Origin of the sequence: Pseudomonas sp. SF2 (genome assembly GCF_036858055.1) — a bacterium.
GTDB lineage: Bacteria > Pseudomonadota > Gammaproteobacteria > Pseudomonadales > Pseudomonadaceae > Aquipseudomonas.
The window spans coordinates 1-51,568 of sequence record NZ_JAMBDI010000022.1; the positions used below are offsets into that span (position 1 = coordinate 1).

The 51,568-nt window shown below is 64.0% G+C and carries 27 protein-coding genes; 17 read left to right on the forward strand and 10 right to left on the reverse strand.

All coding sequences use genetic code 11. The features are described from left to right. Window positions 1-210 precede the first annotated feature (210 nt). A complete protein-coding gene (locus M2S36_RS14915; RefSeq protein ID WP_333957372.1) occupies window positions 211-1,041 on the reverse strand; it encodes an RHS repeat-associated core domain-containing protein in 831 nt (276 codons plus the stop codon). A 490-nt stretch (window positions 1,042-1,531) separates the two neighbouring features. Between M2S36_RS14915 and M2S36_RS14920 the strand changes: the two genes are divergently transcribed. The 4 genes from M2S36_RS14920 to M2S36_RS14935 are packed head-to-tail and all read left to right on the forward strand — an operon-like array spanning window position 1,532 to window position 31,014. Then, on the forward strand, window positions 1,532-7,999 hold the full coding sequence (locus M2S36_RS14920; RefSeq protein ID WP_333957373.1) for an amino acid adenylation domain-containing protein: 6,468 nt from the start codon (window positions 1,532-1,534) through the stop codon (window positions 7,997-7,999). A 1-nt stretch (window position 8,000) separates the two neighbouring features. Beyond that, complete coding sequence (locus M2S36_RS14925; protein WP_333957374.1) at window positions 8,001-15,824, forward strand: amino acid adenylation domain-containing protein; 7,824 nt, start codon at window positions 8,001-8,003, stop codon at window positions 15,822-15,824. A 1-nt stretch (window position 15,825) separates the two neighbouring features. Beyond that, window positions 15,826-19,170 (forward strand): amino acid adenylation domain-containing protein, encoded by a 3,345-nt coding sequence (locus M2S36_RS14930; RefSeq protein ID WP_333957375.1) that lies wholly within the window; start codon window positions 15,826-15,828, stop codon window positions 19,168-19,170. 12 nt (window positions 19,171-19,182) lie between these two features. Continuing rightward, window positions 19,183-31,014 (forward strand): amino acid adenylation domain-containing protein, encoded by an 11,832-nt coding sequence (locus M2S36_RS14935; RefSeq protein ID WP_333957376.1) that lies wholly within the window; start codon window positions 19,183-19,185, stop codon window positions 31,012-31,014. A gap of 268 nt (window positions 31,015-31,282) precedes the next feature. Here the strand turns inward: M2S36_RS14935 and M2S36_RS14940 are convergent, their stop codons facing one another. Beyond that, window positions 31,283-33,736 (reverse strand): TonB-dependent siderophore receptor, encoded by a 2,454-nt coding sequence (locus M2S36_RS14940; RefSeq protein WP_333957377.1) that lies wholly within the window; start codon window positions 33,734-33,736, stop codon window positions 31,283-31,285. A gap of 126 nt (window positions 33,737-33,862) precedes the next feature. Beyond that, window positions 33,863-34,723 (reverse strand): dihydropyoverdine dehydrogenase, encoded by an 861-nt coding sequence (gene pvdO, locus M2S36_RS14945; RefSeq protein ID WP_207830854.1) that lies wholly within the window; start codon window positions 34,721-34,723, stop codon window positions 33,863-33,865. Window positions 34,724-35,369: 646 nt separating this feature from the next. Here pvdO and M2S36_RS14950 point away from each other — a divergent pair. Beyond that, window positions 35,370-36,251 (forward strand): DMT family transporter, encoded by an 882-nt coding sequence (locus M2S36_RS14950; protein WP_207830857.1) that lies wholly within the window; start codon window positions 35,370-35,372, stop codon window positions 36,249-36,251. 3 nt (window positions 36,252-36,254) lie between these two features. Here M2S36_RS14950 and M2S36_RS14955 read toward each other — a convergent pair whose 3' ends face one another. Both M2S36_RS14955 and M2S36_RS14960 read right to left on the reverse strand, forming a co-directional pair. Continuing rightward, entirely contained in the window at window positions 36,255-36,713 is a 459-nt protein-coding gene (locus M2S36_RS14955; RefSeq protein ID WP_207830860.1) for a DUF4265 domain-containing protein, read from the reverse strand. 13 nt (window positions 36,714-36,726) lie between these two features. Next, a complete protein-coding gene (locus M2S36_RS14960) occupies window positions 36,727-37,602 on the reverse strand; it encodes a DMT family transporter (protein ID WP_063912951.1) in 876 nt (291 codons plus the stop codon). 250 nt (window positions 37,603-37,852) lie between these two features. Here M2S36_RS14960 and aceK point away from each other — a divergent pair, with 250 nt between their 5' ends. Then, window positions 37,853-39,568 carry a bifunctional isocitrate dehydrogenase kinase/phosphatase gene (gene aceK / locus M2S36_RS14965; RefSeq protein ID WP_233693744.1) on the forward strand — a complete coding sequence of 572 codons (1,716 nt, stop codon included), beginning with the start codon at window positions 37,853-37,855 and terminating at the stop codon, window positions 39,566-39,568. Window positions 39,569-39,679: 111 nt separating this feature from the next. Here the strand turns inward: aceK and M2S36_RS14970 are convergent, their stop codons facing one another. After that, on the reverse strand, window positions 39,680-40,540 hold the full coding sequence (locus tag M2S36_RS14970) for a DUF6279 family lipoprotein (RefSeq protein WP_241105903.1): 861 nt from the start codon (window positions 40,538-40,540) through the stop codon (window positions 39,680-39,682). Between the two features lie 130 nt (window positions 40,541-40,670). Between M2S36_RS14970 and M2S36_RS14975 the strand changes: the two genes are divergently transcribed. Beyond that, complete coding sequence (locus M2S36_RS14975; protein ID WP_013973728.1) at window positions 40,671-41,507, forward strand: CvfB family protein; 837 nt, start codon at window positions 40,671-40,673, stop codon at window positions 41,505-41,507. Here the strand turns inward: M2S36_RS14975 and M2S36_RS14980 are convergent, their stop codons facing one another. Beyond that, window positions 41,508-41,888: a hypothetical protein gene (locus tag M2S36_RS14980; protein ID WP_013973727.1), complete on the reverse strand. Its 381-nt coding sequence runs from the start codon at window positions 41,886-41,888 to the stop codon at window positions 41,508-41,510. A gap of 294 nt (window positions 41,889-42,182) precedes the next feature. On the opposite strand from M2S36_RS14980, the gene M2S36_RS14985 reads away from it, so the two are divergent. Continuing rightward, window positions 42,183-43,142 (forward strand): YihY/virulence factor BrkB family protein, encoded by a 960-nt coding sequence (locus tag M2S36_RS14985; RefSeq protein WP_207830868.1) that lies wholly within the window; start codon window positions 42,183-42,185, stop codon window positions 43,140-43,142. After that, window positions 43,139-43,675: a peptide deformylase gene (gene def, locus M2S36_RS14990; RefSeq protein WP_063912947.1), complete on the forward strand. Its 537-nt coding sequence runs from the start codon at window positions 43,139-43,141 to the stop codon at window positions 43,673-43,675. Before M2S36_RS14985 ends, def begins: the two co-directional genes overlap by 4 nt. Here def and M2S36_RS14995 read toward each other — a convergent pair. Continuing rightward, a complete protein-coding gene (locus M2S36_RS14995; RefSeq protein ID WP_333957383.1) occupies window positions 43,630-43,998 on the reverse strand; it encodes a GNAT family N-acetyltransferase in 369 nt (122 codons plus the stop codon). The two genes, def and M2S36_RS14995, sit on opposite strands and share 46 nt — an antisense overlap. 354 nt (window positions 43,999-44,352) lie before the next feature. Between M2S36_RS14995 and M2S36_RS15000 the strand changes: the two genes are divergently transcribed. The 7 genes from M2S36_RS15000 (at window position 44,353) to M2S36_RS15030 (ending at window position 48,051) form a co-directional block, all read left to right on the forward strand. Continuing rightward, window positions 44,353-44,610, forward strand: coding sequence for a DUF2790 domain-containing protein (locus M2S36_RS15000; RefSeq protein ID WP_003254632.1), 258 nt, complete (start codon window positions 44,353-44,355; stop codon window positions 44,608-44,610). A 141-nt stretch (window positions 44,611-44,751) separates the two neighbouring features. After that, window positions 44,752-45,006 carry a type II toxin-antitoxin system HicA family toxin gene (locus tag M2S36_RS15005; RefSeq protein WP_207830874.1) on the forward strand — a complete coding sequence of 85 codons (255 nt, stop codon included), beginning with the start codon at window positions 44,752-44,754 and terminating at the stop codon, window positions 45,004-45,006. After that, window positions 45,003-45,335 (forward strand): type II toxin-antitoxin system HicB family antitoxin, encoded by a 333-nt coding sequence (locus M2S36_RS15010; RefSeq protein WP_015271315.1) that lies wholly within the window; start codon window positions 45,003-45,005, stop codon window positions 45,333-45,335. The genes M2S36_RS15005 and M2S36_RS15010 overlap by 4 nt, the downstream gene beginning before the upstream one ends. 157 nt (window positions 45,336-45,492) lie before the next feature. Further along, window positions 45,493-45,918 carry a YybH family protein gene (locus M2S36_RS15015; protein WP_207830876.1) on the forward strand — a complete coding sequence of 142 codons (426 nt, stop codon included), beginning with the start codon at window positions 45,493-45,495 and terminating at the stop codon, window positions 45,916-45,918. Between the two features lie 43 nt (window positions 45,919-45,961). After that, window positions 45,962-46,306, forward strand: a complete 345-nt coding sequence (locus tag M2S36_RS15020) for a YciI family protein (RefSeq protein ID WP_013973721.1) — start codon at window positions 45,962-45,964, stop codon at window positions 46,304-46,306. 21 nt (window positions 46,307-46,327) lie between these two features. Further along, window positions 46,328-46,813, forward strand: coding sequence for an SRPBCC family protein (locus M2S36_RS15025; RefSeq protein ID WP_063912944.1), 486 nt, complete (start codon window positions 46,328-46,330; stop codon window positions 46,811-46,813). Next, complete coding sequence (locus M2S36_RS15030; RefSeq protein ID WP_207830879.1) at window positions 46,813-48,051, forward strand: RNA polymerase sigma factor; 1,239 nt, start codon at window positions 46,813-46,815, stop codon at window positions 48,049-48,051. Before M2S36_RS15025 ends, M2S36_RS15030 begins: the two co-directional genes overlap by 1 nt. Before the next feature lie 126 nt (window positions 48,052-48,177). Here the strand turns inward: M2S36_RS15030 and M2S36_RS15035 are convergent, their stop codons facing one another. Then, window positions 48,178-48,648 carry a MaoC family dehydratase gene (locus M2S36_RS15035; RefSeq protein ID WP_196182458.1) on the reverse strand — a complete coding sequence of 157 codons (471 nt, stop codon included), beginning with the start codon at window positions 48,646-48,648 and terminating at the stop codon, window positions 48,178-48,180. A 34-nt stretch (window positions 48,649-48,682) separates the two neighbouring features. Then, window positions 48,683-49,627 (reverse strand): alpha/beta hydrolase, encoded by a 945-nt coding sequence (locus tag M2S36_RS15040; protein WP_207830882.1) that lies wholly within the window; start codon window positions 49,625-49,627, stop codon window positions 48,683-48,685. A 219-nt stretch (window positions 49,628-49,846) separates the two neighbouring features. Here M2S36_RS15040 and fadD2 point away from each other — a divergent pair, with 219 nt between their 5' ends. Then, a complete protein-coding gene (gene fadD2, locus M2S36_RS15045; protein ID WP_333957387.1) occupies window positions 49,847-51,535 on the forward strand; it encodes a long-chain-fatty-acid--CoA ligase FadD2 in 1,689 nt (562 codons plus the stop codon). Window positions 51,536-51,568 lie beyond the last annotated feature (33 nt).

Genomic DNA, 51,568 nt, shown 5'->3' on the forward strand with positions numbered 1-51,568 from the left:
CTCCAATCAAGTCAGCACAGGTCAGACGGCCTGTGCTGACTTGATTGGAGAATCCCTAGGGTCCAACTTGAAGTTATTGATGGCGTGACTGTGATACTCATTTTTCTTCAGGGAAACCTATCCATCGATACTTTCGCTTGGTAAGGTCGCGTGTATCATTGTCTTGTCTGATTTCTTTGTTTGCAATTACTTCCCGGTTAGTGGCCGTCATTAGTCGGGTAAGAATGTTTTTTCGATCGTATAATTTTTGGATTGTAGTTCGTCGAGCTTCTCTTTTAATAGGCGGTCTCGAAAGTTGTCGACTGTTTGCTCCTGAGCGTAAATTGCGTCACTCAACTCTGAACTTTCTGGATCTAACGCTACCAAACGGTCAATTTCAAGGTCGCGGGCCGATCGTGCTGGTGGGCGCGATGATTGTGGGTGTGCGTTGTTTTTTAGCACGCCCTTTGTTGCCTTGCCATGCATTGGCTTGAATGCCGGAGTTTCACTGGCGTCGTATGTATGCTGATAATGGGGGCCTGCAGGTATCTTAACTATTTTTTTTGTAGCAGGGCTCGGGTTCGGAGTTTTGAAAGAAGCCCGCATAAACCCACTGGGATCAAAGTAATTTACAGGGTCGCCGCTGCAATAGCAGTAGGAGTTTAGGTTGCCAGGAATGAAAGGGCTCATGATGTCAGGCGAGAGAAATCTCATAAATGCCGTGCTGTAAAATCTTCGTCCTTGGCCTAAAGCATATAAGCTGGAAAAGTATTTCATTTCGCCGTTGAAGTTTGTTAGAAGTGCCGGGTTGCTCCCGGTAGGGGAGTTTCCATACGGGGAATACGTGAAGGTCTCATCGAAGTCTGCGTTTCTTGCGCGTGTTGTGCTGGAGTGGTTGTCAGTCGAGATCAAAGTATTCTGTGTCTGCACGTCAGTATGCATAATTTCTGCGGCGGGGTAATGATGGCGAAGAACCCGTGTACTTTGTGTTGGTGTGGTCAAAGTTGAGAGGTGTTCTGAATTGTAGAAAAAAAAGTGTTTTTCTGTTGGGCCGTTGTTCATGGGTGATCTTCCTGTCAGGGGTTGTTCAGGTACTCTTGCATGTGTATGGCTGTTTTTAAACTGGCATTACTGTCAGTTTGATAATAGAAATTCTTTGTCAAAATACATGGTTTTGGAAGTGCCAGTCGGTTCCTGGCATCTTCGCGGCGAACCGTCGCTCCCGCAGGAAAATCGAATTGGCCACCGCCGCAGCCGCCACCGCATTCGCGGTGAACCCGCTCCTACATTGATCGGGGGGCTCACACCTCGTTGGTTCGGCACCGGCCATTGTAGGAGCGGGTTTACCCGCGAAAGGGCCGGGCCTGCTGGCCAATATCCCAGGCCAGTCACCGCCGCAGCCGCCACCGCGTTCGCGGGTGAACCCGCTCCTACACTGATCGATGGTGCTCACACATTGGTGGCTCGGCACCGCCTACCTGCTGCCCCCCTAAATCACCCCCCCACACCTTCGTCTGACAGTTACCGCTCGACTGCCAGGACACCGCTCGACATGAATGCCGACCAAACGCTCAAGCTCGCCCGACGCTTCATCGAACTCAGCCCCGACAAGCGCCGCCTGTTCCTCAAGGCGCTGCAGGGCGAGGGCATGGATTTTTCCGTGTTGCCGATCGCGCCCGGGGTGCAGGTGGCCGAGCGTGACCAGCTGTCGTACGCCCAGCGGCGCATGTGGTTCCTCTGGCAGCTCGACCCACAAGGTGCGGCGTACAACCTGCCCATGGCCGTGCGCCTGAATGGCCCGCTGGACCTGGCTGCCCTGCAGCATGCCTTCGATGCCCTGGTGGCCCGCCACGAAACCCTGCGCACCCGCTTTGTCGCCGACGGCGATGACGTGCGCCAGCAGGTCGATGCCAGCGCCGCCCCGTTGCAGCTGCAACAGGATGCCTTGGCCGGCCTTGACGAGGGTGCCCGTCAGGCCGCCATCGAAACCATCGCCGAAGCCGAAGCCCTGGCCCCCTTCGACCTGGCCAGCGGCCCGCTGCTGCGTGTACGCCTGCTGCAACTGGCGGCACAGGAGCACATTCTGCTGCTGACCCTGCACCACATCGTCGCCGACGGCTGGTCGATGAACGTGCTGATCGACGAATTCCTGCACCTGTACGACGCCGCCGTGGCCGGCAGCGAAGCCCGCCTGGAACCGCTGCCGATCCAGTACCGCGACTACGCCCTGTGGCAGCGCAGCTGGCTCCAGGCCGGTGAGCAGGAGCGCCAGCTGGCCTACTGGCAGGCGCGCCTGGGCGACGACCATTCACCGCTGGCGCTGCCACTGGACCGCAACCGCCAGGGCCGCCCCAGCTATCGCGGCGCGCGCTACGAGTTCCCCATCGCCGCCGATGTCGCCGAACGCCTGCGCGGTCTGGCACGCAAGCATAACGTCACCCTGTTCATGGTCCTGCTGGCCGCCTTCAAGCTGCTGCTGCAACGCTACAGTGGCCAGTCGGCGATCCGCGTCGGCGTGCCTATCGCCAACCGTAACCGCGCCGAAAGCCAAGGGCTGATCGGCTGCTTCATCAATACCCAGGTACTGCACACCGAAATCGACCCTTTGCTGGACATCGCCGGTCTGTTGCAGCGCGTGCGCGAAACCGCCGTGGGCGCGCAAAGCCATCAGGACCTGCCGTTCGAACAACTGGTCGAAGCCCTGGACCTGCCGCGCACCAGCGAAAGCCCGCTGTTCCGCGTGCTGTTCAACCACCAGGCGCAGGTGGCGGATGTGCAGGCCATCGAGACCCGCTCCGGCCTGAGCCTGGCGCCGGTCGTGCTGGCAAAGCACAGCGCCCGCTTCGACCTGGCGCTGGACACCCATGAGCGAGCGGGGCAGCTGCACGCAGCGTTCACCTATGCGACCGACGTGTTCGATGCGGCCACCGTCGAAGCCCTTGGCGAGCAGTGGCTGGCCCTGGTGCAGGCGTTGGCCGACGAGGCGGGTGGCGCAGTCGGCGAGCTGCCATTACCAGGCCTGGCTACTGCCATTGGCGCGCCTGCGCAGGCTGACGCAACGCTGCTGGTCCACCAGCGCTTTGCCGCCGCCGCCAAGCGCCACCCCGAGCGCACGGCGGTGATGGCTGCGGGCGAGCAGGCCAGCTTCGCCGAGCTCGATGCCCGCGCCGAGGCCATTGCAGGTCGGCTGGTGGAAGCCGGAGCAGGGCCGGACACACTGGTCGGCGTGCTGGCCAACCGCAGTGTCGGCATGCTCGCCAGTATCCTCGGCGCGCTCAAGGCCGGTGGCGCCTACCTGCCACTGGAGCCCGAGCAGCCGGCCGAACGCCTGGCCTACATGCTTGCCGACAGCGGCGCGCGCCTGCTGCTGGGGCCCGATGACTGGCAGGCCGAACTGCCCGAGGGTGTGCAGCGTCTGGACTGGACGCAAACCGGCAATGGCCGTGCCGCCCGCATCGTCCCGGCACCGGCCAACCTGGCCTACGTGATCTACACCTCCGGCACCACCGGCCAGCCCAAGGGCGTGGCGATCAGCCACGGCGCCCTGGCCAACTACGTCGAAGGCGTCAGCGCGCGTTTGCCGGTCGAGCGTATCCGCAGCATGGCCCAGGTCTCGACCCCGGCTGCCGACCTTGGCCACACCATGCTGTTCGGCGCCCTGTGCGGCGGACACACCCTGCATTTGCTGCTACGCGAGCAGGTGCTGGATGCCGAAGGCTTCGCCGCCTACCTGGCCGAGCACCAGGTAGACGCGCTGAAGATCGTACCGTCGCACCTGGAGGCCATGTTGGTGGCAGGTCGCTCGGCGCTGCCGGCACAGTGCCTGGTGCTCGGCGGCGAGGCCATCAGCCCGAGCCTGCTGGGCAAGGTCCGCAACCTGGCCCCGGCGCTCAAGGTGTTCAACCATTACGGCCCGACCGAGACCACCGTCGGTGTGCTGGTCGCCGAGCTGAACGAGCAGGCCAGCCTCGGCCAGCCGCTGGCCAACACCCGCGTCGCGGTGCTCGACCACTGCCTGCAACCCCTGCCGACCAAGGCCAAGGGTGAGCTGTATATCGGCGGCGCCGGCCTGGCCCGTGGCTACTTGAACCGCCCGGCACTCACCGCCGAGCGCTTCGTCCCCGACCCGAGCGGCAGCCACGGCCAACGCCTGTACCGCAGCGGTGACTGGGTACGCCAAGGCAGCGACCTGCAGTTTGCCGGGCGCATGGATGGCCAGGTGAAGATCCGTGGCTATCGCGTGGAACTGGCCGAAATCGAAAACCGGCTGCGTGCCCTGGATGGCGTTGCCAATGCCCTGGTTCGCGTGCATGGCCAGGCGCCGCAACTGCAACTGGCTGCCTGGCTGGTGCCCAGCCAGATGCCGGCCGACAGCCTGGCCTGGCAGGAATCGATCCGCGCCAGCCTCAAAAGCCTGCTGCCCGAGCATATGGTGCCGACCCACCTGATGGTGCTGGAGCACCTGCCGGTCACGGTCAACGGCAAGGTCGATGTCAAGGCGCTGCCGGAGCCCGTCGCCACCCAGGTGGCCTACCAGGCGCCGCAGACCCCGCTGCAAACGCAATTGGCGCAGATCTGGGCGCAAGTCCTGCAAGTACCGCAGGTAGGCCTGAGCGACAACTTCTTTGCCCTTGGCGGCCATTCGCTGCTGGCCACCCAGGCGGTATCGCGGATACGCAAGCAACTGGGCGTGGATATCCCGCTGCGCACCCTGTTCGACACCGTCGACCTGCAGGCCTTTGCCCAGGCTGTGGCCGAAGGCGAGCAGGGCGCGGGCCTGGACATCGAAATCCTCGACCGCCAGCAACCCCTGCCGGTGTCCCGTTCGCAAAACCGCCAGTGGCTGTTCTGGAAGCTCAACCCCGAAAGCCTGGCCTACAACACGCCGATGGCCGTGCGTATGCAGGGCCACCTCGACCGCGCCGCCGTGCAGGCCGCACTGGATGCCTTGGTGGCCCGCCATGAATCGTTGCGCACGGTGTTCGTCGAGGCCGACGGCCTGCCCTGGCAGCGCATCTTGCCGGCGGCCACGGTCCCGATCGCTTTCGAAGACCTCAGCGGCCAGGACCACGCCGCGCAGATGCGCAAGCTGGAAGCCGAAGCCTTCGTGCCGTTCGACCTGGAGCGCGGTCCGCTGCTGCGTGCCCGGCTGTTCAAGGTGCATGCACAGGAGCACCTGCTGTCGCTGACCTTGCACCATATCGTCTCCGATGGCTGGTCGATGAGCCTGCTGGTGCGCGAGTTCGCCGCCGGCTACAACGCCGCCGCCACGGGCCAGGCGCAAACCCTCGAGCCGCTGCCGGTGCAGTACGCCGATTTCGCCGCCTGGCAGCGCAAGTGGCTGGCCGAGGGGCAGATGCAGGCGCAGATCGGCTACTGGAAGGCCCGCCTGGAAGACGACTTCGAAGTGCTGGAACTGCCCGCCGATCGCATTCGCCCACAGGTCAAAAGCTACCAGGGCAGCCGCTTCGACGTGCGCCTGCCGCAGGCCCTCACCGAGCGCCTGCGGGCACTGGCGGTGGCATCCAACACCACGCTGTTCCATGTGTTCCTGGCGGCGTATGCCATCGTGCTGTCGCGCTACAGCCGCAAGGGCACGCTCAACATCGGCGTGCCGGTCACCAACCGCAATCGCCTGGAGCTGGAGGGGCTGATCGGCTTCTTCATCAACGTGGTGGTGGCCCGCATCAGTGTCGATGGCAGCCAGCCGTTCCCGCAGTTGCTGGCGGCGATCAAGGAAACCACCTTGCAGGCCCAGGCCAACAAGGATGTACCGTTCCTGGAGGTAGCCGAAGCGCTGTACCCGGAGCGCGACCAGGGCGTGAACCCGTTCTTCCAGGTGCTGTACAACCACCTGCGCGACCTTGGCGAGCAGGTTTCCAGCGATGCCTTGCACGGCCTGCAGGTCAAGGAAGTGGGCCTGCAGGAGCCGGGCGCGCAGTACGACATTTCGCTCAACACCCTGGAGCGCTCCGATGGCGTAACCGCTTCGTTCAACTATTCCACCGACCTGTTCGATGCCGCACGCATCGAGCGCATGGCCGGGCATTGGCAAGCACTGCTGCAAGCCATCTGCGCCGAACCGCAGCGCTGCATTGCCGAGCTGGACTTCCTCGGCAGTGTCGAACGCCAGCAGCTGACCTACGGCTGGAACCCGGCACCCCAGGCTGGCAGCGGCTTGTGCGCGCACCAGTTGCTGGAGCGCCAGGCGCGTGAGCGGCCGGATGCGCTGGCGCTGATCTTCGACGACCAGCAGATGACCTATGCCGAACTGGACCGCAGCAGCAACCAGCTGGCCCACCGCCTGCGGGCGCTGGGCGTGGGGCCGGATTGCCTGGTCGGCGTGGCCGTCGAGCGCGGCCTGGGCATGGCCCTGGCGCTGGTCGCCATTCACAAGGCAGGTGGCGCTTACGTGCCGCTGGACCCGGACTACCCGCAAGAGCGTCTGGCCTACATGGTCGAGGACAGCAACATCGGCCTGCTGCTGGCCGACGCGCCCTCGCGTGAGCGCCTGCAAGCGGGCAAGCAACTGCCCTGCGTGGTACTGGAACCGGGCACCGAGTGGCTGCATGCCTGGCCCGCCGAGCCGCTGGCCAACCTGGCTGCACCGCACAACCTCGCCTATGTCATCTACACCTCCGGCTCCACCGGCATGCCCAAGGGCGTGGCCATCGACCACCAGGCCCTGTCGGTGTTCTGCCAGGTGGCCGGCGACTATTCGCGCCTCAGCCCGGATGATCGAGTGCTGCAGTTCGCCACCGTCAGCTTCGACGGCTTCATCGAGCAGTTCTTCCCGCCGCTGGCCCAAGGCGCCTGTGTGGTGCTGCGCGACCTGCGGCTGTGGGACACCGCCACCCTGCTGGACGAGATCAACCGCCACGGCGTGACCGTGGCCGACCTGCCGGCGGCCTATTGGCGCCTGCTGGCGCTGGAGCGCCGAGCCCCCGAGGCCTATGGCCGGCTGAAACAGATTCACGTGGGGGGTGAGGCGGTGCCGGAAGATGCCCTGCGCGCCTGGCTGGCCGATGGCCCGCCAGCGGTGCGTCTGCTGAACACCTACGGCCCGACCGAAGCCACCGTGGTCGCCACCACCTACGACTGCTCGCAGATGACCGTGGAGCAGGTCAGCCAGGGTGGCGTGCCGATCGGCCGTGCCTTGCCGGGGCGTACCTTGCATGCCCTGGACGACGGCCTGGCGCCGACACCGGTAGGCGTGCCCGGCGAGCTGTTCATTGGCGGGGCAGGGTGCCTGGCGCGCGGTTATCACCAGCGGCCGTCACTCACCGCCGAGCGTTTCATCCCCGACCCGTTCGACCCGGTTGGCGGTGGCCGTCTGTACCGCACCGGCGACCTCGGCTGTTATGACGAAAACGGTCAGCTGGCCTATCGCGGCCGGGTCGACCACCAGGTGAAGGTGCGCGGCTTCCGTATCGAGCTGGGCGAGATCGAGCAGTACCTGCGGGCGCACCCGGACGTACGCGAAGCCACCGTGCTGGCCATCGACCTGCCCAGTGGCAAGCAGCTGTGCGCCTACGCGGTGCCGGCCGAAGGCTACCGCGGCGATCTGCGCCTGGCCTTGAAGCAGTACCTCAAGGCCAGGCTGCCGGACTACATGATCCCGGCCTACCTGGTGACACTGCCGAGCATGCCGCTGACCCCCAGCGGCAAACTCGACCGCAAGGCCCTGCCGCTACCCGACCCGAACCAGCCACAGCATGACTACCAGGCGCCGCAGACCGAGCGGCAACAGCAGCTGGCGAGCATCTGGGCGCAGTTGCTCAACGTTGCCCGGGTCGGCCTGAACGACAACTTCTTCGAGCTGGGCGGCCACTCCTTGCTGGCGGCCCAGGCCGTGTCGCGGATCAACGTCGAGTTGGGGCTCGACATCCCCCTGCGGCTGATCTTCAGCCACCCCGAATTGCGCGCGTTCGCCCAGGCGCTGGACGAACAGGGCCTGTCGCTCTCCGACGACGGCCTGAGCGATATCGAACAAATGATGAATGCATTCACAGAGGCCTGACATGGAACTCACTGCCGCACAACGCATCGCCCAACGTTTCGTTGGCCTCCCCGTGGAACAACGCCAGCAGATCCTGGAAAAGATGCAGGCCAGCGGGCAGAGCTTCCGCCTGCTGCCCATCGTGCCTGCGCGCCAGGGCCTGGCGCGTATTCCGCTGTCTTACGCCCAGCAGCGTCTGCTGTTTCTCTGGCAGCTGGAGCCCGACAGCCCGGCCTACAACGTGCCGATGGCGGTACGCCTGAAGGGCGCCCTGGACCAGGCGGTGCTGCAACAGGCGCTGGATGCGCTGGTGCAACGCCACGAGTCGCTGCGCACGCGCTTCGCCTCGGAGGAGGGCGAGTTCCACCAGGAAATCCTTGAGCACTGCCCGCTGGCGCTGGAACTGGTGATGTTCGACGGTGCCGCCGATGAGGCAGCGCTGAGCGTGGCCGTGGACGCGGCCCTCAAGCAGCCCTTCGACCTGCTGACCGGTCCGCTGCTGCGGGTGACCCTGCTGCGCGTGGCCGCCGATCACCACGTGCTGGCGCTGAGCATGCACCACATCATCTCCGACGGCTGGTCCAGCGATGTGCTGGTGCAGGAATTCATCCAGCTGTACAGCGCCCTGGCCGAAGGCCGGCAGGCCGAGTTGCCGGCGTTGCCGATCCAGTACGCCGACTACGCCATCTGGCAGCGCGCCTGGCTTGAGGCCGGTGAAGCGCAGCGCCAGCTGGCCTACTGGCAGGCCCAGCTGGGCGACGAGCAGCCGGTGCTGAGCCTGCCGCTGGACTTCGAGCGCCCGGCCACGCCCAGCCAGCGTGGCGCGGTGGTGCGCGTGGACATCGGCGCCGAGCAGGCCGAGGCCCTGCGCAGCCAGGCGCGCAAGGGTGGCCACACGTTATTCGTGCTGGTACTGGCGGCCATGGCGGTGGTGTTGTCGCGCTACAGCGGCCAGGCTGATATCCGCATCGGTGCTCCGAACGCCGGGCGCAACCGCAAGGAGCTGGAAGGCCTGATCGGCTTCTTCATCAACACCCAGGTGTTGCGTGTGCAGGTGGACGAGCGCGCCACCTTCGCCGCGTTGCTGGAGCAGGTCAAAGACGTGATCGGCGGCGCCCAGTCGCACCAGGAACTGCCGTTCGAGCACCTGGTCGATGCCTTGCTGCCTGAGCGCAACCTGGCCCACAACCCGCTGTTCCAGTTCAAGATCAACCAGCACGTGGCCGCCAGCGATACAGGGCGCAGGCGCCTGGGCGCGCTGGAGGTGGAAGGTTTTGCCCGTGATGGTGGCGATGCCCGCTTCGACCTGGCGTTCGACTTCTCCGACAAGGCTGACGGCATCGAAGGCTACTTCACCTATGCCACCGACCTGTTCGAACAGGCCACCATCGAACGCATGGCCGCTTCGCTGCGCCAGGTGCTGGATGCGCTGATCCGCGACCCGCAGCAGGCGATCGTCGATAGCCCGCAAGTAGCGACGCTGCTGCCAGCGGCCACGCAGGCCTACCCGCACGGCAACTTCCTAGCCCTGTGGCGCCAGGCACTGGCGCAAGGCCAGGCCCACGGCGGTGTGCGTGCCGGTGACCGGTTCATGACCCAGGCCGGGCTGGAGGCGGCGTCCAACCGCCTGGCCGACTACCTGCGCCAGCACGGCGTCGGTGCCGGCAGCATCGTTGCCCTGTGCCTGCCACGCTCCATCGATTGGATCAGCGCCTTGCTCGCAGTGCTCAAGACCGGTGCCGCCTACCTGCCGCTGGACACCCAGCAACCGCAGGAGCGCCTGCAACAACTGGTTGCCGACAGTGGCGCCGCCGTGCTGATGCACGAACCGGGCGACCTGCGCTTTGCTGGCCTGGACGGCGTGCAGCTGATTGCCTGCGATCACACCGCCTGGGCTACCTGCAGTGACAGCCCGGTCGAAGTGGCCATCGCCGCCGAACAACCGGCCTATCTGATCTACACCTCGGGCTCGACCGGCCAGCCGAAAGGCGTGGTGGTCAGCCACGGCGCACTTGCCAGCTACATTCAGGCGGTGCTGGAGCGCCTGCAACTGCCGGCCGCAGCGAGCATGGCGATGGTCTCCACCACCGCGGCCGACCTGGGCCACACCGTGCTGTTCGGTGCCCTGGCCTCGGGCCGCCTGCTGCACCTGCTACCGCAGGAACTGGCGTTCGACCCGGATGGCTTCGCCAGCTACATGGCGCAGCACCAGGTCGGCGTGCTCAAGCTGGTGCCGAGCCACCTGCAAGGGCTGCTGCAAGCGGCTCGCGCCGCCGATGTGCTGCCCGCCGAAGCGCTGATCCTGGGGGGCGAGGCATGCAGTTGGGGCTTGTTGGAAAAGGTCCGCGAGCTGCGCCCGGCCTGCCGGGTCATCAACCACTACGGCCCGACCGAAACCACTGTCGGCGTGCTCACCTTCGAGCCGGGTCAGCCGCTGCCAGGTTGCCGCACGGTGCCGGTCGGGCGCCCGCTGGGCAACGCCTGCGCCCAGGTGCTGGATGGCTACCTCAACCCGTTGGCGGCGCAGGTGCCCGGTGAGCTTTACCTGGGCGGGCAAGGCGTCGCCCAGGGCTACCTGGGCCAGCCAGCGTTGACCGCCGAACGCTTCGTGCCGACCGAGGGTGGTGCCCGCTTGTACCGCACCGGCGACCGCGCGCGGCTCACTGCCGATGGCCTGGTCGAGTTCATTGGCCGTGCTGACGACCAGGTGAAAATCCGTGGTTATCGTGTGGAGCCGGGTGAAGTCGGCCGGGTGCTGGCCGGCCTGCCCGGTGTCAGCGAGGCCGTGGTACTGGCCTTGCCGCTGGAGGGCGACGCCGAGCGCCTGCAACTGGTGGCTTACGGGGTGGCTGATGCGGGTGTGACCGTGCAGCAACTGCAGGCGCAATTGCAGGCGCGCCTGCCGGACTACATGGTGCCGGCGCAGATATTGCTGCTGGAGCGCCTGCCACTGACTGCCAACGGCAAGCTCGACAAGCGCGCCTTGCCGGCACCGGGCGCGGTCAGCCGTGGCTATGTGGCGCCGCAAGGCGATATCGAGGAAAAGCTGGCCGGAGTGTGGGCCGATGTGCTCAAGCTGGAGCAGGTCGGCAGCACCGACAACTTCTTCGAACTGGGCGGCGACTCGATCCTCAGCCTGCAGATCATCGCCCGGGCCAAACGCCAGGGCATCAGGATCACCCCCAAGCAGCTGTTCGAACAACAGACCATCGCCCAGCTGGCCCAGGTAGCCAAGCGCATCGAGCCCAAGCAAGCGGTTGCGGCCGCAGCCGTGGACACCGCCACCAGCGGTGAGGTGGCATTGCTGCCGGCCCAGGCGCGTTTCTTCGAGATGGAGATCGCCCAGCCGGCGCACTGGAACCAGTCGGTGCTGCTCAAGCCGGCCAGCCCGGTGCAGGTGCAACACCTGGAGGCAGCCCTGCGCGCCGTGGTCGAGCAGCACGATGCCCTGCGCCTGCGCTTCAGCCGTGGCGAAAGCCAGTGGCAGGCGCGCTTCCAGCCGCTGGACAATGCACCACTGCTGCGCCAGCGCAACCTGGCCGCACTGAATGAACTGGACGCCGCCGGCAACCAGGTACAGGCCAGCCTGAACCTGGAGCACGGGCCGCTGCTGCGCGCCGAACTGTTCGACTTCGCCGATGGCCAACAGCGTCTGCTACTGGTAGTCCATCACCTGGTGGTCGACGGCGTGTCGTGGCGGGTATTGCTGGAAGACCTGCAAGCGGCCTACCGGCAACTGCTGAACGGCCAGGCCGTGAGTCTGCCCGCCAAGACCACCTCGGTAAAAACCTGGGCCGAGCGCCTGGTCAGCCATGCCGGCAGCCCGGCGCTGCATGCACAGCGCGACTACTGGCTGCAGGCCCTGGCCGGCGACCACGGCGAACTGCCGCGTGACAACCCGCAGGGCAGCCTGGCCAACACCCATGCCCGCTCCGCCGCCACGCGGCTGGATGCCGAGCGCACCGCCAAGCTGCTGAAACAGGCCCCGGCGGCCTACCGCACGCAGATCAACGACCTGCTGCTGACCGCGCTGGCGCGCACCCTGTGCCAGTGGAGCGCACGGGACAACGTGCAGGTACTGCTGGAAGGCCATGGCCGCGAAGACCTGTTCGACGACCTCGACCTCAGCCGCACCGTGGGCTGGTTCACCAGCCTGTTCCCGGTGCGCCTCACACCCGCCCAGGACCTTGGCCAGTCGATCAAGGCGATCAAGGAGCAACTGCGCGGCGTGCCGGACAGAGGCCTCGGCTACGGCCTGTTGCGCTACTTCGGCGATGCTGAAGTGCGTGACCGGCTCGAGCGTGCCACCCAGGCCCGTGTCACCTTCAACTACCTGGGCCAGTTCGATACCAGCTTCGATGCCGAGGCCGGCACCCTGTTCACCCCGAGCGGGGAAAGTGCAGGCCGTACCCAATGTGCCGGCGCACAGCTGGGCAACTGGCTGAGCATCACCGGCCAGGTGTACGGCGGCGAGTTGTTCCTGGAGTGGACCTACAGCGCCGACGTTCATCACCCGGCCACCATCGAGAAGCTGGCCCAGGCCTACGGACAGGCCTTGGCAGAGCTGGTCGAGCACTGCTGCGATACCCGGCACCAGGGCGTGACACCGTCGGACTTCCCGCTGGCCGCGCTGACCCAGGCGCAACTGGACAGCCTGCCGCTGGAGCCCGGGCAGATCGCCGACCTGTACCCGCTGTCACCCATGCAGCAGGGCATGTTGTTCCACACCCTTTACGACCAGCAGGCCGGCAACTACATCAACCAGCTGCGCGTGGATGTGGACGGGCTGGATGTGCAGCGTTTCCAGCAGGCCTGGCAGGCCACGCTCGATGCCCACGACATCCTGCGCAGCGGTTTCATCCTGCAAGGCGAGCTGGAGCAGGCCGTGCAGGTGGTACGCAAGGCCGTCGAACTGCCGTGCAGCGAGCACGACTGGCGTGGCCAGCCGGCGCTGGAGCAGGCATTGCAGGCACTGGCCGAGGGTGAGCGCCAGCGCGGCTTCGACCTGTCTGCCGCGCCGCTGCTGCGCCTGGTACTGGTGCGCACGGGCGATACCCGCCACCACCTGATCTATACCAACCATCACATCCTCATGGACGGCTGGAGCACCTCGCGCCTGTTGGGTGAAGTGCTGCAGCGCTATGCCGGCCTGGCGCCGCAGGCCCAGGCCACGCACTACCGCGACTACATCGCCTGGCTGCAGGGCCAGGACGCGGCCGTTGCCGAAGCCTTCTGGAAAGGCCAGCTTGCGGCCCTGGACGAGCCGACCCGTCTGGCCCAGGCCATCGCCGGCAGCGCAGGCGCAAACGGCAGCGGCCATGGCGACCACCGCCTGGCCTTCGACCGCGAGCAGACCGCACGCATCGAAGCCTTCGCCCGGGCCAACCGGGTCACGGTCAACACTCTGGTGCAATCGGCCTGGCTGCTGCTGTTGCAGCGCTGCACCGGCCAGGCCAGCGTGTGCTTCGGCGCCACGGTCGCCGGCCGCCCGGCAGACCTGCCGGGCGTAGAGGAGCAGATCGGCCTGTTCATCAACACCTTGCCGGTGATTGGCGCCCCGCGTGCCGAGCAGACCGTGGCCGAATGGATCGGCCAGGTGCAGGCCGGCAACCTGGCCGTGCGCGAGTTCGAGCATACCCCGCTGTACGACGTGCAGCGCTGGGCGGGGCAGGGCGGTGACGCCTTGTTCGACAGCATCCTGGTGTTCGAGAACTACCCGGTGGCCGAGGCGCTGCAACAGGGCGCGCCCGGTGGCCTGCGCTTCGGCGACGTGTCCGTGCAGGAGCAGACCAACTACCCGCTGACCCTGGTGGTGGAACTGGGCACCACGCTGTCGATGCAGTACAGCCACGACCGTGCGCTGTGGAGCGACGAGAGCATTGGCCGCCTGGCTGGCTACTTTGCCAACCTGCTGCAGGCGCTGGTGGAGAATGCCGACGCGGTGGTGGGCGAGCTGCCAATGCTGGGCCTGCCAGAACAGCAGCAAATGGTCGAAGGCTGGAACGAAACCCAGGCGCCGTACCCGCACGAGCGCAGCATCCACCAGCTGATCGAAGCCCAGGTGTTCGCCACCCCGGACGCCCCGGCGCTGGCCTTTGGCGAGCAGACCCTGAGCTATGCCGAGCTCAACCGCCGTGGCAACCAGCTGGCGCACAAGCTGCGCGAGCAGGGCGTGGGCCCGGACGTGCTGGTGGGCATCGCCATGGAGCGCAGCCTGGAGATGGTCATCGGCCTGCTGGGCATCGTGAAGGCCGGTGGCGCCTATGTGCCGCTGGACCCGGAGTACCCCCAGGACCGCCTGAGCTACATGTTCGAGGACAGCGGCATCGCCTTGCTGCTGACCCAGTCGCACTTGCACCAAGCCCTGCCGATCCCGGCCGGCTTGCGCAGCCTGGACCTGGATACCGAGAACCTCGACGGCTACAGCGATGCCAACCTGAACATCGACGTGGCGCCGCTGAACCTCGCCTACGTGATCTACACCTCCGGCTCCACCGGTCGCCCGAAGGGCGCTGGCAACAGCCATCAGGCGCTGGTCAACCGCCTGTGGTGGATGCAGAAGGCCTACGGCCTGGACGCCAGCGACAGCGTGCTGCAGAAAACCCCGTTCAGCTTCGACGTGTCGGTGTGGGAGTTCTTCTGGCCGCTGATGACCGGGGCACGCCTGGTGGTGGCCCAGCCGGGCGCGCACCGCGACCCGCAGCTACTGGTGGAAACCATCAACCATTACGGCATCAGCACGCTGCACTTCGTGCCGTCGATGCTGCAGGCGTTCATGACCCACGAAGCGGTCGAAAGCTGCGTCAGCCTCAAGCGCGTGGTGTGCAGCGGTGAAGCACTGCCGGCCGAGCTGGCCCGCCAGACCCTGCAGCGCCTGCCGGCGGCGGGCCTGTACAACCTGTACGGCCCGACCGAAGCGGCGATCGACGTCACCCACTGGACCTGCCAGCCGGACGAAAGCATCAGCGTGCCGATCGGCCAGCCGATCGACAACCTCAAGACCCACATCCTCGAAGGCAGCCTGCAACCGGCGGTACGCGGCAGTGCCGGCGAGCTGTACCTCGGCGGTGTCGGCCTGGCCCGTGGTTACCACCAGCGCCCGGCGCTGACTGCCGAACGCTTCGTGCCGGATCCGTTCAGCGACAATGGCGGGCGCCTGTACCGCACCGGCGACCTGGCGCGCTACCGCGCCGATGGTGTGATCGACTACGCCGGGCGCATCGACCACCAGGTGAAGATCCGCGGCCTGCGCATCGAACTGGGCGAGATCGAGGCGCGCCTGCTGGAGCTGCCGAGCGTGCAGGAAGCCGTGGTGTTGGCCTTGGACGGGCCAAGCGGCAAGCAGCTGGTGGGTTATGTGGTGCCTGCCGACAGCTCGCAAGACGAAGGTGCATTGCGCGACAGCCTGCGCGAGGCGCTGAAGGCCGGTTTGCCGGACTACATGGTGCCGGCGCACCTGCTGCTGCTTGGCAAACTGCCAGTTACGCCGAACGGCAAGCTGGACCGCAAGGCCCTGCCGCAGCCGGATGCCAGTCAGTTGCAGGGCGAGTACATCGCGCCCCAGAGCGATCTGGAGCAGCAGATCGCGGCGATTTGGGCGGATGTGCTGAAGCTGGAGCGGGTCGGGCTGAGCGACAACTTCTTCCAGCTTGGCGGGCATTCCCTGCTCGCCACGCAAGCGGTGGCGCGCCTGCAGATGGAACTGGGTGCGGATACACCCCTGGCCCTGATTTTCCAGACCGACAACCTTGGTGACTACGCCGCCGCCGTCAGCGCAGCTATTACCGAATGCACGGCAGACCTGGACGAGTTCCACGATTTCATGAATGAGCTTGAGGCAGTTTGAGATGAGCACCGATAACCGCAACACCGATCTGGTTCACCGCTTCATTCGGCTGCCGCTCGAGCAGCGCAAGCTGTTTCTGGAAAAGCTGGCATCCAAGGGTGGCAGCCTGGCGCAACTGCCCATTCCGCAGGTGCGCGGAGACTTCGAGCAGCTGCCGCTTTCCTACGCCCAGCTACGCCAGTGGTTCCTATGGAAGCTGGACCCGGCGAGCGCGGTGTATAACATTTCCTCGGCCTTGCGGTTCAAGGGGAGCCTGGACCGGGCAGCCCTGCAGCGAGCCTTCGACAGCCTGCTGGCCAGGCACGATGCGCTGCGTACCACCTTCCACCAACAGGACGGGCAGGTGCAGCAGGTGGTTCACCCACACCTTGCGTTGACGGTGACCTATGAACAGCTGAATGGGGCAGGCGAGGAGGCCTTGCGCGAGCAAGTGGAGCACGAGGCACGTCAAGGCTTCGACCTGGAGCATGGGCCGCTGCTGAGGGTAAAACTGCTGGCGCGCGATGCGCACGAGCACGTGCTGGTGCTGACCCTCCATCACATCATTGCCGATGGCTGGTCCATGTCGTTGATGGTGGAAGAGCTCATGCGTCTGTATGAGGCCTATAGCCAGGGCGGTGATGTGCAGCTGCCCGCGCTGCCCATCCAGTACACCGACTACGCCATCTGGCAGCGTAGCTGGATGGAGGCCGGTGAGCAGGCACGGCAACTGGCCTACTGGACCGCGCGACTGGGTGGCGAGGACACGGTACTGGAAATGCCGATGGACCGCCCGCGACCAGCGGTCAGCAGCCTCAAGGGAGGGCGGCTTGCTATTGACTTGCAGGAACAGCAGGCGCGTGCGCTCAAGCAGTTCGCCCAGCAACAGGGTGTAACGCCGTTCATGCTGCTGCTGGCCAGCTTCCAGGTCCTGTTGCACCGCTATTCGGGGCAGGCTGATATCCGCGTCGGCGTGCCGGTAGCCAACCGTAACCGGGTGGAAACAGAACGCCTGATCGGCCTGTTCGTCAACACTCAGATACTGCGGGCCGAGTTCGACGTGCAGATGACCTTCACGGATTTCCTGGGTCAGGTCAAACAGCGTGTGGTCGAGGCTCAGGCCCATCAAGACCTGCCGTTCGAGCAACTGGTGGAGGCCCTGCAACCAGAGCGCAGCCTTAACCACAGCCCGCTGTTCCAGGTGATGTTCAACCATCAGACCCAGGCCAGGGGCGAGCGCCGCAGTCTGCCGGGGCTGGAACTGGAAGCTGTGGCGTGGGACAACCACACGGCCAAGTTCGACCTGACCCTGGAAACCTTCGAACACGAAACCGGTATCGGCGCTGCACTGGTCTATGCCACCGACCTGTTCGATGCCTCGACTGCCTGCAGCCTGGCCCGACACTGGCAGAACCTGCTGACGGCCATCGTCGAGCAGCCCACCCAGCGCATCGCAGACCTGGCCCTGCTGGACGCCAATGAGTACCGGCAGATCATCGAAGACTGGAACGCTACCCAGGCCAGCTACCCGAATGCCAGTTGCATCCACCAGCTGTTCGAGGCGCAAGTGGCGAAAGCCCCGGATGCCCCGGCGCTGATCTTCGGCGAGCAGACGCTGAGCTATGCCGCCCTCAACCGCCGGGCCAACCAGTTGGCGCACAAGCTACGCGAGCAGGGGGTTGGCCCGGATGTGCTGGTGGGCATCGCCATGCAGCGCACCCTGGAAATGGTCGTCGGCCTGCTGGCTATTCTCAAGGCGGGTGGCGCCTACGTGCCGCTGGACCCGGAATACCCGCAGGACCGCCTGGAATACATGCTCGAAGACAGTCAGGCGATCCTGCTGCTGTCGGAGACCAGCCTGATTGCCCGATTGCCCGGGCAGTTCCAGTCGCGCACGCTGCTGCTCGACCAGCTGTCGCTGGAAGGCTACCCGGACACCGACCTGACCTGTGTGACCAGCCCTCGCAACCTTATCTACTGCATCTACACATCAGGCTCGACGGGCAAGCCCAAGGGCGTGCAGGTCGAGCACCGCAGCGTGGCGGCGCTGATCGGCTGGTCGCTGTCGGTTTACAGCCAGGCAGACCTGTGTGGCGTGCTGTTCTCCACCTCGATCTGCTTCGACTTGTCGGTCTGGGAGCTGTTCGTCACCCTGTCGGCCGGTGGCTATGCGGTGCTGGCTGCCAATGCCCTCGAGCTACCGAACCTGGCTGCCAAGGACCGGGTGCGGCTGGTGAACACTGTGCCGTCGGCGATCAAACAGTTGTGCGAAACCGGCAGCATTCCGCCGTCGGTCAAAACCATCAACCTCTGCGGCGAGGCGCTGAAGCAGTCGATCGTCGACGACCTCTATCACCTGGAGCATGTGAGTGATGTGTACGACCTGTATGGCCCGTCCGAAGACACGACCTATTCCACCTGCACGCTGAGGGCGGCCGGTGGTAAGGCCAACATCGGCCGGCCTTTGCACAACAGTGCTGCCTACGTGTTGAGCGGTGCACTGCAACCGGTGCCGGTGGGCGTCGTCGGTGAGTTGTACCTGGCCGGTGCCGGTTTGGCCCGTGGTTACCTGAGGCGCCCGGGGCTCAGCGCCGAGCGCTTCATTCCCAACCCCTTCGATGCGCAGGGCGGGCGCATCTACCGGACCGGTGACCTGGCCCGTTATCGGCCTGATGGTGTGCTGGAGTACGTCGGCCGGGTGGACCATCAGGTGAAAGTCCGCGGCTTCCGCATCGAACTGGGCGAGATCGAGGTGCGCCTGCAGCAGGAGGCTGTGCGCGAAGCCGTGGTCATGGCCGTTGACGGGCCCGCTGGCCAGCACCTGGTGGCCTATGTGGTGCCTGCCGATGCTGGCGTGATGGTCGATGCCGCTGCGCAATCGTTCCTGCGTGACCACCTGCGCGCTGCATTGAGGAAACACCTGCCGGAATACATGGTGCCTTCCTACCTGTTGCTGCTCGACAAGCTTCCACTGACACCAAACGGCAAGCTGGACCGCAAGGCGCTGCCACGCCCGGACGTTGCCCTGCCGGAAGAAGCCCATGTGCCGCCGCGCACTCCCTTGCAACAGCAGGTGGCCGCCATCTGGGCAGATGTGCTGAAAGTCGAACGGGTTGGCCTGGGTGACAACTTCTTCCTGCTGGGTGGGCACTCGCTGATCGCAACCCAGGTAACCAGTCGGGTCCAGGAACAGGCCGGGCTGCCGGTCAGTCTGAAGGCGCTGTTCGAATACCCCGATCTGGGCGACTACTGCGCGCAGCTTGAGCAGCTCATGCCACAGGTAGACCCCGTTCAGAATGAACTGGCTAAATCCCTGGAGGCCCTGAAACGTCTAACTACGGAGGAAATTGAAAAGCTGGTTTCTTAGGAGATTTTGACTGTGCAAGAGCTGCTTGAGTCTGTAAAGCTACTGTCCACCAAAGAGCGCCAGGCCCTGGCAGCCTTGCTCAAGCAACAGGGGGTGAACCTGTATGGCGTCACCCCGATCTTCAAGCGTGAGCCTGAAGCGTCGCCGCCCCTCTCCTATGCCCAGCAGCGGCAATGGTTTCTCTGGCAACTGGAGCCTGCCGCATCGATCTATAACCTACCAGCGGCCTTGCGCCTGCAAGGTCATCTGGATGTCGAGGCGTTGCAGCGCAGTTTCGATGCGCTGATTGCCCGCCACGAAACCCTGCGCACCACCTTCAGCGAAGAAGGGCAGGGCGCCGTACAGGTCATTCACCCCGAACACACTCTGGCGCTGGATATCCAGACGCTGCAATGCGCCGACGAAACCAAGGTGCGTGAGCAGGTGGAAGCCGAGGCACGCCGCCCGTTCGATCTCCAGCAGGGGCCACTGCTGCGGGGCAAGTTGCTGCGCCTGGGCCAGAACGAGCATGTGCTGGTCGTGACCATGCATCACATCGTGTCCGATGGCTGGTCGATGCCGCTGATGATCGATGAGTTGATGCAGCTGTATGCGGGTTACAGCCAAGGCCAGGAGGTGCAGTTGCCGACGCTGCCGGTCCAGTATGCCGACTATGCGATCTGGCAACGCCAGTGGATGGAAGCGGGCGAACAGGAACGGCAACTGGCGTACTGGAAGGCACAGCTTGGCGATGAGCAGCCAGTGCTCGAATTACCGACCGATCGCCCCCGTGCTGTGTCCAGTAGCCACCGAGGCGCCCGGCATGAGGTTCGGCTGCCCGAGGCCCTGGTGCATTCGCTCAGGCAGTTGGCCCAGCGTCAGGGCGCAACACTGTTCATGTTGCTGTTGGCCAGTTTCCAGACCCTGCTGCACCGCTATTCCGGGCAGTCGGACATCCGTGTCGGGGTCCCGGTTGCCAACCGCAACCGGGTGGAAACCGAACGGCTGATCGGCTTTTTCGTCAATACCCAGGTATTGCGCGCCGAGTTCGATCTGCAGATGACCTTCAGTGACCTGCTGGCGCAGGTCAAACAGCGTGCGCTGGGCGCGCAGAGCCACCAGGACCTGCCATTCGAGCAGTTGGTGGATGCCCTTCAGCCCGAACGGAGCCTGAGCCACAGCCCATTGTTCCAGGTGATGTACAACCACCAGATGCAGGCCAAGGGCAAGCAGCGCAGCGTGCCGGGGCTGCAGGTGGAGGGGTTGACCTGGGACCACGACACGGCCAAGTTCGACCTGACCCTGGACACCTTTGAATACGAGCACAGCCTCGGCGCTGCCCTGAGTTACGCGACCGACCTGTTCGATGCCGCGACCATCGAACAGATGGCACAACACTGGGTGAACCTGCTGGAGGCGATCGTGCGCCAGCCCGGGCAGCGCGTAGTCGATCTGCCGCTGGTCAGCCTGGCGCAGCAGGATCAGACCGTGCAGGCCTGGAACCCGGCCTTGACGCATTTCCCAGGCGAGCAGCCCCTTCATCAACTGATCGAGGCCCAGGTCCAAGCCGCTCCGAATGCGGTGGCGCTGGTCTGCCGCGAGCAGACCCTGAGTTACGCCGAGCTCAACCGACGGGCCAACCAGTTGGCGCACAAACTGCTGGAGCTGGGTGCCGGGCCGGATGTGCTGGTTGGCCTGGCCGTTGAGCGCAGCCTTGAGATGGTCATCGGCCTGCTGGGCATTCTCAAGGCGGGCGCTGCCTACGTGCCACTCGACCCGGAGTATCCACAGGACCGCCTCAGCTACCTGTTCGAGGACAGCGGCATACGCCTGTTGCTGACCCAGCAGCACCTGCGTGACGCGCTGCCAGTGCCGGCAGGCGTGCATACGCTTGTGCTGGACGGTGATACCGAGCTGGCCGGCTACAGCGAAGCCAACCCCGTCTGCCGGGTGAACGCGGACAACCTGGCTTATGTGATCTACACCTCGGGCTCTACCGGCAAGCCCAAAGGGACGCTGCTGCCGCATCGGAACGTGGTGCGGCTGTTTGCAGCTACCCGCCACTGGTTCCATTTCGACGCCAGTGACGTATGGACGGTGTTCCACTCCTACGCCTTCGACTTCTCGGTATGGGAGCTGTATGGCGCGTTGCTGTATGGCGGCCGAGCGGTCATCGTGCCCAAGGATGTGGCACGCTCCAGCGAAGACTTCCATGCCTTGCTGGTACGTGAGCAGGTTACCGTACTCAATCAGACGCCATCAGCCTTCAAGCCGCTTGTCCCGGTTGCCTGCGAGGCGGCGAAGGCCGGCCAGGGCCTGAACCTGCGGTACGTGGTGTTTGGCGGCGAAGCCCTGGAGGTGAGCAGCCTCAAGCCTTGGTTCGACGTGTTTGGTGACTGCACGCCGCGCATGATCAACATGTACGGCATTACCGAAACAACCGTGCACGTGACCTACCGGCCGATCACCCTCGAAGACTTGCAAAAGGGCGCCAGCAGCCCGATCGGCGAGGTGATTCCCGACCTGTCGTGGTACCTGCTCGATGCGGCATTGAACCCGATCATGCCGGGCTGCACAGGTGAAATGCTGATTGGCCAGGCGGGCCTGGCGCGGGGTTACCACGGTCGCCCCGGGTTGACCGCCGAGCGCTTCGTGCCAGACCCCTTCGATGACAACGGTGGCCGCCTTTACCGTTCGGGCGACCTGGCCCGTTACCGTACCGACGGGGTCATCGAATACATCGGGCGTATCGACCATCAGGTGAAGATTCGCGGTTTCCGTATTGAACTGGGTGAGGTCGAAGCACGCTTGCTCGAACAACCTGCGGTGCGCCAGGTAGCGGTGCTGGCGGTGGATGGCGCCAGTGGCAAGCAACTGGTGGGCTACGTGGTACCCGTCGACGCTGGCATGCTGCAGGGGGCTGAACAGCAGGCCGTGTTGCGTGACAGCCTGCGCGCCGAACTGAAGGCCAGCCTGCCTGAACACATGGTGCCCGCGCATCTGCTGTTCCTGGAGCAGCTGCCACTGACCGCTAACGGCAAGCTCGACCGCAAGGCCCTGCCGGCGCCGGACGCCAGCTTGCTGCAGGGTGAATACCTCGCGCCGCAAACCGAGCTGGAGCAGCAGATCGCGGCGATCTGGGCCGATGTATTGAAGTTGGAGAAGGTTGGCCTTGCCGATAACTTCTTCGAGTTGGGCGGCGACTCGATCATGTCGCTGCAGGTGGTCAGCCGTGCTCGTCAGCTGGACATCCAGTTCACCCCCAAGGAGCTGTTCCAGTACCAGACTGTGCAGGGGCTGGCGGCGATTGCACGACGAAACACCGGTACTGCAATCGATCAAGGGCGGGTGGAAGGCAGCATGCCGCTGACTCCGATCCAGCACTGGTTCTTCGAATCGGACATCGTCGAGCGGCATCACTGGAACCAGTCGGTGATGCTGCGCGCCAGCGAGACGCTGGATGAACACCACCTGCAAGCAGCGTTGCAATCGCTGGTCGAACACCACGATGCACTACGCCTGCAGTTCGTCCAGGAGCATGGCCGTTGGCAGGCCAGCTTCGGCGGTGCCGGGCAGGCTCTGTTGTGGCGTCGAGAGGTGGCAGATGCTGGGGCGCTGACATCGTTGGCCAACGAGGCCCAGTGCAGCCTGAACCTGGAGCACGGCCCGTTGCTGCGTGCCGTTCTGGCCGACTTGCCGGACGGCAGCCAACGCCTGTTGCTGGTCATCCATCACCTGGTTGTGGACGGCGTGTCCTGGCGGGTGCTGCTGGAAGATCTGCAGCTGGCCTACCAGGCGTTGCGCAGAGGCGAGCTGGTGCAATTGCAGGCCAAGACAACGTCATTCAAAGCCTGGGCCGAGCAGTTACGGGGCCATGCGACTAGCGCAGCGCTGCAAGCGGAGCTCGGCTATTGGCAGGCGCAACTGCACGGCGCCAGCGATGTCCTGCCGTGCGACCGCCCACAAGGCAGCAACCTGGGGCGGCATGCCACCTCGGTCAGTACCCGCCTTGACCGCGAGCTGACCCGGAAACTGCTGCAGGACGCACCGGCAGCCTACCGCACACAGGTCAACGATCTGTTGCTGACAGCACTCGCCCGGGTGATCAGCCGTTGGACGGGTAACGCCGATGTGCTCGTGCGCCTGGAGGGCCATGGGCGTGAAGACCTGTTCGAGGGGGTCGATCTGAGCCGCACCGTGGGTTGGTTCACCAGCATGTATCCGGTCAGGCTCAGCCCGCAGGCCGGACTGGCCGATTCGCTCAAAGCCATCAAGGAGCAGCTGCGCGCGGTGCCCAACAAAGGGCTTGGGTATGGTCTGCTGCGCTACCAGGGCGACGCCGAGGCGCAGGCGATCCTGGCGGCCTTGCCGCGTGGCGAGATCGTGTTCAACTACCTCGGCCAGTTTGACGCCAGCTTCGACGAGCAAGCGGGGTTGTTCGAGCCAGCCAAGGAGTACCCTGGCTCCACCTGTGACGAAGATGCGCCGCTGGGCAGCCTGTTGGCACTGAACGGGCAGGTGTATGGAGGTGAACTGAAACTGGGCTGGAGCTTCAGCCGCGAAGTGTTCGACGAGGCTACTGTCCAGCACCTGGCCGACGATTATGCGCAAGAGCTGGCGCTGCTTATCGCCCATTGCAGCCAGCCACAGCACCGTGGCGTCACGCCCTCGGACTTCCCGCTGGCCTTCCTGACGCAGGCGCAGCTGGACAACCTGCCCGTGCAGGTCGAGCAGGTCGCCGATCTCTATCCGTTGTCGCCGATGCAGCAGGGCATGCTGTTCCATACCCTGTACGAACAGCAGTCCGGTGACTACATCAACCAGATGCGCGTGGATGTCCAGGGGCTGGACGTGGAGCGCTTCCACCAGGCCTGGCAGGCGGCGGTGAATAACCACGCTATCCTGCGCAGCAGTTTTATCTGGCAGGGTGAGTTGGAGCAGGCCGTGCAGGTGGTGCACAAGGAAGTTGTGCAGGCGCTGGTCGAGCACGACTGGCGCGGCCAGTCGGCATTGGAACAGGCACTGCAAACCTTGGCCGAGGGTGACCGCCAAGCTGGTTTCGCGCTAGACCAGGCACCACTGCAACGGCTGACGCTGGTGCGCACGGCGGATGACTGCCACCATTTGATCTACACCAACCATCACATCCTGATGGATGGCTGGAGCACTTCACGCCTGCTGGGAGAGGTGCTGCAGCGTTATGCCGGGCGGCAGGTCACGGCACAGACGGCGCCATATCGCGACTATATCGCTTGGCTGCAGCGCCAGGACGCAGCGGCAGCCGAAGCGTTCTGGAAGGCTCGGTTGGCGCCGCTGGGGGAGCCGACCCGGCTGTCCCAGGCGGTGCGCCGAGGCGCTCCACCGCAGCAAGGCCAGGGTGAGCACTATCAACTGTTCGATCGCGAGATAACCCTGCGAATCGAAGGCTTCGCGCGTGCCAACCGGGTTACCGTCAATACCCTGGTGCAGTCTGCCTGGTTGCTGTTGTTGCAACGCTACACCGGGCAGCCTGCCGTATGCTTTGGTGCCACCGTGGCGGGGCGCCCTGCGGACCTGCCGGGGGTGGAGGAGCAGATCGGCCTGTTCATCAATACCTTGCCGGTCATCGGTGCGCCGCGCAGCGAGCAGACCGTGGCCGAATGGGTTGCCCAGGTGCAGGCCTGCAACCTGGCCATGCGCGAGTTCGAGCATACTCCGTTGAACGAGGTGCAGCGCTGGGCCGGCCTGGGCGGCGAGTCGCTGTTCGACAGCCTGCTGGTGTTCGAGAACTACCCGGTTTCGCAGGCTCTGCAAGAGGGTGCACCAGAGGGGCTGCGCTTCGGTCCGGTGGCCAACCTGGAGCAGACCAACTACCCCCTGACCCTGGCCGCCACCTTGGGTGAGACCCTGTCCATCCAGTACAGCCACAACCGCGCCAACTGGGACGATGTGGCTATCCAGCGCTTGGCCGAGCATTTCGGCAATCTGTTGCGGGCACTGGTCGATGATGCTACGACGGCTATTGGTGAGCTGTCGTTGCTGGGTGGGGCCGAGCGCCAACGGGTGCTGCATGACTGGAACCCTAGCGCGGCAATTACCCCGTCCGGCATGTGTGCTCACCAGTTGTTCGAGGCGCAAGCCCGTGAGCGACCCGATGCGTTGGCGCTGGTGTTCGGTGAGGAGCAATTGACCTACCGCGAGCTGGACCTGCGCACCAATCGCCTTGCGCACTTGCTGGTTGCGCACGGTGTTACTGCCAACAGCCTGGTGGGCGTTGCTGCCGAACGCGGCCTGGCACTGGCCGTGGCGTTGGTTGCCATCCACAAGGCCGGCGCGGCTTACGTGCCACTGGACCCGGACTACCCACAGGACCGCCTGGCCTACCTGATCCAGGACAGCGGCATTGGCGCGCTGCTGGGCGACGCTGAGGCCATGGCGCGCATGCCGGTGCCTGCAGGCCTGCCATGCATCGACCTGCAGCCGGGTGAGCAGTGGCTGCAAGCTTTTAGTGAGCAGTCGCTGCCCTGCGAGGTTTCGCTCGACAGCCTGGCCTATGTTATCTACACCTCAGGTTCCACCGGCATGCCGAAGGGCGTGGCCATTGCTCACCAAACGCTGTCGGTGTTTTGTGACGTCGCCAGTGTCTACTCGCAGTTGACCCCGCAAGACCGGGTACTGCAGTTCGCCACATTCAGTTTCGACGGGTTCATCGAGCAGTTCTTCCCACCGTTGTCGCGTGGTGCGTGCGTGGTGATGCGCGACCAGCAGCTGTGGGACACCGACACCTTCAGCGAGCAGGTCATTCGCCATGGCGTCACCGTGGCTGACCTGCCAGCGGCCTACTGGCGTTTGCTGGCGCTGGATCGCCGCGCTGCGCACACCTATGGCCGTTTGAAACAGATCCACGTCGGCGGTGAGGCCGTGGCCCTGGACGGGCTGCAGGCATGGCTGGAGGATGGGCCGGTGCAGGTACGCTTGCTCAATACCTACGGCCCCACTGAGGCTACTGTGGTCGCTACCACCTATGATTGCTCGCGTCTGGCACAGGTGCCCGGCGCGCAGAACGGCGTGCCGATCGGTCGTGCGCTGGCCGGGCGCGTCATGCGTGCCCTGGATGATGGCCTGTCGCCTACGCCAATCGGTGTGTCGGGTGAACTGTACATCGGTGGTGACGGCTGCCTGGCTCGTGGCTACCACCAGCGGCCGTCGCTGACCGCCGAGCGCTTCATTCCGGACCCGCTGGCTGAAACACCGGGCGCGCGCCTGTACCGTACCGGTGACCTGGGATACTTCGACGAGCAGGGTGAGCTCGCCTACCGTGGCCGGGCCGATCATCAGGTGAAGGTACGTGGCTTTCGCATCGAGCTGGGCGAGATCGAGCAACACTTGCAAGCGCATCCACAGGTCCGCCAGGCAGCGGTTATCGCCGCCGACCATGCAGGCGTCAAGCAGCTGTGCGGATATGTGGTGCCTGTTGACCAAACCGTTGAAAGTGCGGATTTGTGCGCGGCGCTGAAGCAGGCACTGAAGGCCAGCCTGCCGGACTACATGGTGCCGACCTACCTGATGCTGCTCGAGCGTATGCCCATGACCCCGAGTGGCAAGCTTGACCGCAAGCAGCTCCCGGGTATCGACCAGGCGCAGGCGCACAGTGAGCATGTGGCACCGCGTAATGCGCTTGAGCGGCAACTGGCGGATATCTGGGCTGGCGTGCTGAAAGTGGCGCAAGTCGGGATTACCGACAACTTCTTCGAGCTAGGTGGCGATTCGATCATTTCGATTCAGCTGGTCAGCCGCGCGCGCCAGGCGGGTATCCGCTTTACGCCCAAGCAACTGTTCCAGCACCAGACGGTGGAACTGCTGGCTGGCGTTGCAGAAGTTGGCGTGCAAGTTAGCGATGATCAGGTCACAGGCAGCCAACCGGTATCCTTGGCTGGCCTGACCCAGGCGCAGCTGGATCGGCTGCCGGTACCCGTGGAGCAGATTGACGATATCTACCCTCTGTCACCGATGCAGCAAGGCATGCTGTTCTATAGCGCCCAGGGTGGGGACGCGGCGCTCTACCTCAACCAGACGTCGGTAGCGGTTGACGGCCTGGATATCGAGCGTTTTGCAGAGGCCTGGAAACAGGTGGTGGCGCGGCATGACATCCTGCGCACCGGGTTCTGGTCCGACGCGCAACTGACACAACCGATGCAAATCGTTCATCGCCATGCCGAACTGTCGATCCGGGTGCTTGACTGGCGTGACCGTGAGGTCGAGGCCGCGGCTTTGCAGGCCTTGGTCGACAGCGACGCCGAGCAGGCCTTCGACATGTCGCAGGCCCCGTTGATGCGGATAACGCTGGTGCGTCTGGATGGCCAGCGCATGCAACTGATCTGGACCCGTCATCACATCCTGATGGATGGCTGGAGCAACTCGCGCCTGCTGGGTGAAGTGTTCCAGGCCTATCATGGACAGGCGCTGGACACGCTTGTACCGCGCTTTGGCGACTACATCCGCTGGCTCGAGGCACAACCTCAGGCCGAGCTCGAGGCGTTCTGGACGCGCAAGCTTGCCGCGCTGGAAAGCCCAACTCTGCTGGAACAGGCGTTGCTGCCACGGCCGGATGCCAACCTGTCAGGGCATGCAGCGCTCTACCTGCATTGGGATGCCCAGCGTACCCAGCGCCTGCGTGCTCTGGCTCAGCGCCTGCGGGTAACACCCAATACCTTGGTGCAGGCCGCCTGGTTGCTGCTGTTGCAGCGCTACAGCGGGCAACAGGCTGTCTGTTTCGGCGCTACCGTGGCCGGCCGGCCGGCGAACCTGCCGGGTGTGGACAACATGCTCGGCTTGTTCATCAATACGCTCCCCGTCGTGCAGGCGCCTGCCGCACATTGGCGCGTCAGCGACTGGCTGCGGCAACTGCAGGACTACAACCTTGAGTTGCGTGACCACGAACATGCGGCGTTGTCGAATGTTCAGCGCTGGGCCGGGCGCCCGGGGCAACCGTTGTTCGATAGCATCATCGTGTTCGAGAACTACCCGCTGGACGATCGTCTGCACGACAGCAGCGATAACGCCTTGCAGTTTGGCGCCGTGACCGAGCGAGGTGTGACCAACTATGCAATGGACCTTGCCGTACACCTGACCGATGTTCTCTCGGTGGAGTTCATGTACCTGCGTGGCAGCTTCAGTGAGGCCGCTACCGCGGTTATCCGTGGCAGCTTCGAGCGCCTGCTCGAAGGTATGCTGGACAACCCGAATGCCGCCCTGGGCAGCCTGCAAATGCTGACATCAGGGCAAGTGCAGCAGGCCAACGAGCGCAACCTGATGGTGCCAGGCACAGCGGATGTGCCGGGTTTGGCCCAGCGTATCGCCGAGCACGCTCGACTGCAGCCTGATGCCCCGGCAGTGGTCTGCGCTGGTCAGCAGTTGAGCTATGCGCAGCTTGACCAGCGTGCCAACCGCCTGGCGCACCACCTGCTTGCCCTGGGTGCCAGGCCGGAAACCACGGTTGGTATTGCCCTGGAACGCTCGGTAGAGGTGATTGTCGCCTTCCTCGCGGTGATGAAGACCGGTGCTGCCTACGTACCGCTGGACATCGATTATCCTCAGGAGCGTTTGCAGTGGATCGTCGAAGACTCGGCCATGCACTTGCTGCTGACCAACAGTGCCTTGCGCGAGCGTTTCACCGAGGTGGAGCAGTGCGTCGAGCTTGACCGCCTGGAGCTGGCAGGCCTGCCTGCCAGTGTGCCGCACGTGCCGGTGCTGGACGACAACCTGGCCTATCTGATCTACACCTCTGGCTCGACTGGCAAGCCCAAGGGGGTAGCAGTCAGCCACGGGCAGATCCGTATGCATTGCCAGGCCATTGTTCAGCTTTATGAGATGGACGAAAGCACACGTGAGCTACTGTTCATGTCGTTCGCTTTCGATGGTGCCCAGGAGCGCTGGCTGTCGACGCTGTCGTCAGGTGGCTGCCTGGTGGTCCGTGGCAATCGCTTGTGGACTGCGGAGGAAACCTGGCAAGTCCTCCATGAGCAGCGCATCGATATCGCCTGCTTCCCGCCGGCCTATCTGCAACAGTTGGCCGAGTTCGGCGAGAGCCAGCAACAGGCTGCGCCGCCTGTGCGCATTTACTGCTTTGGTGGCGATGCGGTGCCCGATGCCCTGTTCGAACTGGTCAAGCGTTCGCTACGGCCGCAATACCTGACCAACGGCTACGGGCCTACCGAGACGGTGGTCACGCCGTTGCTGTGGAAGGTATCGGCCATGCAGTCCTGCCAGGCAGTGTATGCGCCGATCGGTGATCGGGTCGGCCTGCGTACCCTGCATGTGCTCGATCAAGACCTCAATCCACTGCCTGATGGCGTGGCGGGTGAGTTGTACATCGGTGGAGAAGGGCTTGCGCGGGGCTATCACCAGCGTGCGGCGCTTACCGCCGAGCGCTTTGTCGCCGACCCGTTCGCCGACGGTGCGCGCCTTTACCGTACCGGCGACCGCGTACGCCGCCGTGCCGATGGCACCGTCGACTTCATCGGCCGACTCGACAACCAGTTGAAGATTCGCGGGTTTCGCATCGAGCCAGGCGAGATCGAAGCACGCCTGCGCAACCTGGCTGGGGTGCGCGATGCAGTGGTAGTGGCGCGTGAAGGTGCCACCGGCAAGCAACTGGTTGGATATGTGGTCAGCAGTAGTGTGGTCACCACGCCGGCACAATTGCGCGAAGCCCTGCGTGCGGAGCTGCCGGATTACATGGTGCCAGCGCAACTGGTGCTGCTTGATGCGATGCCCCTGACACCCAACGGCAAGATCGACCGCAATGCGCTGCCGGCACCTGATTTTGTAGGGCAGCGCCTGCGTCTTGCGCCGCGCAACGAGGTCGAGCAGGCCTTGGCGCAAATCTGGCAAGAGGTGCTGAGTGTTGAGGAAATCGGTATGGACGACAATTTCTTCGAGCTGGGTGGCGATTCGCTACGGGTGCTGAAAATGCTCTCCAAAGTGCGTGGGCACAGCGGCTTGCAGTTGGACCTGAAGTTGCGTGACGTAATGGCCAGACCGACCATTGGTGAGCTGTCGGGCTACTCGGCTACTGAAGCCAGCCTGGACCCGGTGCTGTTGCTCAATACCCGTATCGCCAGTGGCACGCCGCTGTTCTGCCTGCATGCAGGCTTCGGCACGGTGTTCGACTACGAGCCTCTGGCGCGTCGCCTGGAAGGTGTGTGCAGTGTCTATGGCGTGCAGTGCCGCATGCTGCTGGACCGCACGTGGCAGGACGAGTCGCTGCAGGCGATGGCTATCGACTATGCGCAGTACATCCGCCAGAAGCAGCCTGAAGGGCCGTATCGGCTGGTTGGCTGGTCGCTGGGTGGCACCTTGGCGGTGCTGGTAACCCAGGAGCTGGAGCGACAGGGGCAGGCAGTGGCATTGCTTGGCTTGGTGGACAGCTTTGTGCCAAATGCGTCACATGCTGAGGTGGTCGGGGACTGGAAGGACGATTTGCAGGGTTTCCTCAGCGTGTTGCTGGGCGTACCCAAGCAACAGCTGGCAGTGCCCGCCGTGGCCGTGGGTACTGATGTTCAGTCGCTGCAGGGCGTTATTGGGCAGATACGCGCCGCGCAGGCCGGCCAGTCACGTTATGCCGATATCGACAGTGCCGAATTGGCCCACACATTTGTGGTGGCGATGCGCTTGAAAGCCTTGTCGGCGAACCTGACCAGCCTGCCACGGACCCGGGCATTGGCAACCTGCTGGTGGGCTGGCCAGGATAGCGACCCGGCCTGGACTTTCGAAACAGAGGGGAACCATGCGGTCGAGGCGGGGCACTATGACATTCTCAGGCAGCCTGAAGTGATCGAAGGCTTGGCCATGCACTGGACGATGGAGGACGCCATGGCCGATTGAAGGACGCTGACGGGCTGACCTGATGTCATCACCCATCGCCCCGCACTGGCAGCCTGGAAGCTGCTGATGCGGGGCGATGTCGTTTGCTCACAGGGTTGACGTAGCCTTGCACCCCTCGGGGCTGCGCTTGCACGGACAGGAATGACTTGCAAGGGCGGCACGCAATGTGTGGTAGCAAGGGGAGAGGAAACAGCAGAGGGCGCAGGGAGGGCGAAGCGGGGGAAGTGTGGCCAGACCCGGTGCATGTCCCGGGTCTGGCCTGTGCGGTTTAGAAGTCGTAGCGCAGAGTCACCGTGGCGTTGCGCGGCGCACCGTAGTGGCCGTAACTGCCTGCCATGCCTGCGTAGTACTTCTTGTCGAAGAGGTTGTTGACGTTCAGCGTGGCCGCCAGGTTCTGGTTGATACGGTACCGAGCCATCAGGCTGGCGACGTAGTAGTCATCCTGGGTGACGTGGCCGTTGTAGCGCGGATACTGCAGTGTGGACTTGGAGTTCCAGTTCACGCCACCGCCCAAGGTCAGCTTGTCCCAATCGCCTGGCAGGCGGTAGGTGTTCCAGAAGCGGAATGTGTCCATCGGCAGTTGGGTGGTCTGGCGAACGCCATCTGCGTCCTCGGTACGGGAATGACTGTAGCCGGTATAGACGTTCCAGCCAGGCAGTACTTCGCCCGAGAGTTCCAGGTCCACGCCTTTGGTCTCTGCACCGTCAATCGCTTTGAAGGCATTGCCGCCGGTCGGCGCCTTTTCGGTGGTCTCCTCGGCGAAGTTGTCCCTTTGTACCAAGTAGACGGCAACGTTGGCGTTGACACGGCCATCCAGGAATTCACCCTTCCAACCCATTTCGTAGTTCTTGCCGACCTCCGGGTCAAGGGGTTTGCCGCTGGCGTCGATATTGCTCTGTGGCTTGAAGATATCGGTATAGCTGACGTACACCGATTGCTCTTCTGTCAGGTCGTAGACGAGACCGGCATACGGCGTCACTACTCCATGCTCTTTCTGGGTATCAGGCGTGATTGGTTTACCGATGATGCCCAGGCTGTAGTCGAAGCGGTAGTCGGAAGCACGCGCACCCAGAATCAGGTGCAGGTCGTCAGTGAAGTTGAACCGTCCGGCGACGTAGTAGCCGCTCTGGCGGTTGAAGATATCGAATTTGATGCTTGGCGAAAGCTCGTCTTTGCCTGGCTTGGGCGTCACGTTTTCCCAAGTGAAGTAATTGATTTTCTGGTCAGGGCCGGCGTATTCGCGGTGCTTGTTCTCATACTCCAGGTAGTTGTAGCCGAAAATGAGTTCATGAGATTGTCCAAACAACTGGAAAGGCCCTTGGAGGGAAACGTCAGCAGCTTTCTGGTATTGGTCCGCCGATGCAACGCCAGCGTTGATGGTCGTCGAGCCATCAGGTTCCAGGTACGACCTGTTGGTTCTGGTAGAAATATAGGAAGAGAACGTGTCGCGATCGACGTCCATGTACAGAGTGGAAACTTTCAGTTGCCAATCGTTGGCCAGTTGCTGCTCAAGCGTCAGTGTGTAGTTGGTGGTTTCGTAGTCATCGTAACCCCAGCGAGCATCGGAACTTTTCGAGCGGGAAAAGTTGGTGGGCTGGCCGTTGGTGAAAATCAGCGGAACGCCTGAGGCGCCATTGACCTTGTAGGTCTGTCGGTCGATACCGAAACGAACCAGGGTGGTGTCGGTAAGGTCCGCTTCCAGTACGCCGTACAGGATGCTCCGGTCCTGGGTGTACCAGTCCATGAAGGTGTGGTTGTTCTGCTGTGCGGCGACAAAGCGTCCGCGTACGTTGCCTTCTTCGGTCAGTGGGCCGGAAACGTCCGCTTCTGCGCGGTAGTAATCCCAGGAACCAGCGCCGCCCTGGATATAGGACTTGAACTCCCGCGTCGGGCGTTTGCGGATCAGGTTGACCACGGCACTGGGGTCGCCGGCACCGGTCATCAGGCCCGTTGCACCGCGGACGATCTCCACCCGGTCATACAGGGCCACATCCAGCAAGGTGCTGGGCATGTTACGGGTCTGGTTATCCTGAAACGTGGTGACGCCATCGAACTGGTAAGTGTTGATTGCGCTGCCGCGAGAATAGATGTTGAAGCGCTCGCCCCCATCCTGGGACATGGTAATGCCAGGGGTCTCTCTCAGCACGTCGGTCATGCTGCTCAGGTGCTGGTCATCCATGCGTTGGCGGGTCACCACCGTGATGGTTTGCGGCGTCTCACGGATCGACAGGTTCATCTTGGTGGCGGTGTTGGTCACACCGGTGGTGTAGGAACCCGTGCCTTCGGTAGTGGCACCAAGCCCCACGCTATTGACGTTGGTTGCCGAAAGCTCGACCTGGCCGTCCTGTGCCGCCGAACCGGCTGTCACTGTCACGGTGTTGCCATCGATCTGGTAACGCAGCCCGGTGCCTTGCAGTAATGTCTGCAGCGAAGACTGCAGGTCATGCCGGCCCTCGAGGGCCGTGGAACGTAACCCGCTGATGTCCTCCGGGCTATACAGCAACTGGGTATCGGTCTGTCTGGCCAGTGCCTGCAACGCCGAGTTCATCGACTGCGCGGGAATATCCAGGGTCCACTCCTGCGCCTGCACCTGGGCGACCATTGCAGCGGATATCGCCAGGCCCACACCGATGCGTGTGAACGCGCGTTGGGGACGAAGGGAATGACGGATCAGTAATGCTTTGGCAAGCGGGTTGAGCGAGCCGGGGAGGGACTTGGACATCTATTGCGGTCTCGTTGGCAGAGGGTTTTTTTCTATGTCAGCTATAGGACGCAGCACCTGTGAAAAACCGGAACGATTCTTATTGACGATTTTTTTAACCGATGCTGCGTTAACCGCGTCACAACTTCACAGTTCGCGTGCTACGCGAAAGCCGAGGAAGTCACCGCGGGTGGTCTTGAGGCGGTCGTTGCGGTTGGCCGAGCGGGAGAAGATCGGCGGTTCGCCCCAGTCGTTGCCACGCATGTGCGCGCGGATGCACGTGGGGTCCTGGATCCAGGCACTGCCGTCGGTGGGGGCGCCTTCGTAGCTGTCGTGGTAGCAGTCGGCGACCCATTCGTAGACGTTGCCGTGCATGTCGTACATGCCGAAGGCATTGGGCGGGTAGCTGCCCACCGGGGCGGTGAAGGTATGACCGTCCTTGGGGCCATAGGTGTTGGCGTGCTTGCTGATCTCGTACTTGCCCGGTTCGTCGAAGGGGAAGGGGAACGGGCCGCTGGAGCCGGCACGGGCGGCATATTCGCGTTCGGCTTCGCTGACCATGCGGTACGGCTTGCCGGTGGTTTTCGCCAGCCATTGGGTGTAGGCCTGCACTTCGTCGTAGTCGACGCACACCGCCGGCTGGCGGGGGCCTTGCTTGTAAGTGGGCTTGCTGGCTTCGCACCAGCGGCCGGGGCGGTCGTCGCCGCTCTTGATGACGGTGCCGGTGGCCTTGATATAGGCGTCCAGTTCGCCGGCGGTGACCTGGTAGCGGCTCATGGCAAAGGGCTTGGCGAAGGTCACGGTGTGCAGCGGGCCCTCGTCGGGCTGGCGGCCGACTTCGTCGTCGGGGGCCCCCATCACGTAGCTGCCGGCGGGCAGCACGACCATCTCGGGGCAGTCCTTGCAGTCTTTGAACACATCGCCGGGCTTGGCGGCGTGGGCGTAGGCGCTGACCAGCAGCAGGCAGGTGATCTGGGCTGGCCGGCAGAGCCAGGCGGTTACGTTCATCGGTGGTCCTCGAAACGGGTGAATGCGGGCTGCGTTTCGCATTCAGACGAATCGGGGCGGTGAAAAATTAACCAATAGAGATGCGATCCCATGGTCGCGGCTGGCTTGAAGAAACTGGAGGGTTGCCTGAACCTTCTGTGTGCGGGTTTATCGAGGCGTCGAACCGCCGCGAACAGTCCGACGCAGTGAATGGCACCGGCTGCGCCGGTGTTCGCGGGTGAACCCGCTCCCACAGGGATCGCGGCAGCTTCAAGACAATGAGCAGGCAGTTGCCCTACTGGCGCGAGGGTGAGTTTGGGGAGGTTGCCAGCTGCCTGGCACCGGGCTATAGTCCAGCCCATTGTTCTCTTCCCGAAGACCTGTTCATGCCAGCCAGCCCTTCCACCACAAGCTTTGCCATCGCGCCAGTCGCGGGCATGGTCGTGCGTGGCTGCCAGCAGCCGGCGATGATCAGTCACTATCCACCACCACCTGTCAGTGGCGTCGTAGGCGGCGTAGCTCCGCCTCCTTGCGTGGTCGTGCTGGGCTGATCGGCTTCTGGCCGCATCCCTTCGCACACGCAACCTACTGAACACGGTCGGCGACTTCCCACGCTGAAGCACACGCCGTCCGTCTGGCTTATTCGCCTTATATCAGGTGGCAATACATGTCTGTCCTTAGCAAAGCATCCGTGGCCTCGGCGGCCACGACCAGCCTGTTCGTCCTGCTGTGGAGCAGTGGGGCGATCGTCTCCAAGCTGGGCCTGGCGCATGCCAGCCCGTTCGCCTTCCTGCTGTTGCGCTCGGCGCTGGCCCTGGCCGGCCTGCTGCTGATCGGCCCGCTGCTGGGGCTGCGCTGGCCGCGCAGTCGCGGGGCCATCCTGCGGGCCCTGGGCACCGGCTGCGTGTTGCTCGGCGCCTACCAGATCTTCTACCTGCTGGCGCTCGCCACCCATGTCACTCCCGGCGTGATGGCCACGGTGATGGGGGTACAACCGATCCTGACCGTGGTACTGATGGAACGCCAGCGCTCCTGGAGCCGCCTGTTCGGCCTGGGGTTGGGGCTTGGCGGGTTGATCATGGTGGTCTACCAGGGCATCAACCTGGGCGGGGTGTCGCTGGCGGGGATGCTGTTCGCCTTGCTGGCGCTGGCCAGCATGACCTTTGGCTCGATCCTGCAGAAGCGCATCACCGACAACCCCATGGGCACGCTGCCGCTGCAGTACCTGGCCGGCTTTGCCATGTGCGCGTTGTTCGCGCCGCTGCAGCCGCTGCATGTGGAGTGGACTGGCGGTTTCGTCGGCGCGCTGCTGTGGATGGGGCTGGTGGTCTCGCTGCTGGCGACCCTGCTGCTGTACCGGCTGATCGCCAAGGGTAACCTGGTCAATGTCACCAGCCTGTTCTACCTGGTGCCGGCAGTGACCGCGGTGATGGACCTGCTGATCTTTGGCAACCGCCTGGCGCCGCTCAGCCTGCTGGGCATGGGGCTGATCGTGGTGGGCCTGCTGTTCGTGTTCCGCAAGCCCGCCGCGCGCCTGGCCGAGGCGTAGGCCCTAGCGGAATTCTTCGGGGATGGCGTGGCGTAGTACGCCTTCCTCGAAGTCCAGCAGGCCGGCTTCGCGCTGGGTGAGCAGGTAGTAGAGCAAGGTGTCGAGCGAGCGCTGCGGCGGGACCTCGACCGCCAGCATCTTCACTGCCTGCTCGGTTTCGCAGTTGCAGCCGAAGTCGTGCAAGGCCGCGCGTACCTGGTCCAGGGTTTCCGGGGGCTTGACAATAACCCGGAACACCGAGCTGCCGCTGCTGCGGCGCAGTTCGGCGAACCAGGTTTCGCCGGCTTCCTCACGGGTGCCGATCAGGTCGCCCGGGGCGATGCCGTAGACATGGAAGGGAATGTTGTCGACGGCATAGCCGCCTTCCACGGCCTTGGCCCACAGGCCCTCGACCGAGGCGGGCGGGTAGCCGTTTTCGTCTTGCTCCAGGCGGAACAGGACTTTCTTGTACGCGCTGTTCATCCTGTACCCCGCTTCAGCTGCGCGCCGGGCGCAGCACCAGCCACAATGCCAGGCCAATCAGCAGGCCGCCGTACAGGTGCGCCATCGACAGCGGTTCGTCCAGCAGCCACGCCCCCCACAATACGCCGAATACCGGGATCAGGAAGGTCACGGTGCTGGCCTTGACCGGGCCGATCTCCTCCAGCAGGCGGAAGTACAGGATGTAGGCGAACGCTGTGCACAGCAGGCCCAGGCCCAGCAGCGACAGCCACACCTGCCAGCCGCCCCAGCTGGCCGGTGGCTGGCTCAGCGCGCTCCAGGCAAACAGCGGGCTCAGCATCAGGGTGGCGCCGAGCATGCTGCCCAGTGCCGACAGGCGGCTGTCCAGGCCGCTGACCCAGCGGCGGGCGAGGAAGCCGGCAAAGCCGTAGCAGGTGGTGGCCGCCAGGCAGGCGAGGGCGCCTTGCAGCAATGCCAGGTCCAGAGCCACCGGGCCGGCGCCGCTGAGAATGCCGACGCCGAACAGGCCCAGGAAGATGCCGCAGAGCTTGGCCAGGGTCATTGGTTCGCGGAAGAACAGCGCGCCGACCAGCACACCCATCAGCGGCGTGGTGGCGTTGAAGATTGCCGAGTAGCCGGCGGGCAGCACCTGGGCGGCCACGGAGTAGAAGGTGGCGGGGATACCGGAGTTGATCATGCCCAGTACCAGGCAGGCGCCGAGCTTGCCCTGAAAGTCCCAGCGCACGCGGGCGGCGGCGAGCAGGGCGACCAGGCCCAGGCAGGCGATGGACACGCGGAAGAACGCCGTCGGCACCGTGCCCAGCTCGGGGGCGATGATGCGCATGAACAGGAAACTCGCCCCCCAGACGGCGGCAAGGGTCAGCAGGCGGGCTAGGGCGATGGGGCTCACGACGGTCTCCGGAGGCAGGGCAGGGGCGCGAGTGTACGCCAGGGGGGGCAGGGGATTCTTGTGCTTTCTTGCGGTGTAAACCTGTGCTGGCCTCTTCGCGGGTAAACCCGCTCCCACAGGATTACTCACAGGGCCGAGCATTGCAGAGAAGCTGTGGGAGCGGGTTTACCCGCGAAGAGGCCAGTACAGGCGCCGTATTCCGGACAGGCAGACTAAGCTCTGTATCTCACCCTTGCACCGAGGTCTTCGCATGCCCCAGCCCTGGCCCGCTGTCGAAATCGCCCGGATGATCCTTGCCGGCTTCGACGACTACCGCGACCACTTCCAGCGCATCACCCTAGGTGCCCGCCAGCGCTTCGAGCAGGCGCGCTGGCAGGATATCCAGCGTGCCTCCGCCGCCCGCATCAACCTCTATGAAGAGAAGGTCGCCGAGGTCAACGGCTGGCTGCGCCAGGGCTTTGCCGAGGACGTGCTGCTGGATGTGGAACAATGGCCACTGGTGAAGAACGCCTACATCCACCTGATCGACCCACGGCTGGACGACGAACTGTCCGAGACCTGGTACAACTCGCTGTTCTGCAGCCTGTTCAGCCACGACCTGATCAGCGACGGCTGCATGTTCATCCACACCACCCGACCCTCCATGCGCGGCCGTGAGCGCGCCGCGCAAACCCGTACCTATCGGCCTGACGCTGGGCTCAAGGGCCTGCTGCGGGCGGTGTTCACCGATTACCCGTTCGATGTGCCGTACGGTGACCTGGAAGGCGACCTGGTGCGCCTTGAAGAGCAACTGCGCGACTGCCTGCCGGACTGGGTATGCAAGGACCCGTCCCTGGCAGTAGAGCTGTTTTCGCCGGTGCTGTACCGCAACAAGGGCGCCTATCTGGTTGGCCGGCTGTTCAACAGCGATGAGCAGTGGCCGCTGGTCATCCCGCTGCTGCACCGCGAAGGGCATGGTATCGAGGCCGATGCGCTGATCACCGACGAGGCCGAGGTGTCGATCATCTTTTCCTTCACCCGCTCGTACTTCATGGTCGATGTGCCGGTGCCGGCGGAGTTCGTCAACTTCCTCAAGCGCATTCTGCCGGGCAAGCACATCGCCGAGCTGTACACCTCCATCGGCTTCTACAAGCATGGCAAGTCGGAGTTCTACCGGGCGTTGATCAACCACCTGGCCAGCAGCGACGACCGCTTCGTCATGGCGCCCGGGGTGCGTGGCATGGTCATGAGCGTGTTCACCCTGCCGGGCTTCAACACGGTGTTCAAGATCATCAAGGACCGTTTTTCGCCGTCCAAGACAGTCGATCGCGCCACGGTGATCGACAAGTACCGGCTGGTGAAAAGCGTCGACCGCGTCGGGCGCATGGCCGATACCCAGGAGTTCGCCGATTTTCGCTTCCCGCGTAGCAAGTTCGAGCCGGAGTGCCTGGCCGAACTGCTGGAGGTGGCGCCATCGACCGTGGCGCTGGAGGGGGACACGGTGCTGATCCGTCACTGCTGGACCGAGCGGCGCATGACACCGCTGAACCTGTACCTGGAGCACGCCAGCGAGGGCCAGGTGCTGGAGGCGCTGGAGGATTACGGCCTGGCCATCAAGCAGCTGGCGGCGGCGAATATCTTCCCTGGCGACATGCTGCTGAAGAACTTTGGCGTTACCCGCCATGGCCGGGTGGTGTTCTATGACTATGACGAGATCAGCTTCCTGACCGAGGTGAACTTCCGCCATATCCCGCCGCCGCGTTACCCGGAAGACGAGATGTCGGGTGAGCCGTGGTACTCGATCGGGCCGCATGACGTGTTCCCCGAGGAGTTTCCACCGTTTCTGTTTGCCGATATCGGCCAGCGGCGCTTGTTCAGCCGCTTGCATGGGGAGTTGTATGACGCGGACTACTGGAAGGGGCTGCAGGCAGCGATTCGTGAAGGGAAGGTGATAGATGTGTTTCCGTATCGGCGCAAGGGCCGGTGATTCTGCTTTAGCAAGCCCGGCCTCTTCCCGGGTACGGTACAGGTTTCGAAACCAGTGGGGTCCCTGTGGGAGCGGGTTTACCCGCGAAGAGGCCGGGCCTGCTTTTCCCGGTTACCCCTTCAAGCACTTCAATTCACTGAAATCGCTACGCACCTTGCCCAACCGCTCCTGCAGGAACCGCCGCTGCTGCGGGGTACTCTGGTGCACCAGATCCACCAGCAAGCTGCGCGCCTGCTGCTCGGTATGCTGATAGGCCGCCCGGTACTCCGGCGTCCACAAGCTCTCCTTGCGCTGCAACAACGTCGCCAGGCGCGGCTCGAAGCTGGGGTCGTTGCGCTGGTTCATCGCCAGCAGCAATTGCTGCTGCCAGTGTGCGCGGTTGGCGATCCATTCGCGGTTCTGGTCGCCCAGCGACGCGGACCAGGCCTGCACGCGCTGCTTCTGCACCGCGGTCAGCTCGCCAAACCACGGCGTCAGGCGTTTCTCCATGCGTTCGGCACGGCGAGCGATCTGCCTGGCCAGCGGCGTATCCACATACAGCTTCTGCCGTTCGCTGATGTCCTCGCGGAATGCCTCGCGCATCTCCGCTACCTGGGCATCGCTCATGCCGCGCAACAACTCGGTGGCCGAAGGGGTGATTTCCTCGGCCACCCGGCCAATCGCCTCGCGGGCTTCGCGGGTGCGCTGCTGCAGGGCCTGGTCGGTCACCTGGTCGTCGGCGACCATGCCGCGTACCCGGTCCAGCCAGTCGAGGTAGCCGGGCAGCTGGGTCTTGCAATGCCAGGCCAGGTGCTCCCGCAGCCGATCGTCAAGCATGGCCTTCTGCTCACGGTTCATGGCCAGGTAGTCGCCCAGCGACCAAGGCACCAGGCGGTCGAGGTTGCGGTAGGCCAGGTCGATACGGCTGCAGGCGGCCAGAGCCAGGGCGAAGCCGATGGCGACGAGCAGGGCTTTGGACAGGCGTAGCGGCATGGGCTGTTCCTTGCAGGGGCTGGCCAGACGGTAGATGCAAGGGGAGGCTGACGGTTCCACTGCATCAGCGGTCGGGCGGCGCGCTGGCTTCAGGTGTAGAATAGCCGCCTTGTCTTGAGGAACATCGGAAATGGCTCTGCTTGGGCGTTACAACAGTTTGCAAATCGTGAAACACGTGGACTTCGGCCTGTACCTGGACGGCGGCGCCGACGGCGAGATCCTGCTGCCCGGGCGCTACATCCCGAAAAACGCCGAAACCGAAGTGGATGACTGGCTGAACGTGTTCATCTACCTGGACAGCGAAGACCAGCTGATCGCCACCACCGAGAAGCCCAAGGTGCAGGTTGGCGAGTTCGCCAGCCTCAAGGTCAAGGACATCAACGGTGCCGGCATCTTCCTCGACTGGGGCCTGTCCAAGGACCTGCTGATGCCGTATTCGGAAGAGGCGCGGCCGCTGAAGATCGGCGACTACTGCGTGGTGCACGTGTACCTCGACAAGCGCACCCGTCGCATCACTGCCACTTCACGCCTGGACCGCTACCTGGACCGCACCCCGGCAGACTACCAGGTGGGCCAGCCGGTCGAGCTGCTGGTGGCCGGCGAGACGCCGATGGGCTTCAAGGCGATCATCAACAACCGCCACTGGGGCCTGATCCACAAGAACGAGGTGTTCAAGTTCCTGCGCTCGGGCATGCACGAGAAGGGCTTCATCAAGGAAGTGCGCGCGGACGGCAAGATCGCCTTGAGCCTGCAACCGGTCGGCGCGGCCCTGGCCGACAGCCTGCAGGAGCAGATCATGGCGCGCCTGGAGGCCGAAGGCGGGGTGCTGGGGGTGTGCGACAAGAGCGACCCGGCGCTGATCAGCAAGCTGTTCAACGTCAGCAAGGGCAACTTCAAGAAGGCCATTGGCGGGTTGTTCAAGCAGGGCCGCATCGTCATCCATGACGATCGCATCGAAAAGGCCTGATCAGGCCTGCACGAAGGTTCGGAAGTCCAGCTGCTCGCCACCCGGGCGGGTGTCGCGCAGCAGCGAGTCGCGGTCGGCGCTGAGGGCCAGGCTGATGGTCGAGCGGCGCTTGCCGGGGTTGCGCACTTCCATCTGTTCCTGGTGAGCACGCAGGAAGTTGGTCGGCACCTTCAGATGCTGCAGCTCGTCGCTTTCCGGGGTGTGCAGCAGCAGGTTGACCCAGTCGGGCTGGCCCTTGCGCAGCAGTGCCACCGGCACCTCGAACCACCACAGGTTGCGCTTGCGGTCGAGGATGGCGAACAGGGTGTTGCTGCTGGTCAGCACCGGGCGGGCCAGTGCTTCGTTGCGCCGGGCAATGGCGGCGGGTTTGTCGAGTTTCATGCAGGTTCCTGCGGGTTGACGCTATGAAGGCCTGCATTGTGAGGGGTGGCGGGTAGTGGGGCAAGGTTTGCCATCTGTTCTGCCTGTAGCGGCCTCTTCGCGGGTAAACCCGCTCCCACAGGTACACCACAGGTCTCAAGGGCAGTGGAAGACCTGTGGGAGCGGGTTTACCCGCGAAGAGGCCAGTACAGGCGTAAGCAAATTCTCGCAGCATGGCCGGGATCAGCACAGCAACGGCATGGTCTATTAGACTTACCCGTGGTACTCACGAATCAAGCGGCGAAAGGAGACGCTATGATTTTCCCCGACCTGCGCGGCCTGCCCCTGCACCGCGTGCTGGTACGCACCGTCAAGGAATTCCTCGACGACGAGATGTCGACCTACGCTTCCGCGCTGGCCTACCAGATGCTGTTCTCGCTGTTCCCGTTCCTGCTGTTCCTGATTGCCCTGATCGGTTTCCTGCACCTGCCGGACTTCTTCTCCTGGCTGCGTCTGCAATCGGAACTGGTGCTGCCACCCCAGGCGCTGGAGCAGGTGAACCCGGTGATCGACCAGTTGCAGCAGTCCAAGGGCGGGCTGTTGTCGGTGGGTATCGTGATTGCCTTGTGGACCGCATCGGCCGGTGTGCGCCTGATGATGAGCGCGATGAACGCTGCCTACGATGTGCCCGAAGGCCGCCCGGTGTGGAAGCGCATTCCGTTGTCGATCATCTACACCGTGGGCATCGCCGGCATGCTGCTGGTGGCTGCGGCGCTGATGGTGCTGGGGCCGCAGGTGATGGAGTGGATTGCCGCCCAGGTCGGCATGCAAGAGGTGATCGTCACGGTGTGGACCATCCTGCGCTGGCCGGCGATCATCATCCTGATGATGGTGGCGGTGGCGCTGATCTATTACGTGATGCCCGATGTGAAGCAGCAGTTCCGCTTCATCACCCCGGGCTCGGTGTTGGCTGTGGTGGTGTGGATCGTGGCGTCGCTGGGCTTTGCCTACTACGTGAAGACCTTTGCCGACTACAACGCCATGTACGGCAGTATCGGTGCAATCATCGTACTATTGCTGTATTTCTATATTTCCGCCGCCGTGTTGCTGCTGGGCGCGGAGATGAACGCAGTGATCGAGCACATGTCGAACGAGGGCAAGAACCCTGGCGAAAAGGACTTCGGTGAGCACAAGCCCCGCGAGACCATTACCGTGCTGGGCCATGAGCACCCGATACCGAGCGAGCACCAACCTTCCGAGCCGAACCCCCGATGATCCGTGACATTCTCAAGATGGGCGACGAACGCCTGCTGCGCATCGCCCCGCCAGTGCCCGACCATATGCTCGGCAGTGCCGAACTGCAGCAACTGATCGACGACATGTTCGAAACCATGCGCCATGTGGGGGGCGTGGGCCTGGCTGCGCCACAGATCGGCATCGACCTGCAGCTGGTGATCTTCGGCTTCGAGCGCAGCGAGCGTTACCCGGATGCCGAACCGGTGCCGCAGACTATCCTGCTCAACCCGGTCATCACGCCAACGTCCAGCGAGCTCGAGGACGGTTGGGAAGGTTGCCTGTCGGTGCCCGGCCTGCGCGGCGTGGTGCCGCGCTTCAAGCACATCTGCTATGAAGGCATCGATCCCCAGGGCAACCCGATCAACCGCTTTGCCGACGGCTTCCATGCGCGGGTGGTGCAACATGAATGCGACCACCTGATCGGTCGGCTGTACCCGTCACGCATCCAGGACTTTTCCCGGTTCGGCTACACCGAGGTGCTGTTCCCCGGGCTCGACGCCAGCGACGACTGACCCCGCTGCAGTGCCACCAGGCGCTTGCTGCGCTGGTAGCGCTGCAGGCGCCCAGCCAGGGCTTGCGGCAGTTGCCGGGCCACGTCGAAGCCCAGGCGCTGGTAGAAGGGCGCAAGGTCCGGGTGGCAGAACAGCCAGGTGGGCCCGCCAGCCTGTGCCAGCGCCGCCTCGACCAACCGCCCGGCCACCCCTTGGCTGCGCCGCTGCGGGTCGACGAACAACCCGGTCAGCCAGAAGCCATCGCCCACCGGGCTCAGGCTCAAGCCCGCGATGATGCCGGGGCCCCGCGCTACCCACAGTTGAGCGTCGCCCGCAGCACGCATGCGTGAGCCGTGCTGGCGGTAAAAGTGGTCCAGCAGCCGGCGTTCCGGGTCCGAAAGTTTCGAACAGTACAGGTTTTCAGAAATTGCGCGTCCTACCCTGAAAGGCGGCCAGGGGCTCTGGCTCGATATTTTGCGGTTAATTTGTCGCAGATTGTTGCATATTCGGCAAGGGTGAATGTCCGAGTTCGGGGTTCAACTATTCCGGGCCGGGAGTAGACTTTTACCCATCCCCCCTGGCAGTACGAAGCGGGATCGGTACTTCGTGCCATCTCCACCGCAGATGGCAACTTCTCCGCGCCGGTTACGGCAATAGAAGTCAATCGATCAGCTTGAATGCTCAAAAGGCACAAACACATGAAACCACTACTGATTCTTGCATTGGTCGGTATGTCCTCGTTCGCCCTCGCCGATGAGGCCAAGCCCGTCTCCAGCGAGCCCGTAGCCCAGCAGTACGATTACTCCATGAACCTGGACATCAAGCGGGTGATCAACCTGTCGACCATCCCCAACGTCTGCGAAGTGGTCCCTGCGACCATGACCTACGAAGACCATCAAGGCCAGGTGCACACCATCCAGTACCGGGCCATGGGTGAGGGGTGCCAGCAGGGTTGAGCGGGCGCTTGCCCGGTGTTGATGGCCCTTTCGCCGGCCTGCTGGTGACGGGGCCATCAACCGTTTTGCAGTTCGAGCAACAGAAAAATCCTGAATGAATATCGAGGAAAAAGTGCTATCTTAATTTGATAGCATTTTTCGATGAACACTCGATACCGCAAAATCCTCGACGCAATTTTCCGAACGCCGACCACGGCGTCGTTGGCTTTCTCCGAGATCGAGGCATTGGTACTCCATCTGGGTGGTGAGGTGCTGGAGCGGCAAGGTTCCAGGGTCAAGCTGGTGCTGGGTGGCCAATTCTGGAGATGCCATCGGCCTCATCCAGGCAAGGAAGCCAAGCGGTATCAGATTGAAGAAGCCCGTGAATTCCTCTTGCGGGCAGGAGTCAGGATATGAGTTGCATGCGCTACAAAGGCTACGCCGCCCGTATCGAGTACGACGCGCGTGACGATATCTTCGTCGGCCGTGTGCTTGGTATGCGTGACATCATCAGTTTTCACGCAAGCTCGGTGCCCGAGCTGCATGAGGCGTTTCGCGATGCGCTGGAAGATTACCTGGCCGACTGTGCAGAGCAGGGCATTGCGCCGGAAAAGCCTGCCTCGGGCAAAGTAATGCTGCGTATCCGGCCCGAAGTTCATGCAGCCGCGAGTGTTGCTGCCCGTGCTGCCGGCAAAAGCCTCAACCAGTGGGCCGACGAGGTCTTCGAACAAGCCGCAATGGCCTGAACAAGCCTGCTTTCGTTGTTTCTCGCGGGTATTCTGCAATTACTCATGCAGAATAGTTTCCGTTGCCTGTCGATTCCTCCGGTTCCCGTTCGACCAATAGGTGAGAGCACGTTGCACCCCGTGCCCAATCACCCATGACCTGTCGGAGGAACCCCCGATGAGCACCGCAGCCGAAACCGAGATCCGCCAGTTGATCGAGCGCTGGATGCAGGCCGTGCGCGACCGCGACATCCCCAACATCGTCGCTCCCTATGCCGACGACATCGTCGCCTTCGATGCCATCCAGGCCCTGCAATTCAAAGGCAAGGCCACCTACCAGGCGCACTGGGAAATGTGCATGGGCATGTGCCCCGGCCCCATGGTTTTCGATTTTGCCGAGCTTACCGTGCATGCCGCTGGCGACCTGGCCCTGGCTCACTGGCTGAACCGCTGTGGCCCGGCGGACAACGAAAGCCAGTGCGGCTTCATGCGCGCCACCGTGGGCTATCGTCGTCAAGGTGGCCAGTGGCTGGTAATCCACGAGCACTGGTCGGCGCCGTTCGACATGGAAACCCAAAAAGCCCTGTTCGATCTCAAGCCCTGAGCCGTTATCGCCAAACGCACTTTGCCAATGCCTGGAGGTGACCATGAAATACCTGTGCCTGGTCTATTGTGACGAGGGGCTGCTGCACAGCCTGCCCGACAGCCCAGAAGACGCCGAATGCATGGCGTATGCCGAATCCATTCAAGGCTCCGGGCGAATGCTGGCGGCCGAGGCGCTGAAGCCGGTGCAGACCGCCACCACCGTGCGCATGCGCAACGGCCACATGAGCCTGACCGACGGCCCGTTCGCCGAGACCAAGGAGCAACTGGCGGGGTTCTACCTGGTGGAGGCCCGCGACCTGAACGAGGCACTGAACATCGCCAAGGGCATCCCCGCCGCGCGGGTCGGCAGTGTCGAGGTGCGGCCGGTGCGCGAACTGCAACCCTGACAGCAACGGAGACCTACCAGCATGAGCCTTGCACACCCCGCGCAAGCGCAACACGAGTTGTCCATCAGCCGCCTGATCGACGCGCCACCGGCCAAGGTGTTCCGCGCCTGGACCGACCCCCAGTGGCTGATGCAGTGGTGGGGGCCGCATGGCATGACCACGCCGGAGTGCGAGATGCAACTGTGGATCGGTGGCCTGTTCCGCACCCTGATGCGGGCGCCGGATGGCAGCGAGTACCCGAACCAGGGCGTGTTTCTGGAAATCGCCGCGCCGCGGCGGCTGGTGTTCACCGATGCCTTCGGCCCGGGCTGGGTGCCTTCGGACAAGGCCTTCATGACCGCCGTGATCAGTTTTGACGAGGAACAGGGCAAAACCCGCTACACCGCGCGCGCCTGGCACTGGAATGCCGCCGACTGCCGCGCCCATGAGGAAATGGGCTTCCACCAGGGCTGGGGAGAGAGCCTGGACCGCCTGGTGGAGGTGGTAACCCAGCGGATGCCCGACTGATGACGGCACTGGCGCAGGTACGTGCCGAGGTCGAGGCGGTCTATCGGCGCGAGTCGCGGCGCATCCTGGCGACGCTGATCCGCCTGCTGGGTGATTTCGACCTGGCCGAGGAGGCCATGCACGATGCCTTCTTCATCGCCGTCGAGCGCTGGCAGCGTGACGGTATCCCCGAAAACCCGCGGGCGTGGCTGGTCTCAACCGGTCGCTTCAAGGCGATCGATGCGCTGCGCCGGCGCGCCCGTTTCGATCGTTCCCAGGTGGACCTGAGCATGCTGCTCGACGGCCAGGCGCAGGACCCCAGCGAAGAAGAACTGCTGGCCGACGACCGCCTGCGGCTGATCTTCACCTGCTGCCACCCGGCCTTGTCCGCCGATGCCCAGGTGCCGCTGACCCTGCGTGAAGTGTGCGACCTGACCACCGAGCAGATCGCCCGGGCTTTCCTGCAAAGCCCGGCCACCATCGCCCAGCGCATCGTGCGTGCCAAGGCCAAGATCCGCGATGCCGGCATCCCTTATCAGGTGCCGGAGCTGAACGAACTGCCCGAGCGGCTGGAGAGCGTGCTGCGAGTGATCTACCTGGTGTTCAACGAGGGCTATTCGGCGTCGTCGGGCGAGGCGCTGTTGCAGCAGGAACTGAGCGATGAAGCCATTCGCCTGGCGCGGCTGCTGGTGCAGTTGTTGCCCGACCCGGAGGCGGTCGGCCTGCTGGCCTTGATGTTGCTGCAAGCGTCCCGGCAGCGGGCGCGTACCGATGGCCAGGGCAACCTGGTATTGCTGGAGCAGCAGGACCGTAGCCTGTGGGACCGGCAACGCATTGCCGAAGGCTGCGAACTGGTGCGCCAGGCCCTGCAAAGCCGGGCGTTCGGTGCCTATACCGTGCAGGCAGCGATTGCAGCGGTGCATGCCGAAGCGGCGACCGCCGATGCGACCGACTGGGCGGAGATCGTCGGGCTGTATGACGTGTTGCAGCGGCATTGGCCGTCAGCAGTGGTAGAGCTGAACCGGGCCGTGGCGCTGGCGAAGCGGGATGGGCCGGAGGCTGGCCTGCGGGAGGTCGAAGGGATTCTGGCGCGGGGTGAACTGCTGGACTATCACCTGGCCCATGCGGCGCGGGCCGAGCTGTATTACCAGCTGGGGCATGTGGAGCAGGCGCGTGCGGCCTGGCGGCAGGCGCTGGCGCTGACCCGGCAGGAGCCGGAGCGCAGGCATATCGAGCGGCGGTTGCAGGCTATCGAATGATGTTGGCTGTGCCGGCCTCTTCGCGGGTAAACCCGCTCCCACAGGATTGCGTCACGGCTTGATGCTGTGAGGTCCATGTGGGAGCGGGTTTACCCGCGAAAGGGCCGGTACTGCCTGCATCAATCTTCAGCTAGCCACAAAATTCGGCGGCGAAACCAGCTCGACGGTCTGCTGCTTGCGCGGCGCCAGGATCTCGGCCTCGCCCTGGACTACCAGCTCATCATTCTGGTTGAACACATTGGTGGCGATGCGCACCTTGAACTTGGGCAGCTTCTCCAGGATTTCCAGGCGTACGGTCAGGGTATCGCCAATTTTCACCGGCTTCTGGAAGCTCATTTGCTGACCCAGGTAGATGGTGCCAGGGCCAGGCAGGGTGCAGGCCACTGCAGCACTGATCAGGGCACCGCTGAACATGCCGTGGGCAATGCGCTCGCGGAACATGCTCTTGGCAGCGAACTCGGCATCCAGGTGCACCGGGTTGTGGTCACCGGACATCGCGGCGAACAGCTGGATGTCGCGTTCTTCAACGGACTTCTTGTACTCGGCCTTCTGGCCGACTTCGAGGGCTTCGTAAGGCGTGTTGGTGACCTGGGACATCGGGGCTTCCTTAAGCGGTAGAGGAGGGCGGCTATCATTCACTGCGCACAGGGCGGCCAAGGGCAAGCGCCTGTTCAAGCCAGCCGAGAATATCGGCGGTGACCTCGTCACGGTTGGTTTCGTTGAGTACTTCATGCCGCGCCTCAGGATAGACGCGCAGCTGTACATGTCGATTGCCGGTCGCGCGCAGGGCGTCGGCCAGGTGGGTGAGACGCTTGCCGGCACTGACCGGATCACATTCACCCCCGATCACCAGCAACGGCAGGTTCGGATCGATCTGCGCGAGGTTACTCGGCTGGCTGATCTGCGCCAAGCCTTGCAGCAGGTCGAGCCACAACTGGTTGCTGCAGCGAAAGCCGCACAGCGGGTCGTTGACGTACAGATCGACCTGCGCCGGGTCGCGGCTGAGCCAGTCGAACGCGGTGCGGTTGGGCTTGAAGGCCTTGTTGAACGAGCCGAACGACAACCATTCGATCAGCGCGCTCTTGCCCAGCGGCCCCTGGCGCCAGGCCTCCAGCCGGGCAATCAGCCGCGCCACGCGGTACAGCGCCGCCGGCTGGTAGTTGGAGCCGCTGAGGATCGCCCCATGCAGGCTGGCGCTGTGGTGCAGCAGATAGGCCTGGGCGATGTAACTGCCCATGCTGTGGCCGAACAGGAACAACGGCGTGCACGGGTACTGCTGGCCGATGTGCTGGGCCAGCAGCCCGAGGTCGTTGACCACGGCATTCCAGCCATGATGGCGGGCGAACAGGCCGAGGCTGCCCAGTTCGGCGGTGCGCCCATGGCCGCGCTGGTCGGCGGCGAACAGGGCAAAGCCGGCCGCGCTCAGGGCATGGCCCAGGTGCTGGTAGCGCCCGGCATGTTCGGCCATGCCGTGGGCCAGCAGCACCACGGCTTTTACTGGCGTGGCCGGTAGCCATTGGTGCACGTACAGGCTGCAGTGCTCGCTGGCGGGCAGCCAGAAGGCGTCGTGAGGCATGGCGGGTCCTTGTGCGCACAGGTATCCGGACAGTGTATGCACAACCGACCGGATTGCAGGAAGGGCACAAATAAGATTCACAATGTTAATGGCGGCACTTGGCGTATATGCCGCCTTGAGCTTACCTGCTAACGTCGGATCAACGCCTTTTCGCTTTCGGGCGGGCAGGTGAAAGGACTACAGGACTCACAGCAGGTCCAGGCAGAGGAACAATAATAAATGCAAGCCGACTTCTGGAATGACAAGCGCCCGGCGGGCGTGCCTTCGACCATCGACATCAATGCCTACACCTCGGTCGTCGAGGTGTTCGAGCGCTCCTGTAAACGCTTCGCCGACCGCCCGGCCTTCAGCAACCTGGGCGTGACCCTGAACTACGCGGAGCTGGAACGCCATTCGGCGGCCTTCGCCGCCTGGTTGCAGCAGCATACCGACCTCAAACCGGGTGACCGCATCGCGGTGCAGATGCCCAACGTGCTGCAATACCCCATCGCCGTGTTCGGTGCCCTGCGCGCAGGCCTGATCGTGGTCAACACCAACCCGCTGTACACCGAGCGCGAGATGCGTCACCAGTTCAAGGACAGCGGCGCACGTGCGCTGGTGTACCTGAACATGTTCGGCAAGCGCGTGCAGGAGGTGCTGCCCGATACCGGCATCGAGTACCTGATCGAGGCGAAGATGGGCGACTTGCTGCCTACCGCCAAGGGCTGGCTGGTCAACACCGTGGTCGACAAGCTGAAGAAAATGGTGCCGGCCTACCAGCTGCCCCAGGCGGTGCCGTTCAAGCAGGTGCTGCGCCAGGGCCGCGAGCTGTCGCACAAGCCGGTGCCGCTCTGCCTGGACGACATCGCCGTGCTGCAATACACCGGCGGCACTACCGGCCTGGCCAAGGGCGCCATGCTCACCCACGGCAACCTGGTGGCCAACATGCTGCAGGTGCTGGCCTGCTTCTCGCAGCACGGGCCGGACGGGCAGAAGCTGATCAAGGACGGCCAGGAGGTGATGATCGCACCACTGCCGCTGTATCACATCTATGCCTTTACCGCGAACTGCATGTGCATGATGGTCACCGGCAATCACAACGTGCTGATCACCAACCCGCGTGATATCCCCGGCTTCATCAAGGAGCTGGGCAAATGGCGTTTTTCCGCCTTGCTGGGCCTGAACACCCTGTTCGTCGCGCTGATGGACCACCCGGGCTTCCGCCAGCTCGACTTTTCGGCGCTGAAGGTCACCAATTCCGGCGGCACCGCGCTGGTCAAGGCCACGGCCGAGCGTTGGGAGGCGCTTACCGGTTGCCGCATTGTCGAAGGCTACGGCCTGACCGAAACCTCGCCAGTGGCCAGCACCAACCCTTACGGCCAGTTGGCGCGCCTGGGCACGGTGGGCATCCCGGTGGCGGGCACTGCCTTCAAGGTGATCGACGATGACGGCAACGAGCTGCCGCTGGGCGATCGGGGCGAGCTGTGCATCAAGGGCCCGCAGGTGATGAAAGGTTACTGGCAGCAGCCCGAAGCCACGGCCCAGGCCCTGGATGCGGAAGGCTGGTTCAAGACTGGCGACATCGCGGTGATCGACCCGGACGGCTTCACCCGCATCGTCGACCGCAAGAAGGACATGATCATCGTCTCGGGTTTCAACGTGTACCCCAACGAGATCGAGGACGTGGTGATGGGCCACCCCAAGGTCGCCAACTGCGCAGCCATCGGCGTGCCGGACGAGCGCTCCGGCGAGGCGGTGAAGCTGTTCGTGGTGCCGCGCGAAGGCGGGCTGAGCGTGGATGAGCTGAAGGCCTACTGCAAGGCCAACTTTACCGGCTACAAGGTGCCCAAGCACATCGTGCTGCGCGAGTCGTTGCCGATGACACCGGTGGGCAAGATCCTGCGGCGGGAGCTGCGGGATATCGCTTGAGACCGAGTTGGATTCTTCGCGGTGTACGACCGG

What these genes read in the sequence shown, in the direction of transcription:
- def (WP_063912947.1), top strand. Translation starts at nt 43,139, where the DNA reads ATGATCCGTGACATTCTCAAGATGGGCGACGAACGCCTGCTGCGCATC.
- M2S36_RS14985 (WP_207830868.1), top strand. Translation starts at nt 42,183, where the DNA reads ATGATTTTCCCCGACCTGCGCGGCCTGCCCCTGCACCGCGTGCTGGTA.
- M2S36_RS15040 (WP_207830882.1), bottom strand. Translation starts at nt 49,627, where the DNA reads ATGCCTCACGACGCCTTCTGGCTGCCCGCCAGCGAGCACTGCAGCCTG.
- M2S36_RS14950 (WP_207830857.1), top strand. Translation starts at nt 35,370, where the DNA reads ATGTCTGTCCTTAGCAAAGCATCCGTGGCCTCGGCGGCCACGACCAGC.
- M2S36_RS15030 (WP_207830879.1), top strand. Translation starts at nt 46,813, where the DNA reads ATGACGGCACTGGCGCAGGTACGTGCCGAGGTCGAGGCGGTCTATCGG.
- M2S36_RS14955 (WP_207830860.1), bottom strand. Translation starts at nt 36,713, where the DNA reads ATGAACAGCGCGTACAAGAAAGTCCTGTTCCGCCTGGAGCAAGACGAA.
- M2S36_RS15010 (WP_015271315.1), top strand. Translation starts at nt 45,003, where the DNA reads ATGAGTTGCATGCGCTACAAAGGCTACGCCGCCCGTATCGAGTACGAC.
- M2S36_RS15020 (WP_013973721.1), top strand. Translation starts at nt 45,962, where the DNA reads ATGAAATACCTGTGCCTGGTCTATTGTGACGAGGGGCTGCTGCACAGC.
- M2S36_RS14925 (WP_333957374.1), top strand. Translation starts at nt 8,001, where the DNA reads ATGGAACTCACTGCCGCACAACGCATCGCCCAACGTTTCGTTGGCCTC.
- M2S36_RS14920 (WP_333957373.1), top strand. Translation starts at nt 1,532, where the DNA reads ATGAATGCCGACCAAACGCTCAAGCTCGCCCGACGCTTCATCGAACTC.
- M2S36_RS15005 (WP_207830874.1), top strand. Translation starts at nt 44,752, where the DNA reads ATGAACACTCGATACCGCAAAATCCTCGACGCAATTTTCCGAACGCCG.
- M2S36_RS15025 (WP_063912944.1), top strand. Translation starts at nt 46,328, where the DNA reads ATGAGCCTTGCACACCCCGCGCAAGCGCAACACGAGTTGTCCATCAGC.
- M2S36_RS14915 (WP_333957372.1), bottom strand. Translation starts at nt 1,041, where the DNA reads ATGAACAACGGCCCAACAGAAAAACACTTTTTTTTCTACAATTCAGAA.
- aceK (WP_233693744.1), top strand. Translation starts at nt 37,853, where the DNA reads ATGCCCCAGCCCTGGCCCGCTGTCGAAATCGCCCGGATGATCCTTGCC.
- M2S36_RS14980 (WP_013973727.1), bottom strand. Translation starts at nt 41,888, where the DNA reads ATGAAACTCGACAAACCCGCCGCCATTGCCCGGCGCAACGAAGCACTG.
- M2S36_RS15000 (WP_003254632.1), top strand. Translation starts at nt 44,353, where the DNA reads ATGAAACCACTACTGATTCTTGCATTGGTCGGTATGTCCTCGTTCGCC.
- M2S36_RS14995 (WP_333957383.1), bottom strand. Translation starts at nt 43,998, where the DNA reads ATGCGTGCTGCGGGCGACGCTCAACTGTGGGTAGCGCGGGGCCCCGGC.
- fadD2 (WP_333957387.1), top strand. Translation starts at nt 49,847, where the DNA reads ATGCAAGCCGACTTCTGGAATGACAAGCGCCCGGCGGGCGTGCCTTCG.
- M2S36_RS14970 (WP_241105903.1), bottom strand. Translation starts at nt 40,540, where the DNA reads ATGCCGCTACGCCTGTCCAAAGCCCTGCTCGTCGCCATCGGCTTCGCC.
- M2S36_RS14975 (WP_013973728.1), top strand. Translation starts at nt 40,671, where the DNA reads ATGGCTCTGCTTGGGCGTTACAACAGTTTGCAAATCGTGAAACACGTG.
- M2S36_RS15015 (WP_207830876.1), top strand. Translation starts at nt 45,493, where the DNA reads ATGAGCACCGCAGCCGAAACCGAGATCCGCCAGTTGATCGAGCGCTGG.
- M2S36_RS14940 (WP_333957377.1), bottom strand. Translation starts at nt 33,736, where the DNA reads ATGTCCAAGTCCCTCCCCGGCTCGCTCAACCCGCTTGCCAAAGCATTA.
- M2S36_RS15035 (WP_196182458.1), bottom strand. Translation starts at nt 48,648, where the DNA reads ATGTCCCAGGTCACCAACACGCCTTACGAAGCCCTCGAAGTCGGCCAG.
- pvdO (WP_207830854.1), bottom strand. Translation starts at nt 34,723, where the DNA reads ATGAACGTAACCGCCTGGCTCTGCCGGCCAGCCCAGATCACCTGCCTG.
- M2S36_RS14930 (WP_333957375.1), top strand. Translation starts at nt 15,826, where the DNA reads ATGAGCACCGATAACCGCAACACCGATCTGGTTCACCGCTTCATTCGG.